The following is a 57,671-nucleotide window of genomic DNA, read 5'->3' as shown; positions in this document are numbered from 1 at the left end:
AATCTATTAGTACATCATTTTCAGTTAAATAGGAAATGACATGAAATAACGAAATAGCAACATCAAATTGTAAAGATACTTCATAAGAAGAAATATCACCTATAATCGGATTAAACCCAATAATCGCTTTGTCTTTAGCAATCGTAACCATTTCCGGGCTTCTTTCAATACCCGTAACTTCAAATCCAGCTTCGCAAAAATAGTGCGCGTGAGAACCGCTTCCAGACCCCAATTCAAGAATTCTTGTGGCATTGGGTGCAAAATCTTTTATTTTTTCAATAACATATTGACTTTCTTCTCTATAATTTTTGTCTTTATAAAGTAGGTCGTAATATTTACTATACTGTTGAAAATTTGTCATTTTTATTTTAAAATTAAATGATCCTCATCTACAGGCAAAAAACGCACTTTATCTCTTTCTCCACAATAAGGTCCTTGCTTGACTTCAATCATTTCTGATTTTTCAAGCATTTTGAAACCATGACCTCCATCAGAAAGTAAAATTACATCACCTTTTTCTAACACAGAACTCTGTATATAGTTTTGATCATTGTCATAAAAATCGACACGTACTTTTCCGCTTTTGATAAAAAGAACCTCCTGCGTTAAATGCACTGCTCTAGGAACTATATTATGTCTGTGGGGAGGAATTATATATCCTTCATCTCTATTCATATAGCCCAATTGTTGGGAATCATCATCACTTGTAAAGAATTCGATACCCTCTTTTTTATAATCAGATCGAATAATTATAGCTAACTGTAGATTTTCCTGAGTGATTATTTCAATCATTTTTTTAAATTTTTCCAAGTATTAATAATAAATGACGGCACTAATGGCCTAATTATTTTTTTAATTCTTTTTATCTTAGATACCTTTTTTCTATTACCAAAATAATCTCCTTTTTTCGAATATCCTAATTTAACGGCTCTAATAACTCTAGGAACTTCCTTAACCGCAACCGAATAAAAAACAGGAGCTATAGTTGCTATTGGCGGTGTAATATTTTTATTAACATGGGTTGCATCTTCTGATTCGATATGATTGCTCATGGAAGGATTTGGATACAAAGTTAACCAGCCTTTTAACACACAAACCGCCTGCCATCTAACATCCCAAGATGTACTTTTATTTTTAATCTGATCATTAAGCATACCCATAAAATCAAATGCCCCATAGGCATTAAAAACATAAACTTTATCCTCATTCTTATTTAATTCAAGTGATAATTCTTCAATATTTGGATTAAAAAAAACCCATCTGTTTTTCCATGTAGCCCAACCCCAACAATCTGGTAAAGGAACAAAAAAATAATCGGGATAATTTTTACCACAGGCAAAAAAATTGCATGCACCTATTTGTCCCACAGCAAGGTTACTTTCATATCTATCCAGTGAGTCATTCATGTAGGCGATAAAAAACGGTGACACAATTAAATCATCCTCCAATACAATTACTTTTCCATGAGTATTTATAACATTAGTAACCCCATCTATAATTGAATTTTCTAAACCTTTATTTTCTTCTGCAATAACCGTAATTACTTGTTTAAAGCGGTTTTCATTTTTTACAATGGTTCTAACTGCATCAATTTTATTTAAATCCCCTTCCGCAGGATTATGTTTCAACCCGTCACAATGTATATATAAAACACTATCCTTTGCTTCTGCATTTTTTGAAAGAGAATCTAATACCTGTTGTGTATGTAAAGGACGATTATAGGTAAACAAAACAATTGGAGCTAATGTATTTTTCATTATTGATGATTATTGTGATTTTATATTGTTCTGTGAAAATAATTCTGTCACTGAAAAATACTATTCTAAAATCAAGTGTATTTTTTTTGTGTTTAATAGTACTCTACACATTAGGCGTTTTTAAAGAAAAACAATAAAAACTGTTTTTACTTTGTCAGCGAAATTTTAATCCGATTCTTGTCTACTGTAAGAATGCTTATCAAAAACCGTCTTATACATTTAGAAAAGAAAACAAAATTAAAATTAATTATATATAATTTAATTAAAAAAATCCATTCCTGCATACTCAATTTTCTACTCTCTTTTATAGCTAATTCGAACATCATCAGTAAATCTAATCTTTGATTGTGACTGAACAAATTTATTTTTTTAGTTAAAATATCTTTAAACAGTTGAATATTTGCTTTGTCTTTTAGTTCCTGATTATCTTTACGACCTGAAATATTTAAATTTGAAATTCTAAAATCGATAATGCTGTCATTTATGGTATATATTAATTTTCCATCAGGAAATTCTAACCAAGCTTTACAGTCACTTCCCCAAGCTAAAGGATAATCATAAAATCCATATTTGATATATGATTTTCTAGAAAAAATATATTCAGACAAGGAACTTCTAGTTTGCTTTTTCTCACTTCTTATAAAAAAATCGGATTCTTTTTCCCATAAGGGATGATTAAAAACCGCAGAAATACTTTCAGATTCTTCATTTATTACCTTAGTGGCAAAACGAATTAAATTAGATTTTTCATTAAAAAAATCATAATTCTCATACCATGAAGCTACTACGGTATCCTCTAACACATCATCATCACCTAATATCATAATCCATTCTTCATCAGCAGATAAGGCAATACAACGCTCCCACTGTTTTGAAAGGGAAATCCCTCCCAAATTATTTTCGAATCGATGATATTTAAAATCGAATTTCCCTCTGAATTGTTCAAGCAAAAAAGTGCAATCTTCCGCACTGGCATCATCACCAATATATACCTTAAACCGCTTATCAGTTTGGCTGGCCAACGATTGAATAGTTTCCGCAAAAAAAGAAAGTTTATGATAAGGAATTATTATCGCTAACATTTATTTTATTATTTTTTTAAAACCCAAAAAATGACATTTCAAATAAGGCTTTACCAGTAACAATTGCAATCAAATTATAAATTCCTTGAATTTTTCTCGTAAAATAAGTTATCTGGATATCACAACTATTATTCGTACTACAATCATCCTATATAATATTCTATATTTGAATAGGCTTGATAAAAACACTTTTTAAACTTTATTTTAAAAACATTTCATGATCATAATTGACTATGATGATACTTACTAATGGCTGCAAATTATACTATTTTAAAAATGAAACAATTTGCTCATAAAGTAATGGACATATCTTCTCAGGCGATAGTTCAGAAAATAACTGTTGTGCCATTTCTCCATCTTCTTTTCTTTTATTTGGATTATCATAATAAAATTTAATTTTTTCTACCATACCTTCGATATCTAAATAAGGTACAACATATCCTCCTCCCTTATCAATAATTTCAGCTGTCCCTGATGCCTTTTCAAAACATATAATAGGATTCATAAGTTTCGCGTTTTCAATACAAACCATTGGAAAAGAATCTTCCCTAGAAGTCAATAGAAATACATCAAAATCCTGATAATATTTTTCAGGATCGGGTACCTCTCCAACAAACATCACTTTGTCAGCTAAACCTAATTTAGATATATCCTGTTCAATAATAATTTTATTTTCAGAATGATCACCAACCCAAACGAACTTAATTTTTAAGTTTGGATATTTTTTAACAAATTGGTTAGCTATCAAAATAAAAATATCATGGCCTTTTGCCCAATAAGCACTCCCCGAAGCTCCTACAATGAATGTGTCATTATCTTTTAATTTATGTACCGGACTTGTTGATAATCCAAACGCATGAACAACATTTACTAAATTTGGATTTACGTTATAATTTTCAACAAGATTATTTTTTACTTTATTGGATACTGTTATAAATCTATCAATGAGACCAGAATAATCTTTAAAGAAAGGCAAAACCATTTTAATTACTGTATTCAATTCATGAACATGTAGCACTAATTTGGATTCGTGAATAATGCTTTTAATTTTTATAGCTACAGGAATCGATAAAATTGTATTAGCATAAATTAAATCATACTTATTTTGAGATATTTTTTCCAAAAAAAGACGCTCCTTATTCTTTGGTTTTAATCCTAATTTAGTTAGAAGTCTTTTTTTAAAAACAATTGAAAATTTAGGAGTTTTATGAAGTTCAGAATACAGATAAACATTATTACATTCAGCGACAAAATCGTCTTTAATCCCCCCTCCATCTAACATCAATATATCAAACTGGTAATCTGAAGTATTTTTATTTAACCATATAAGAAAATGCAATAATATCAATGGAGCCCCTGTTCTAGTAGCTTGATGAGTTATAAAAAGTACTTTTTTCAATTGAAAAATAATTTTAATAATTTAACATCCATAATATAAACCACTTTTTTGTAAACCTATAATAAGCAAATTATTTTTTCTATAATCTCTCAACAATAATAGCTTCCCAATTTTTATAGGTTTGGTTTAAAACAGATTGTAAAACTTCATCTATAAATTGAGCTTGATTATAACAAGGAATAATAATGGATTAATCTTTTTTTAAAATTTGTTCAACAGACCTAATTTTATCAATAATCGTATTTTTCTTGATTTATTAATATTTATTACCGTTTTTTCAAGTTTATTTAGTTTATCAATATCATCTAAAAAAGCAGAAAAACCAGCTTTAAGTACCAATTGCCGTTCATCAAAAATCATTTTTCCATTTTCTGATTTTGAACTAATTCCATCCAAATAAAATGTTGACAAGATTTCATCAATCCTGCTATAGGAACAATTATGTTTACAGACACTTTCAATAAAAAATTTCCAGTCTGATACCACTTTAAAATCTTCATTATAAAATCCGGTGATATCAAATAATTTTCTTTTAATAAATGTTGAAGGATGCGGTAATGTATCTAAAATAAAATAGGAAAAAAATAAACGTTCTGGATATTTATGTATCCATGATTCTGTACCATCAACAAAATTTAAATTAAAATATATCAAATCATTTTCAGCTAGGTACTGATTATTATTTTCTAAAACATAATTATTAAATAGATGATCGCCACTATTTAAAAAAAGTAAATATTCTCCTTTTGCCTGTACAATCCCTTTATTCATGGCATTGTAAATGCCTTTGTCAGGTTCGCTTACCCAATAATCAATTTTATCGCTTTGACTTTTTATATATTCTGCACAGCCATCAGTAGAACCACCATCAATAACAATATATTCAAATTTCTGCCAAGTTTGGTTTGTAACGCTTTGAATGGTTTTTTTTAAACCTTCAAGATTGTTATAATTGATGGTAATTATAGAAATTAATGACATTCGTGAATTATTACTAAATTATAATTTATTCTTTTATTTCTTAACCTTCTCAATAAAATCTTCTATTTCAAAAAAATATTTTTCAACTAAAGCTAAATCCTCTTTTTCAAAATCCCACCATTTTATTTGTAAAAGCTCTTCTATTTTTTTATCGTCAAATCTAAATTTGATAATTTGAATTGGATTTCCAACTGCTATTGCGTAAGAAGGAATATCTTTAGAAACTACTGCTCCAGCACCAATAACTGCTCCATCTCCTATCTTTACACCATCTAAAATAGTTACATTCATACCAATAAAAACATCATTCCCAATAGTAATAATCTTAGTTTCTTCCACTTTATCAATCTCACTCAATGTCATACCATTTTGCTTTTCTTTTGAATAAAACATTGGATGTGTTGATAATCCGTTTGTTGGATGTATACCCCAACCACAAACTAAATTTGTACCTATTGAACAGAACTTCCCAATTACGGTATTATTAATAATTGAATTTTCTGAAATATATGTATAATTTCCAATTATAGAGTTAGACAATCTAGATCTAGGGTAAATTAAACATTGATCTCCTAAATAAGAGTTATTGTTAATTACGTCATAATTGTCATTCTTCTCATATATTTTTTTCTTTACATCGGGAAATATTTTAAAGAATGTACTTCTAATTCTATACTTTAACTTACTTTTTAGTCTGACTGTTTTTTTAACTGTAACTGGTCTTTTTAATTCCTTATAAAATAATTTTACAATTTCCTGGGCATTTTTATTTTCAATTAATGTTATTGATTCAATTTTAATTTGATGTAATAAAATTGCATTCTTAAATTGTGGTACTTCTTCATTATGAACACCAGAACTATCAAAACCTATATTATCGACTAAAGATTTTCTAGGATACAAAGTATATCCATTTTTTAATAAAATAGATGCGTGCCATTTTATGAACCATGTTTTAAGTCTACCTGATATGTTGTGAGCTAATTGCTCACTCAGGTAATCTTCCCCAAACTTATCTACTTCATGAAATAATTTTTCGTTTTTTAGTTGCTTCCATAACTTTAATGAATCATCTTCAAAATGATCCCAAGCTCTTTTCCAAGTTGCCCACCCCCAACAAAGAGGCACATTGAAAAAGAAAGTCTCTGGCAATTCCTCTTTATGAGGATACATATATCCAGAAATATGCATTACTTTATCATTATCCTGATAAAACGATAACGCATTATTCATGTATTTTAAAAATCCAACTGAAGTTACAATGTCATCTTCTAAAATAATAACTGTCCCATGCCTATTAACCACTTCTGTAACTCCATCAATAATTGAATTAGCCAAACCTTTATTTTTTTCCTGAATTTTAATTACAACTTTTTTAAACCGTTTTTCTGAATTGACTAATTTTATAACCTCTTCAATTTTAATTAAATCATCAGGAGTTGTGTGTTTTTTAGCACCATCACAATAAACATACAATATACTATCCTTAGCCTCCAGATTTTGCGCAAGCGAATTTAAAACTTGCTGTGTATGCCATGGACGGTTATAAACAAAAAGAACAATGGGAGCATAATTATTCATTCTTTTAATATTTTTCACAAGATTTAACTAGCATAAACAGTCATTATTTCTTTAAGATTATTCAATCGTACTTCATTAGATATTGTTTCCTTAAGCTTTTCTATGTTATCAGTAAAGTTTTTCTTTTCCTCTATGATAACTGATTCCAAATTACTTTGACCAATTAAATCAGCATCATACGTTTTAATACCAATAGCTGTAATATATTTTTTTAAAACATTCTCATTTTTAATAAACACTGGTTTCCCCAAAGTTAAAGCAGTAACAATATTACCCCAAGCTTGTGAACGATTATGATACATAAAAACAACATCCATTTCATTCACAAATTCAACATATTCTTTTCTTGAAATAAAATCGGTTATTGGATGAAAATTTTTTCCAAAAACTCTCTTCCCTTCGAGCATAACTATTCGTTTGTAATAATCAGACCCATAAGATAAGACACAATAAATTTCAACATCCTTTAATCTTTTCAATTTCTCAAAAGCTTCCAAATGGTTATTAGCTTCAGTAGCGGAATTACCTACTAAAATTTTAATTGCAACCGAAGTTTTGGCTTTAATATTTATTTCATTAGCCAAGTCAAAATTCAAATCATAATAACCTGCCAAATGTTTAGCTTTAAATGTTGGATATAATTCATTTACTTTTTCTATTTCACCAGTATTAAATTGTCCACAAATTATATAATCAATTCGCTCAACTTGTTTCTTTTTATGTTCATATTGCTGTCTCACAATAAAAGGATATCTCAAAACATTTTTAATAGTACGAATCGTTTTAAAAATATTTTTTTGCCAAATAATTTTAGGATATGATTGTTTTTTAATAATCGAATACGTTTTTTTATCATAAATCCATTTAGCATGATGCCAAAAAGGTTCTTCGTACATCTCTCCTCCCCAAAAAAACACAATTAATTTATTAGGCAAATCATAAACCAAATCAGCAATCCACTTATCATACCAATGTATAAAAATTGTATCTGTTGGATTTAACGATTGAAGTTTACTCTTCAAACTTAATTTGTCATGACCAAGATATTCTATGAGTTTATCCGTTGTTATATAATTTGTTTCTCCTTTATTTCCTCTAAACCAAAAAACATTATTATTTTCCTCTCCAATAGCATACACATCTGCAATAAAAGAATCCAGAAACTTATCTTGAATCATTATATGGTAGTTCATAAAATTATTCTTTTATCACATTTATAATCAATTTCAAATCTGTATCAGACAACTCGTAATAAAATGGTAATCGTAACAACCTGTCTGAATATTGATTACTGCAAATCAAATCATCTCCTAAATATTTCTCAATGTAAAACGGACTTTTATGTAAACTCAAATAATGAAAAACCGCATTAATGCCTTTATTTTTTAAACGACTAATACATTCGTTCCTTTTTTCTAAAGATTCAAAAACCAAATAAAACATATGGGCATTATTTGTCGCATAATTGGGTATTTGAGGCAACTTAAAACTACCCTTAACTGCCGCCTTTTTTAAGCCCTCATAATACTGATTCCATATAGTTTTACGCTTTTCTTGAATCTTGTTTAACTGTTCAATTTGAGCCCAAAGAAAAGCAGCAATAATCTCTGAGGGTAAAAAGGAGGAACCAATATCTACCCAGCCGTATTTATCACTTTCACCTCTAAAAAAAGCAGCTCGATTAGTTCCTTTCTCCCAAATAATTTCGCCACGTTGAGCAAATTGAGTATCGTTTATAACTAACATTCCTCCTTCACCCGAAATAATATTCTTGGTTTCATGGAAAGAAAAAGCAGCTAAATGTCCTATAGATCCCAAAGCTTTTCGTACCCCATCTTTTCCAGTATAAAAACTATCTATAGCTTGAGCGGCATCTTCTATAACATATAAATTATATTTATTTGCCAGATCCATAATCTTATCCATATCACACGCAATCCCAGCATAATGTACTGGAACAATAGCTTTGGTTTTAGGAGTAATCAAAGATTCAAGCGTACTTACATCAATATTTGGATTTTCTGCATTCGAATCTGCAAAAATAATTTTAGCCCCTCTTAATACAAAAGCATTGGCAGTAGAAACAAAAGTATAAGAAGGCATAATCACCTCATCACCATCCTGAATATTAATTAAAATAGATGCCATTTCTAAAGCATCAGTACAAGAGGTTGTGAGCAGACATTTACCAAAAGCATATTTTTGTTCGAAAAACTGTTGACACCATTGGGTATATTTACCATTACCCGATATTTTACCAGAGGCCACTGCATCGGTTATATATTGAGTTTCTTTTCCTGTGAGATAAGGCTTATTGAATCCTATATGTGTCATTTTTGTAAAATTGCTAGTCCAATCCCTGTTTTACCATATCCATTACCATTATAAAGCATATATTTATTATTCTTATGCTCAAAAACAAAAGGATAGCATATCATCTTTGAATCCCAACCTGTCTCAGAAACATCTAAATCTAAAATCTCATCTTTTCTATCCCATATCCTACCATCTTCAGATTCAGCGTAACCAATCCTATAAAGCTCACTTTTCGGTCCACCTCTATAAGAATACCACATTCTATACAAATTATTTTCTTTAATTACTCTTGGTACAGAAATAGCATACTCATTTCGATATTTAAAATCTATTGCAATTTCATTATTTCGATTCCAATCGATTCCATCTATCGATGTTGCATATTTAATATGATAATAATGAGTTATTTCCCCATTAATTATATTCCATTTTGTACAACTTAGATACCACATTTTATAAATATTTTCATCAAATAAAACACAATTTGAAGCAACAAAATGAGGTTCATTTCTCGACCTATCTAATATTGGTCCATCAAATTTTTTAACAAAACTAAGTCCATTGTCTCTACTTACTGCTAAACCTATAGAATTACGAAAAGGGACTGTAGCTCCGAGATTCCATCCAATATAATACATCCAAACTTCTCCATTATTTTGCATTATGCAAGATGGCATTATGCCACTATCATCAAAAGTCCCTAATTCTCCTAATTCAATTTTAATTGATTTAGGTAATTCTAAAATCTTTTCAATAGAAAAATCATAATCAATAAAGTATGGAATAGATTGATTCCTTTCATTTCTAGTACAAAAAATAATTCTTATAATATTTTCTGACAACCAAAGCCCAGATGGCAAAGTTGAGTATTTAAAACTGCTTCCATAATCATTGAAATCAAATATCAAACCTAATTTTATCCAACTTTGCTTCATATCAAAGTTTTATTATACTACTCTTTTTATCAAGTTTTGTCGATTTTGCAGGTACATAGATAGAAGCTTCTTCTGTATTCTTTGTGATAATTGCTCCGGCACCAACAAGAGTTTCTTTAGCTATTGTCACCTGATGGCCAATAGTTGCATTAACGCCGATAAAACAGTTCGGCTGAACCACACAATGTCCTGATATAACTACATGTGAACTAATAAAATTATGCCTTTCAATAACAGAATGATGCCCTATATGATTGCCACTCCATAAAGTAACATTATCGCCTATCTTTACATAGGGTTGAATAGTATTATCTTCCAAAATAAAAGCATTATCACCAGGGGGAAATTGAGACAAATAACTGCAATGAGAACTTATATAAGAAGCTATTTTATAATTCATTTCCTTAGCTTTCAAATACTTTATCTCTCTAAGCTTATTCATTTTTGCATAACTTAAAGCAATAAAAATTTCAACCTCATTAGGAGAAAAATGTTTTTCAATATCTTCAAAAGGTATTAATGGCAAATTCTCAAAGATTGGAGATAAACAATAGTCTTTATCAACTGTAAAGCCAACCACTTCATAGGAAGAATCAATATCAAAATAGTATTTTGCCAATTGAGCAATATCCCCTGTTCCAAATATGACTACTTTTTTTGTTTTCATTTTCTAACAATTATTGAAAATTCATAAAGATTATAATCGTGTAATAAAGCTACATTTTTTGAAAAATTCTTTTTGCAATAGTCGAACAATAATGAAGGATCCGCATAATATAAATATTCTTTCATGTATTCTGTATCCGAATATTTAGTCAAAACATTAAAAGAAAATCCTTTGACGCTGCTCTCATCAATTTTTTTTAATGTTTCTAAAATATAAGTCAGCCAATCTTCATCGGTATTTTCAAGTTTTACATTAAATATACCGCTTGCAATAACATAGTCTGTTTTTTCTATTGGAAGACTGGTTGCCCATTTAACATTTTCTTGCGCAGAAAATTTATTTAATGCTACAACAATCATATCTTCTGACACATCAAATCCAATATATTCAAAAGATTGGTATTTAGTTTCAAAATAAGCTAACATCGAACCAAAACCACAACCAAAATCAAGGATCGAAAAATGATCTTGATTATTTATTAAACTAGAAAGTACCTCAAACCTCAATTCTTGAGATTCAACTGAATTCCAATCAACCCCTTGTGGAGTAGCTCCAAACTGTTTAATTTTTGATGAATAATATCCTTTTATCTGCTCTTGAATTTCATTCATTATAAGAATATTTTAAAAAATTGACAGCATTTTCTCCTTCGCAAAAAATCAAATCTAAAATTGAAACTCCATGATCAAATGGTGCATATAATTGTTGATATTCGGTATATCCTGAATAATCAAAATAATTAATCTTTACTCCTGCTTCATCAAAAATTTGCTCATGCATATATGCTTTCGCTGTTGGTCCTGAATAGTAGTCTGTTCCTTTTAATTTCAAACAAATATCTAATAATCGTTCCGAACGCTCTTCTTTTAGTATAAATTCTGAAGAAAAACGAAAATTGGAATTTATTTTAAGTATTTCACAAATAGCAATAATAAAACGAAAATTTATTTCTGTTAAATATAACGATGTTGAATTTAAATATAATTCTTCGAAAAAATCCTTATAATCTATAAAGTTTTTAGATTTACCATAATTCTGTTTAAGACTATTCCAATGATCTTTATTCCAGTTTTTATCTGATATTTTAGTCTCATTTATCTTTTGAAAATATTTACCTTTAACTTCAACAGGAATTGTTAACCATTTATTTCCATTAGGAGTTTTGATAATATTTCTGTTTCTCCAATCTCTACGAGTAAATTGCATATCATCGTAAATAACAAACTCATCAGCTAATGCAATAGCATCAAAATATCCTTTCCAAGGAATATAATTAGATTGGGTTATTACTATTTTTTTCATTAAAAAACATTATGGTTAATAGTCCAAGGCAAAGAGGGTCTTATCATCCCGTTCACCTTTCCTAAATAACCCGATTCTCTTTTAATATCCTTAACCTCAAAAGTCAATAATTCTTCATCACTATATAAACCGCTCATGGCATTCGTATGAAAATAAACGTGAATTTGGTAAACATCATCGTTTAAGAAATTAGGGGGAATTTGACAGCTTATCTCTATAACTTTTCCAATACTACAATCAAATTTTCCACCACTGCCAAAAACCACATCACCTTTTATCGTTCGCAAATCATAGCCAATAGAAATCCTCTCTTGATTGGTTTGATTGACAATTTTCATCCTAAAGTCAATCGCCGAAGTTACATCAATTACTTCATTTTTATCTAATGTAGATGCATTCTCTATCGCAGCATAAAGAATTTTCACATGGTCATTTCCTTTAGCACTATCAATACTATCAAAAATAATTTTTCTTTCAGAAAAAGAAGTACTTTGCAAATAATCTGATATAGTTTTAGTAGGATTTCCATCTCCGATAATACTGCCGTTTTGCATACTTATAACTCGTGTACAAAGTGTTTCAACCGCCGCCATATTATGACTCACAAACAGCACAGTTCTTCCTCCCCCTTTAGAAATATCCTGCATCTTGCCAATGGCTTTTTTCTGAAACTCGGCATCTCCCACAGCCAGAACTTCATCGACAATCAGAATTTCGGGTTCGAGAAAAGCTGCTACTGCAAAAGCCAATCGTACATACATTCCGCTACTGTAGCGCTTTACAGGTGTATCTATATAACGTTCACATCCCGAGAAATCTATAATTTCATCGAGTTTTGAGGCAATTTCTTTTTTAGTCATGCCCAAAATAGCTCCATTCAGGAAAATATTTTCACGTCCAGTCATTTCGCCATGAAATCCTGTTCCAACTTCGAGTAATGAAGCTACACGCCCGCCAAATTTTATTTTTCCTGTTGTTGGTGCTGTCACTCGCGATAAAATTTTGAGTAAAGTCGATTTACCTGCACCATTCTTACCAATAATACCCAACACCTCACCACGTTCCACTTCGAAATTAACATCTTGTAAAGCCCAAACATAGTCGGACGTCCCTTTAGTGGAACGATCATTAACTTCTCCAATTTTCAAATAAGGATCTTCTTTTCCCCGAATAGTATGCCACAACCGATTCAAATCATGACTCAATGTTCCTGTACCCACTAGCCCCAAACGGTATTGTTTGGAGATATTTTCGACTTTTAAAATTATATCTTTACTCATTATTTTAATTAAATTCTATCAGAACTGAATACCATTACACAAATTACACCGTATCGATAAAACTCTTCTCAGTTTTATTAAAAATTAATAAACCTATAAAAAAGACTATTATAGTTACACCCATTGTATAAATCAATCCCCAAAAAGAAATACTCCCCACTCCTAACAACATATAACGAGACGTTTCAATTAAATACGCCAATGGATTATATTGCACCAACCAGCCATATTCAGGTATTTTCTGTTTTATCAATTCCATTGGATACATCACTGCCGATAAATACATTAACAATTGTACTCCAAAACCAATTAAATTACTAAAATCACGGTATTTGGTTACTAATGAAGATATTAACATCCCTAATCCTAATCCCAAAATACCCATCATTACAATCAAAATTGGAAAAAACAGAACCAAAACATTTACTCTTAAATTTGCTCCTTGTGTGTAATAATATACATAAAAAGCTACAAAAATTAAAAACTGAATTCCAAATTTTATCAAATTAGAAATTACAATAGACAACGGTGTTATAATTCTGGGGAAATAAACTTTTCCAAAAATCCCGGCATTGCTTGCAAATGTATTTGAAGTGCCATTCAAGCAAGCGGTAAAATAATTCCAAACGGTAATTCCAGCCAAATTAAAAAGAAATGGAGGCACCATTCCAGTATCAATTCCAGCTACATTATTAAAAATAATAGTAAATGTAACAGAAGTAAATAAAGGCTGGATTAAGTACCATAAAGGTCCCAAAACTGTTTGCTTATAAACCGTAATTACATCTCGTTTTACAAAAAGCATCAGCAAATCTCTATATTGCCAAACTTCTTTAAGGTTTAATGTGAAAAATTTGTTTTTTGGAGTTATTTCAAATAACCAATCGGTATTTGAAGTAGTTTTAGTATACATTAATATAAACCGTAAAAAATTAAAATTATAACATTCTTATTACTATTTCTCAGCACAAAAGTACAATTTAAAAAAGATATTGTTCTTTTTCGTAATCTTAAATTCTATCGTAATCAAAAAAGGCTCACAAGAATAATCTTGTAAACCTTTTCTATTAGTATTTATTTAAACATTATTTATCCAAAATCTCAAAAGTTGAATTCATACTCTTAAACTCAGGAACGATGACTTTCATTTTTGACACAATATCATCATTGTCAAAAAAACTTGCTATCCCTATCAATTCATTAATGTCGACGTGCAAGTTTTCAAATTCATCTTGAATTTCTTGGGCAATCATTATTTTTTCATGATAAGTAGGTACTGTCTTTGCTGTATCATTCAATAACTCCTCATACAGCTTCTCCCCTGGACGCAATCCTACTATCTCTATTTTAATTTCTCTATCGGGGATAAATCCAGCTAACTTGATCATTTTTTTGGCCAGATCTAAAATACGGACTGGTTTACCCATGTCAAAAATATAAATTTCTCCTCCATTTCCCATCGCACCAGCTTCAAGTACTAACTGACAAGCTTCTGGAATAGTCATAAAATAACGAATAATATCGGGATGAGTAATTGTAAGTGGCCCTCCATTAGCAATTTGTTTTGTAAACAATGGAACTACCGATCCATTGGATCCTAAAACATTTCCAAAACGAGTAGTTATGAATTTGGTAGCATTTTCCTTGTTCTCTTTTTGGTGCTTTATTTGCAGAGACTGTACATATTTTTCTGCAATCCTTTTACTAGCTCCCATAACATTGCTCGGGTTTACCGCTTTATCTGTAGAAACCATTACAAATTTTTTAACATGATACGCACAGGATAAATCGGCTAAATTTTTAGTTCCCAGTATGTTAGTCAAAATAGCTTGCGATGGGTTTTCCTCCATTAGCGGTACATGCTTATAAGCTGCTGCATGATACACTACTTGGGGCTTAAATCTTTTAAAAACCTTATCCATAGCTTCTTTATTCCTAACATCTGCAATAATATATTCAACTTTTGATTTCGAGAATTTTTGTTCCAATTCAAGGCTCAAATGATGCAAAGGAGTTTCGGCTTGATCTAAAACAATTACTCTATGAGGATTGAATAGCAAAACTTGTCTAACAATTTCACTTCCAATAGAACCTGCGGCTCCCGTAATCAAAACCGTCTTTTCTTTTAATTGTCTTGAAATAGATTTTTTATCCAAAACTATTGCTTTTCTCTCTAGCAAATCTTCAATTTGAATGTTTTTTACTTTTTGAGAAATTTCTTTCTGATTTTCCCAATCAGAAATCAAAGGAACGGTATAAACTCTGTAATTAAATTCCAAACATTGATCCACAATAATCAATTGTTCATCTTTACCTATACTTTTATCTGCCATAATAACTGCCTCAGCTCCTACAGACMGCATTAAAGAAGGTAATTTTTTTCTTTGGATTAATATTGGGAGATCCAACATCCTTTTCGAAGCATTTTGATTGTTTCTGTCAACAAAACCTACTATTTTAAAACGGCTAGGTGTTTCAAATTTCAAGGCATTGGCCACAGAGATTGCATTAGCATCCGTTCCATAAATAACTGTTCTTATTAATTTAGTTGCATTTTTATCAGACAAATACAATTCAAAAGTCTGTTTAACAACTACGCGATATAAAAACAAGCCGCAAAATGATAGCAAAACATTGATAAAGAGAGCAGTTGTTAAAAAAACTCTTTCACTATATAATAATTCATAGGTAAAATTAAAAAACAAGAACACTACCAAAACTGACATTTGCGAAAACAACAGCTTCACTGCATCGTTATAAGATGAATGCCTAATTATCCCTGAATAAGTTCTGAACAACCAAAAAAAGAAAATATTACATGCAAAAAAACAAACCGTAAAAAAAACATCATGAGCTGTATTGATGTATTTTAAGCCAGTCCCTCTAAAAATTAGCAAAGTGAAGAAAAAAGTTATTGTCAAAACTGCAATATCAATCATCACAATGATCCACCTTGGCAAATAACTTAAATTACGTATAGTAAATTTCAAATTATCCCTAGAAAAAAATCCAGTATCCATGGAATTTTTTGACATATCATATATTTTTTAATTTCTAAAATATCTATTAATGACTACAAAAATACAACTTATTTTTCTTAGTAAAATAAACTAAATAACTCTTCACAAGCAATTAATACAAAGGGGAACATAGGACTTTGAAAATCAACTAGTACTCTGTTTTATGGCTCGACCTTCCAAAAAATAAAATTAATTATTAAAAAAATATTCTTTTAAAAATTAATTTACATGTCACAACAATAATTTTTAAATCACTGTAAAAACTTTGATGCTCATAATACTCCAAATTCATTCTTATTTTATCTGGAAAAATAACATTATCATTATAAGCCAAAGAATTAACTTGTTTATTTAACAATGCATGTTCATCATAATATTTTAAAGAGGCTAAGCTAGTTAATCCTGGTTTTAATTCAAGAATTTTTCGGCTTTCTCCTTCCAATAAATCATAATACCCCTCAACATCAGGTCTTGGCCCCACAATACTCATTTCACCTCTCAAYACGTTAATAAGCTGGGGTAGCTCATCTAATTTAAAATCTCGAAGTAATTGCCCAAGTTTAGATAGTTGTACCCCTTCAGCATGATCTACTTGCATAGTTCTTAGTTTATAAATTTTGAATTGTTTTCCATATTGACCAATACGAACTTGAGTAAATATCCCATTAGTTCGAGTATCAATAATTGCTATAAACCAAGCAAGAAGCAGTAACCAAAAAAAGAAAATAAGAGCCAGCGTAGCAAATAAAATATCAAAAAATCGCTTTATTGTCGGTTGCAATGGAAACTAATTTTAAAAAAGGATATGCTTTAATTGTTACAATAATCATTAAATCATTCCTAAAGTAATTTTTTGAATAACTCTATTTCTAATCCATAGATAAAACAAGATTTGAAATAGTAAAAAAGAAACAATAATTGGAAGCGATAATTCTCCCATTTGTTGCAAATAAAATATCAATATATTGATTAACAATTGTATTCCTGAGTACAAAAGGGATACGACAAGATGAGAATACCCTAGTTCATTTGCCAAATATTGATACAAATGTGATCTGTGGGGCTGAAAAATATTTTCTTTCTTTTTAATACGGGCAAAAATGGTAACTCCTGCATCAATGCCATATACAGACATAAACAAAACATATCCAATCTGACCAGAATCTAAAATTGTTTTCAGCATAAAATAACCCAAAAACAAAGCCATGCTAATACTTCCAACATCACCAGCAAATGTTTTGGCTTTTTTTCTGACATTAAAAAACCCAAATACAAGACAGGACAATCCCATAGTGATCAATAATGGTAAACTGTCCTTATTAATTTCTAAAAAAGAAAAACTTAAAATAGCAACAAGTGCATACAAAACAGTAATTCCATTAATACCATCCATAAAATTAAAAACATTCACCCAACCTATCAACAAAACAAAAATTATAGGTAAAACCCAAATCGCTTGAGTAAATAATCCCAAATCATAAAAAACTAAACTAATAGCCACTGCATGAGCAACAAATCGAGGTAATTGAGACAAAGGCTTTATATCATCAATAAAACTGACAATCGCTACCAAAACTACCGCTAATGTTATTGCTAAAGAAATATATCCTAGTATGCAAGCAACCAGAATGGCTAAAGGAAAAATAATCCCTCCGCCTCTCAAAGTAATTGAAGTATGTGAGGAACGGCTATTAGGTTTATCTATTATATTGAAATAATCAGCAACTTTAAAATAAATTAATTCAATTCCAATAAATAGAAAAAATAAAGCAATGTAAATCATGTATACTATTATCTGTTGTTAACTTTCAGATGTCTGCTTTTAATTTCTAGAAATCCTAAAAAATTCAGCAAACAATTAATTATAATTTATGTTTCAAAAGTCCAAGCAAATATTCACCATAACCTGATTTTTTTAAAGGAGTCGCCAAATCTTTTAATTGCTGATCGGTTATAAATCCTTGCCTCCATGCTATTTCTTCAATACAGCCAACTTTTAGACCTTGACGTTCTTCTAAAACCTGCACAAACTGCCCAGCCTGCATCAAACTATTGAAAGTTCCTGTGTCCAACCAAGCGGTACCCCTACTCAAAATTCCAACTTTTAAGGCTCCCTTTTCTAAATACACTTTGTTTACATCTGTAATTTCATATTCCCCTCTAGCACTTGGCTTTATATTTTTGGCTATTTCCACCACAGAATTATCATAAAAATATAATCCTGGAACTGCAAAATTAGATTTAGGCTCTAATGGTTTTTCTTCAATAGAAAGTGCTTTCAGATTTTTATCAAATTCAACCACACCGTAACGTTCCGGATCCGAAACATGGTAGGCAAAAACAACACCGCCTTCAGGTTTTGTATTAGACTGCAATAATTCATGCATATTGGCTCCAAAGAAAATATTATCCCCTAAAACTAAAGCAACAGAATCTGAACCAATAAATTCCTCTCCAATCACAAAAGCTTGAGCCAATCCATTTGGAATCGCTTGCTCCGCATAACTGAATTGACAGCCAATTGCAGATCCGTCACCTAACAATTTTTTGAAATTCGGCAAATCATGTGGTGTCGAAATAATCAATATTTCATGAATTCCTGCCATCATCAAAGTTGATAACGGATAATAAATCATTGGTTTATCATAAACCGGCATCATCTGCTTGCTCATGGCAAGCGTTAATGGATGCAAACGGGTACCAGATCCACCGGCGAGTATTATTCCTTTCATTTTTTTAAGTTTTTATTTACGGAGTAAAAATCGTACGAGCAGTTAATATAAAATTAAGCTCCTTTCAATAATTCCATACATCGAGCTAGGCTTTCTTTATAATTAGGAACAACAACTCCAAATGTATTTTTAATTTTAGTTTTATCTAACAATGAATATTGCGGGCGTTTTGCGGGCGTTGGATAAGCACTACTGGGAATACCCGAAACCAAACAATCAAATCCACCAATCTCTTGAATAGACAAAGCAAATTCATACCAACTAATTTCTCCTTCGTTTGAAAAATTATAAATGCCAGATTGCCATTTTGGATGAATTAAAATAGTAAGAATGGCTTTCGCTAAATCGGCGGCATATGTAGGACTTCCTATTTGATCATTAACAACATTCAAGCTATCTCTTTCCTGCATTAAGCGAGACATCGTTTTTACAAAATTTGCTCCAAAACTAGAGTATACCCATGAAGTTCTAATAATAATTGCTGATGGATTTTCTTCTATACAGGCTTTTTCTCCAGCTAATTTAGTCACGCCATACACATTGATAGGTCCTGTTGATGCCGATTCTGTTAATGCATTAGAAGCTGTGCCGTCAAATACATAATCCGTAGAAACATGTATGAACTTGCCGTCATTAGCCTGACACCATCTTGCCATTATTCCAACAGCTTGATGATTTAAAACATCCGATAACTCAATCTCAGTTTCAGCTCTATCCACTGCAGTATGTGCAGCACAATTAACAATAAATTGCGGATTGATTTTAGACAATTCAGAAGTCAAATTCTCTAAATCACATAAATCCAGCTCCTCTCTATCGGTAAAAACCCATTCAAATTGGCTGAAATATTTTGATAAGACTTTCAATTCAGAACCCAATTGCCCATTGGCACCAGTAATTAGTATCTTATTATTCAAAACTCCAATCTATTTCATTAAAACTTGGTAAAATAATATCCTTATCCGAAACGATAATCTCTTCAGTACCCAATTGCCAATCAATTGCCAAAGTAGGATCATCATAACGGATTCCTCTTTCACTTTCTTTATGGTATAATTGATCTACTTTATAAAGCACAGATGCTGTTTCGCTTAAAACTGAAAATCCATGGGCAAAACCATGAGGCACCATTAATTGTTTTTTATTTGTTGCACTTAATACAACACTAACATGCTCTCCGTAAGTTGGTGAATTTTTACGCAAATCTACAGCTACATCCAGTATTTCTCCCTGCAATACTCTTACTAATTTCGCTTGCGCAAAAGGATTAATCTGCAAATGCAATCCACGAACAACTCCTCTTTTGGAAAACGATTGATTGTCTTGAATAAACTCATAAGCAATTCCGTTTTCAAGGAACTTAGCTTTATTATAAGCTTCAAAAAAATATCCTCTGCTGTCTTCAAAAACAGTCGGGTTTATGATTACCAAATCTTGAATTGGTGTTTTTTCTATATTCATAATATTCTTAAAAGTAAATTATTAAATCTAAATTAATTACCAAACCTTCAACTATTCTCAATCCATACCTCCTTAATACTTTTTTACTTTTTAATTCCTAAATCTTTTATTTCCTGATAATCATTTTTATCAATTCGAATTGTGGAATTAAAGCCAATTTACATAGATTTTGCCATTACAGCTTGAAAAATCCTTCCTCAGCTTTCTGTAAAATTATATTTTAATCCACTTACAGCATTTAATATTCTTGGAAAGAAGATGCCTTTAATTTTTAATTATTTTAAAGGATTTAATTGTTTTAATGAGTCCTTGTTTTGCAGAAACTGGTAGCTCTTTCCGTATTGCTTTTTTAATTTTTGCATTACTGACTAGGTAACTTTCAGTCAATTTATGCAATCTTTCTGAATTTAACGGCAGATATAAATAATCGCCTAATTTAGCAATACCTACAACTAAAACTGATGGTATCTTCCAAATAACACTTTTTCTCTCTAAATTATTAGCTATTAATTCAATCAATTCATTAGTTGATAATGATTCATCATCTGCTAGATGATAAACCCCACTGGCAACATCTTTATTTTCCAATAACTCTTTAATTATAAAACAAAGATTTTCAACAGTTAAAAATGAGCGCTTATTTTCAAAAGCACCTAATGGCCAAGGAAAACCTTTAGCTACTAATTTATAAAGCAAATTTAGATTACCTTTATTACTAGGACCATGTATCATACAAGGTCTCAAAATATAAACCCGCTTCTCCAATGGTAATTCTTTTGATAATATATATTGTTCAGCTTGATATTTAGCTTTACCATAATGGGTTTTGGGATCTGGAACATCTTCTTCTTTCAGTGCTCCATTCACCTTATCGGCAACCGCTTTTACAGTACTCATAAAAATAAATACCGTTGCATTTGACTGTAAAAAAGCATCAAATAATTGCTTGGTTAATTCAAAATTAGCATCATAATAATCTTGAGGATTAGAAACTTTTTTTAAATCGTGGGCTTTGCCTGCTAAATGGATTATTGCATCATTTTTTATTTCAAATCGTTGATTAGGTTTATAACGAATACTAAGTGATTTAACTATTGCATTTTTTTTTAAATATAATTCTAAATTTTTCCCAACAAAACCACTCATCCCGGAAATCAAAACATTCATAGTCCCATCATTTTTTATTGGCCCAACGTAATTAAGCAAAATCTAATTTTATTATAGATTGATTAAACTTACAGTTTGTTCTATATGCTTACTTGAAGATGCTCCAAAAACGACCGTTTGTACATTCTGATTATTGATAAAATCATATGCCTCTTTAGGAGGAATAGCGCCTGATGCCAAAGTTGACATAGCCCAAAGTTGATATTTTGTTGGATCATTAGTCTTTGCTGCATCAATATATGATTGCAAATCAGGTGACATTAAATAACCTATTTTATTAAACGAACTACAGAGAACAACTTCTTCAATACCCCATTCAATAAGCTTACTTCTCAATTCAGGCATATTCTGAGTAATCAATCCAGGTGTTGCATTGTATTTTTTCTTTATATGCTTACAATATTCCTGAAAAACCTCTTTTATCCCAAATCCCAAAATTAAATCCGTGACAATATTTTGTAAAAAAACAACCTTCAAATTCAAGCCTTTAAACATCTTCATCTCTATATCAACCAACATCTTCATCATCGAAATAAGATCTTTTGTGATAATTGCTGCACCTCCCTGCGCCATCATACCAAGAATTCCCGCTACAGAATTCTCTTTAAATAAAATAGAATTAATTGCTGGCATAAGTCCTTTCTCAGCAATAAGATTAACATATTTATGCGGATAAGGTATAGATGGATACCAATTAATGTGACCATACTTCTCAGGATTATTTCTAAAATGATTACAAATATCTACCGCTCTTTCATTACTATTTAACATTATCCCATTAATACCAGCCTTGAATGCTGATTCATAAACACTATAAATATTATTTATGTCATAAAATTGCTCAGCTAATTGTTGCGCTTTTTCTTGTGACATGTGATTTATACCAAAAAATTGGTTATCACCAAAAACTACTTTATCAAAAACTTCCATAACTTTCTATTTATTTCTATCAGAATCATTAAAAATATCTTCTACTATAGAAAGTGTATCATAACCATCTCTAAAAGAACATATTGTCGACTTTTCATTTCTTTCTATACAATCTACAAAATGATACAATTGACTTGTAAACTCATTTCCTCTAACATAAAATGGCACACTCTTGAAAATATCTGTTATATAAAAGGTATTCCACCCTACTCTATAAGACAACTCTTTATTCGCTTTTTTTAGATAAATTTTAAAACCATGTTGATCAGCTAAAATTTTTCCATCTTCACCAAAAAATTCAATTTTATTAGTTGGCTTGCGATAACTATCATCACTCCAATTTACATACATAGTACCAGCTAATCCATTTTCATACAATAATGTAGTCGAAACAATGTCTTCAACATTTTTCGAATAGACATTTGTCAAAACTGAGCCCGCTACCGTGTCTGGTTTTCCTAATATATAATTAATTAAATCTATTGAATGTGCCCCCATTTCAAACAAAGCTCCTCCACCATTTGCATGAGTGGATCTCCATCCAGCCCCATCATCAGGTTGTGTTATCGTTCTGCTATACATTTCTGTTTTAAATCTTATTACTTTCCCAATAACATTTGCATCAATTAATTCTTTAACTTTAATGAAGACATCGTTAAATCTATTTACATATCCTACTTGATTAATCAAATTTTTACTTTCAAATAAATCTGCAAGCTTCTTTGCGTCTACGGGATTTAAAGTAAATGGTTTTTCACAAAAAACGTGAAGCTCAAGTTTCGCTGCTTCCTCTAATATCTCAACATTTAAAAACGGTGGAGTACAAACAAGTAAAGCATCTAACTTTACTTGTTGCAACATTTCCTTATAATCTTTAAAAGTTTGTATTTTCAAATATTTTTCTAACATAACAGTAGTCACAGCTGAAGGATCTGCAACAGCTACAATTTCAATGTTTGGATTAGAATTAATAATTGAGTAATGAGTTACTCCCATTCTCCCTGCGCCTATAATTCCTATATTAATTTTGGGCATATAAATTTATTTTAATTGTTTATTTTTTTCAAATTTCAAACACTTTTGCATATCCATTTCCGATAAATTCCCATTTATAGTTAATCTTCGCAATTTCAGACATTTTTATACCCATACTTAATAAATCACTATCAGATAAATCACTAATTTTATCAAAAAGTTCCTTCGAATCACTAAAATATTCAGCTTCGAAATTGGTTGTATGTTTATTAAAAATAGAACTATGGGCCAATATCGGAAGTCCAAGATTCATTGCTTCCACTAAGGCTGGATTAGTTCCACCAGCAGAATGTCCATGCAAATACAACTTACAATTGGAACGTAAAACATTAAGTTCTTTTTGATCATAAATTGCATCTAGAAGAATCAGATTAGGATGGTTCATATACTTATTTTTTGTTTTAATCCCATAAGAACTGTAATTCCAGTTCCCTACAAAAACTAAAGGATATGGAGACTCAGCGGTAAATGAATCCAACAACATATCAATATTGTTATCTGGCTGAATTCTTGCGACAGTAAATGCATATGATTTTTTGAGAAAGGGATACTTTTCAATATTTAAATCCCTTATTTCCTCTTTCGAAGCATGATCTCCTCCATAAGCTATTAGAGTACTATCCCTCTTATATTCCTGCAATATATATTCTTTAATACCCTGATTATCCGAAACGATATACCCCGAATATTTAATAGCCATAAATTCAGAAAATTTTAAAAACTTTTGGGTAAAGTATCCCCACTTAGATCTTTTCCAATCCAAACCACCCAAATTCATTATAAATTTAGATCTATATCCAATGAAAAAAGGCATTATAATACTTCCTGAACACCCTAAAACTAAAACTTTGTCAAATTTCTTATATGATTTAAAAATCGAAACAATATCATAAATTATACTCTGCCATCCGTTGGCATTTAAATTAATGTATTCTAATTTAACCCCCTGATATGTCTCAATTTTTTCGGCAACTAAATTGGTTGAACAAAAAACTGTTATTTCGTAATCCTTTGCTAAATACCTCACTAAATATTCCACTAGGGTTTCAAATCCTCCATATTTCGAAGGAACGCCGTTTGTTCCAACTATTGCAATCTTTTTTTTCATATTTATTGTACAAGAACAGCCTTATCGTTCATTTTAATGTTAGTCTTAATTACTCTAGCTGGATTACCAACTGCTATTGAATTTGAAGGTACATCTTTTGTAACAACAGATGCTGCACCTATTATTACTTCGTCTCCTATTTTTACACCCGGTAAAATCATACACCCCACGCCAATGAAAGAATTTCTCCCAATGTATGTATTAGTAACCCATGGGTTTTTACTATTTTTCTCATCTCTCTTTACATGCTCATGACACAATATGGTTGTATGACTAGCAATAAGAGTGTTCTCTCCAATATGGATACCTGCAGGAAAAACCCTGTCTAAATTCAGATTACTTTCGATTATCGCGTTAGAACTAATATTTTTATATCCTAAAAATCTTAATTTAAAAAATCTAATCTTTTGAAGAATTCCTGATAAAAATCCTATGATAATATATTTTATTTTCATTTTATATGTCGGTTAAAATCATTAGTTAATAACAGTTTATAAGAATTACTAATATTACTCCAATTATATCTCTCATTAATAATTGATTTATAATCATCTATAGGGTAAGATTTATCGTTTAAAGCAAATATGATTTTATCTTTCAATTCATTTAAATTATTTGGGTTGAACTGATAAGTTGACAAAAAATCAAAATCAATTAAAGCTGTTGCATTCGAGCAAATTGTTTTTGTGCCACAAGAAATTGCTTCAATAGGTGGTATTCCAAATCCCTCAGATAAAGATGGATAAGCAAATAATGAAGCATTAGAATAAAATCCATGTAAATCCTCTTCAGATGTATTTTCAATAAAAACAATTTTACTTTTAATAGTATCACTTAAACTATTAATATATTTATCTAAGTTAACATTCGAAATAGTCTTTTTACCAATTAATACTAATTGATAATTATTATATAACTCCAATTCTACAAATGATTTAATTAAACCTAAATGATTTTTCCTAGGTTCAAGCCTACTCACATATAGAATATATTCCCCTATGTTATATTTTGTTTTTATATCATTGCTTTTAACTTCTTCACAAAATTTACTCAAAATTCCATTTGGCGTTATATATATTTTATTGGGGCATGTTCTAAAAATTTTTATAATCTGCTTTTTTGAATATTCTGACACTGTCAATATCATATCTGCTCTTAATGAAGAAATATAAAACAAAAAGCTGTTTTTTAGTATAAATGTTAACGGAAAGGATTTCTTATATTCAAGAAACAATAAATCATGAAGAGTTACTATAAACCTACATGGTTTTGAAATAGGACAGATATATTGAAAGTGTGCATAATCAAAATTATTCTCTTTTATTATTTTAGGAATATCATAATATAATCGCTTCAAATTAAATCTACTGTTTAACTGAATAAATTTAATATTTTTAGGAAATTCTTCTTTTAACTTAGCTATATTACTTCCTATTATAGTTATTTCAAAATTTTGATCCTTTGACAAATCATTATATAACCCCTTAATATAAGTAGATACACCTGAATAATAAGAATCAAACCAACGACCATCAACAAGAATTTTAATTTTTTTCATGAAAACTAACTCTTATAATTTTAAATTAAACTTTATTTTGAACACATGTTATAAAAACTTTCTCATATGCCCCTATATACTTTCTAATATTACATAATTCATGTATTCTCTCCATTCCAACAACACCCATCTCCAAACACTTTTTTTCATTACTTAACAACATAATAATAGCATCATATAATTTTTTACTTGATTTAGGAGGGACTAAAAGACCAAATTCTTCAGATTCACCTATTAATTCAATATTACCCCCAACACTAGTAGCAATAACAGGCTTAGAAAAAGCCATAGACTCTAAAATTGAATTGGAAAAACCCTCCCCATTAGTAGATAATATTGAAATATCTGATGCAGACAAATAATTAAATACATCTTTCTTTTCACCTAATAAAAGTACTTTCTCCGCCAAATCATCTTTTATAATTCTATTAGATAATTCTTCTTTTAATGCTCCATCACCAACTAAAATAAATTTAACATCATTTTTCTCTTTTAGAACTTTTTTTGCTGCAACAAATAACGTATCGAAATCTTTCCAGGGATCTAATCTCGCAATCATAATAACAACCTTATCTTCTAAAGAAATATTCAGTTCATTTCTTATTTCAAATTTTGTCTTAGTTATTTTAAAATCAAAATTACTTCCGTTATAAATAGTATTAATTGGTTTATTTTTTTTTATTTGAACAATACTTGAATAATGATCATTTAAAGCATTTGAATTTGCAGTTACATAATCTGAAGTGTTATATAGCCATTTTGAAAATATATTGTCAATAAAATGCAGTTTTTTCTTATCATGCCCTAACCAAAAAGAGAGTGCTCTAAAAGAGCCAATTTGGACCACCCTTTTTCTCCAAAATAATTTCGCAATTCGAAAAAAAACTAAATTTTGGGCTTCAGTAATAAAAACTATATCTGGCAACTCTTTTTTAAGAACTTTTGACAAACGAAGAATCATTCCCAAATCAAACCTCCCTTTCCATCCCAAATTTATTAGTTTACAACCTGTATTTTGAAAACTCTCTTTCAAGCCCCCTGTATCGATTGACACGCAAACAATTGGTTCAAACTTATTTTTGTCAATGCCATCAACTAAATAAAGCATTTGTCTGTGCATTCCTCCAATTCGGTAACTATCAATAAAAATAAAGACTTTTATTTTTTTTTCTTTTAATAAATCACTCATTATAAACTATTTTTATATCATCCACATTATTCTCATTATAAGAATCACTCGCTATAAATGCTAATAAAACCCAATACTGTTTCATATCAAATAATTGCCCAGACAGAAGATTCCCAAAAAAAGGAATTAATAAAATAATTGGCAACAGCTCTTTTCCTTTTACATTCATTTCTTTTGCTTTATAGTAGATTCTCTTCAAAAAAACAATAAAGACAATGAGACCTACTAATCCTGTATAGCAAATCACTTCGATAAATACATTGTGGGGACTCGGAACATTATCTGCCCAAGCCATCATCTTTGCACCGTAACCAGTTTCACCGATCCCAATTATAGCATTATTAACAATAACATCGTAGATAGACAGCCAAATTAAATCTCTACTTGAAAGATCACCCTCACTAATTGAATCAAACAATCTTCCTACGACTAAAGTATTTTTTAAGAAAACCGCCCATAGCATTAATAAAAAAAACAAAGATATTGTTGCAATCAAGTACTTCTTTGTAGTATTAAGTGATCTATTAAGGAAAAGTAAAGAAAAAACACCTAATACTAAGCTTATAAAAGCAACACGTGAACCTGTACCAAGCATAAAAACAAGCAAAAAGGGAATTGGTATTAAAAACAATGACCTATTCTTATTTAATTCAAGTTTATTTTCAAATACCACTGAAAGCAAGACAAAAATAGATATACATAAAGTAACACCTAAATGATTTTGGTTCATTCCAAAAATAGAAGACCTTCCTTCCAATTCTCCTTCTCCTTCCACTGCAAACCCAGAAAAATATAACATTGCGAGAAAAAAAGAACTTAAAGATAAAACAACCAAGCCTTTTAATAATATTTTTTTATCGACCATTGTATAATTACATAAAATAATAAATACTAATAAATTCAGAAAAAATGGTATATCAATAATATTATTATAGCCATCACCACGATTAATAAAATTATTAACTGTAAGTATGAAAAAATAAAAACTCACGACTTTAATATACTTTGGGTAAACTTTGAAAGTAAATGATTCTTTGAAATTTAATAACGAAAAAAAAAGCAATAATGAAATTGAAATCTTTGTTGCTAAATAACTAATCCCCAAATAAAACAAATCAATTGATTCAAAATTCAAAGAAAAAATCAGTAAAAAAATTGAAAATTTTTGTGCCCTTTTAATAAATCCCATTTTTAAGACTTTGATTATTTAAATTCCTAATGGCGCGATAGATTGAAACATCTTTTATTTTACTGATATTAACAATAGTAAATCTAAATATGCTTTATAATTTGTTTTATTTCTATATTCTTTATGACCCTTGCTGGAATACCCCCAATAAGTGTATTTTCAATATCAAATGAACTATTAACACAAGCGTTTGCTGCTATGGCAGTATTATTTGCTATTGTAATGTTACCATAAATTTTCACTCCAGGAGCCAAATAAACGTTATCTCCAATTTTTGGAGCACCAGACATACCCCCAGATTCACCAATATTTGTATCAGCATGAATGCGACAATTTGCCCCAACTTTAGTATTAGCATTGACAACAATAGTTCCGTAATGAACTATTGATAAACCAGGACCAAATACATTTTCTGGTATAGAGAACCCTAATTTAACAGAAATACGCAACAATTTAATTTTCAAAAAAACATAATAAATTTTTTTGATTAAATTATTTCTCTTTGTATTTCTATAATATTCAGTTTTCCTCAAAAGAAGTTGAAAATTCCAAATATAATCGGGATAAACTAATTTTTTTAATTTCATCTTAAAATTAAAATTCTCCCTTCCTAATGCTATCCTATCGGCTTCAATATAATTTAAATAGTCAACTTTATTCTTTATCATAGTCATTAAATTAAACCATCCATTCTTTATACCATAATTGAAATTGAAGCAACTTCCATATCATGGTTGAATTTTCTAATTTATTTTTATCAAAATCAATCCTTAATCTCTTTACATATTCAATGTTAAATATACCTACTTCAGATAAACGATGTTCATTTAGGTTCTCATCTAATAAAAATGCCAAATCTTTTTTAAGCCAAGAATCTATTGGAATAACAAAACCATTTTTAGGGCGATCCATTAAATTTTTAGGGATATACCTATAAAGGATATCTTTCAGAATTCTTTTTTGAGTATTTTTTATTTTAAAATCAGAAGGTAACTGGGCTACATATTCTATTATTCTATGATCTAAAAAAGGTTCACGTCCTTCTAAAGCAACTGCCATTGTCGCTCTATCCACTTTTGTTAATATATCATTCTGCATATAAAATGAATAATCAATTGCTAGCGCCGCCGATAAATTATCATTACACTTTGAAAAATCAAGGTCAAAAATTAATTTCTCCTCATTTCTTTGAAAGTTCAACAATTCGTTAACTTGACTCTTCTCAATTAAAAAATAACTTTTTTGTAAATTTTGCGCAAGATTATTCTTACCCTGTTGTAAAACATCCGAGATAGCAATAAACTTTCTTTTCAGTTTAAAATCTTTAAGAAAAAAACTCAAAAACTTTAAAGTCTTACCTGAAATTTTGAATAAAAATTTAGGTAATTTTGAAAGTGTTTTAATATTACTTAGATAGGTATTGTAATAAGTATATCCACCAAATATTTCATCACCACCGTCCGCAGACAAAGCTACAGTAACATCATTTCTTGCTAATTTACTAACCAAAATGGTTGGTATGGCTGAACTATCTGCAAAAGGTTCGTCATAATAAAATGGGAGAGTTGGAATAATATCCTGTGCTTCTTTAGTTGTACAATAATAATCTGTATGATCTGTACCTAAATGCTTAGCAATCTCTTTTGCAAAAGGGACTTCATCTGTTCCATCTGCAAAACCAATTGTAAATGTTTTTAATTTTGTATCTCTCCTGTTTTTCTGCAATATCGCTGTGACTAATGATGAATCAACTCCACCGCTCAAAAAAACACCTACAGGCACATCGGCTACCATTCTATATTCACAGGCAGACTGAATTAACTTTTCCAATTCGTCTGAAGCTACTTCATAAGAAACATTCGATTTTGGCAAGAAATAAGCATCGACAACATTCCAGTATTTATCAATCTTAATACTCTTAGATTCCAGATTCAATTTAAGTATATGTCCTGGATTCAGTTTTTTACAATTCTCAAAAATGCAATTGGGTGCGGGAATAAACCCAAAATCAAAATATTGAAATACAGCATTTTTGTTGATTTTTTTAATAAAACTAGGATGTTTATGGAAGGCTTTTAATTCAGAAGCAAATAGTAACAAGTCATTTTCCCAGTAATAGTATAATGGCTTAACACCTGCCCTATCTCTTATTATAGTTAATTCATTTAAATTTCTATCTAATATGACAAATGCGAACATCCCGATAAACTTTTTCACACAATTTTCGCCCCATTCGGCAAAAGCATGCAAAACCACTTCAGTATCAGTTTCAGATACAAATTTATGCCCTAATATAATTAACTCATTCTTAATTTCTGAGTAATTATATATTTCACCATTTAAGAGTATACTATATTTGTCATAATTCATGGGTTGATGCCCCGCTTTAGAAAGATCTATAATTGATAATCTATTATGCCCAAAACCCACATTTACAGACTCTAAATCATAGAGTTCCCCTCCACTATCATCAGGCCCTCTATGTGTCAATGTAGATACCATTTCGCTCAAAATTTCAATATCACTTTTCTTCGTAAAATCTACAAATCCACTTAATCCACACATACTTAATTTATTTCTATAAAAACATTTAATTGTTAAGTGATTTCAAATATATAGATAAAGCCGTTTTAAGCCCAAATCTCTTTTTTACTTCTAGCAAACATTTTATCTTATTATCTATAGCAAATTTCAATATATGAATTCTTGATTTTGAAATAATAGCTGTTTTTTGAAAATCCTCTAATAAATCATATACTACTCTGGAATCTTCTTTATTCCAAAAATGCATTTTTGCTATTGATAAATAAATCCATTTTTCAAAATAGTCAAGAAAATAATCAAGAAAATATTGCTCTGGCTTATATTTTAAAAAGATTAATTCTAATTGGCTTAAAACAACATCTTGATGTCTCAAGTAATTAACTGGACTTATTGTAGTTGTTATAGAACTTGAATTATCGAAATAAACATAATGAATTGCTTTAGAAAGATATATAGCCTTTGATTTCAAAAGAATTTCAATAGAATATACTAAATCTTCCTCGGAATTCAATCCAACGTTACCATAAATAATATCATCTAACAATTCTCTTTTAACAATTTTATTCCAGCAAGCCCCTTCAAACAAATTTAAAACCTCTTTTTTACCAGAAACCACTTTATTCGTCTTAATGGGTTCAATCTTAGTTTGCACACCCAAGCTATTTTCGCGCAAATAATTAAAGACCACAACATCAGCTGAATTTGCATTTACTATTTTGTATAAGTTCTCTAAAGCACCAGATAATAACCAATCATCTGAATCCACATGCATTATATACTCACCAGTTGAAACGCAAATTCCTGTTGAACGCGCACAAGACAACTTTTTATTTACTTCATGTTCTATTACAATAAGTCTTTTTTCGCGCTTTTGATACTCTTTAAGTATATAAAGACTATTGTCTGTTGAACAATCATCTACAGCAATTACTTCAAAAACATTTGAAAATTGTTGCTTAAAAATTGAGTCTAAACATCTTTCTAAAAACTTCTCAACATTATAAACTGGTACAATAATCGATATGGCAGGTCGAGACAGTACTACATTCTTATCCATTCATCTGGTATTAAATCATTTGTTTGTTTATTGAGAATTTCATTAGAAAACCATTGTTTTGGCGCAATGACAATTTTACATGTATTTGAATTTAACCAAGCACCCCACCAACTAAAACTACTATTGGCTATTATATTATGCTTACAAACACTCATCAACTGCATATCAATATAAGATTTACCGCCGTTATTTCCAGATATAAAAGTAATTTGATATGGCAATATCAAATTTTCTTTCGCCCAATTTATATCATCTGAAAATACAAAAAAATGAGGATCTCTTAATTTATCTGAAATAAATTTAACAGCTTTCTCATAATAATCCAACGAACAAACACCATGAGTATTAGAAATAGCATTCTGAAAATCAGTTCTTCGTATATGTAAGCTAACAGAGTTCGTTTTTTTTATCAAGTCTACTATTTCTAAATTTTTATCATCTAATTGTTTACAAAAAGTAAACTCAGAACGAATCAAAGATTCAATAGAATCAAAATATTTTGCACTCTGCCAATAACCCGACAGAAAACAATCTTTTCCAACTATTTTAATATTTGAATTATATGAAAACTTATTTTCTATAAAATACTTTGACATTTGAATTCCATTAAAACCTAACTTAAAAGCTAACACATTAGCAACTTTATATACTATTGGTTTTAACTTTTTTAAATCCTCAGTTCGGGCTTTCTTTGCATTAATACTAAATACATCAAACAATTCAAAAGAACGCTTTGTTGTTCCTTCAATAACTACATCTACTTTCAAAAAAGACAAATCTAAAATTAATGAAGTCTGATGTCTAAAAGCTAAAGCTTTCCCGCAAGCATACTGAAACATTTGATTCCCCAAACCACCGTTCTGCTGGATAATAATCATAATTTAATTAATCTATTTCGTATTTTTCTTTATATAAATTAATATACACTAACCTTTCTTCAACACTTAACTTTCTATTTAATGAAGCATCTATTCTATTTGAAATAACTTTTGCCGGCACTCCCCCAACAATATCAAAAGGAGCTACATTTTTAGTAACTACACTATTTGCAGAAACAACTGCATTATGCCCTATTGTAACACCGTCCGTTATTGTAGCATTTGCTCCAATCCAAACACCATCTTCAATCACTATTGGCCCTTTTGACAAATCACCAGCATGTCGCATAGGCTTGTCGAGTTGCTTATAATCATGGTTTCCAGAAGCAATCATGCAATGTGGTGCAATCATCACATTATCACCAATATAAACACCATTACCACCATAAATAACAGTAAATGGATTAATTTGTGTACACTTCCCAATCTCAACACGGTTTCTATAAGTTTTAATTACAACATACTCTTGTATTTCAACGTACTTTTTTATTATAATTAGTTTCTTATTTTCAAGTATAGCCCTTTTATGAACAAAATAACCAAATTTCATCTTATATGCATATTTTATCCGATATTTAAGATGAAATAAAAATTCGGAAAATCCAATTTCTCTAAGTCTATTAATCTTTGTTTTAAATAAAAAGTTCATTTATCTAAAGATTTTTATATTAAAAAAAGATGAAATATATTTAATTAAGACAACACGTACACAACTTAGTGATAGGCCTGTTGCTATAAATGAAATCACACCAGTCGTCAGAATCCAGATAAAAGTAAAAATATGAGAACCTAAGTTTGGATAGATTATCCACGATATAATACAAATGGCAAAAGAAACTATTCCGGGCAATACTATATCATTTAAATACCATTCCTTTTTCTCTTCAGAAAAATATCTTTTAAAGAAAAAAGGAACCATAAAAACAACATAAGTACTATTCATTATAATCCACGCAATTCCAGCACCTACACCTTTAAGCCAATAAACCATAAAAATAATCAAAGGGACAATTAAAAACACTTGTACTAAATTAGTATAAGTTATTAACAATGGCCATCCAAAGGCAGGAGCACTATTGGCCGGCAACGATACAATTCCATTCAACATTGTACCAAAAACCAAGAGACTTACAATCAACCAGCTATTACTTGCAATTAGAGGATCATCCATCCATAATGTCAATATTTGCTCCGAAAAGATAATAATGATAGCACAAACCGGAAAAAGAATTAAAGATAGCCACTGTGAAGAAGTATGGAAAAATCTTCTTAGTTGAATCATATCTTTTTTTTCATAAAGTTGTACCAAATTAGGAAATATAGAAACATTAAAAGGAATAATAATCATCCAAATTGCTGAAGAAACTGTAGCTGCTATCGAATAATAACCAAACATTTTAAGAGTCAACATTTTGCTTAATATGACCTTGTCAAGTTGTGACATAATAATACCTAGCAAAGCATTAGCTGATATAGCAGCTGCATATCGCCAAATATCTTTAATAATTTGCATATCAAATCTCGCAACCTGCTTCGATTTCGGCAATGAAAACCACATTGAACAAAAAAATAAGACGCTACCCATAAAACTCATAAAAACCTGCCAACGAAAGAAAACCTCAATACTCGGAGCTACAAGCCAAAGCATCAAAACAGACCCTCCTCCTCGAACAGTTGACAATATTACATTAATTACATTAACAAGAATCTGTCTTTGCAATCCCATTAACCCTCCTTGATATAAAGAGATAGGGAACTGGAAAGCTAAGGAAATTCCCATCAACTGAATTGAAGAAACAATCCTTGACGAAGGTATCGTCTCTGAATTTATCCATGAATTTGCAATAAAAGAAGAAAATAAATAAATAAACAATCCAGCTAATAAAGCTAAACCCCAATAAATGAGTTCCAAGGTTCTTACCAAATCTCTTTGCTCTTTTTCTTGATTTTTATTTACTGATCTTCGGGCAATTTCTCTAATCAAGGTATCTCCTATACCCAAATCAAGTAACCCCATAACACTTGTTAGAGTAGCAAAAAAACCAACTAGACCATATGACTCGATTCCTATAAATTTAATGTAAACAGGTATGAGAGCAATAGACAAAATTGATGACCATATTCTACCTAAATAATTTGCAATTAAATTTTTACCAAAAAAAGCCATATATAATTATCCTCTAGTTTTTAAAAAAATCCTACAATCTGCCATCAACCGAATTTCCAATAAAGTTTTTCACATCGTACAAAACACTTAATTCTTTTTGAAAATCACCCACATTTAACTTTAAAAACTCATCATGAGCCACGCCTAAAACTATAGCATCAAATTTATCATTTGGAATAATTCTTGTCGTATTTAAACTGTATTCATGCATAACTTCTACAGGATTTGCCATTGGATCAAATATAGTAACTTCAATTCCATAATCGCTTAAAGCTTTTACCACGTCAACAATTTTAGTGTTACGTACATCTGGACAATTTTCTTTAAAAGTAATTCCAAGCAATAATAAATTAGCGCCTTTTATAGCTATCCCTTTTTTGATCATTAATTTTATCACTTGCAAAGCCACGTACTCTCCCATACTGTCGTTCAATCTACGCCCAGCCAATATAATTTCGGGATGATAACCAAATTCCTGAGCTCGTTGTGCTAAATAATAGGGATCTACGCCGATGCAATGTCCTCCTACTAAACCAGGTTTAAATGGCAAAAAATTCCACTTTGTTCCCGCCGCTTCCAATACTGCTTGAGTATCAATATTCATTAAGTTAAATATTTTAGCTAATTCGTTAACAAAAGCTATATTGATATCACGTTGTGAATTTTCAATAACTTTGGCCGCTTCCGCTACTTTAATGCTTGGTGCCAAATGAGTACCAGCAATAATGACACTTTTGTACAATTCATCAACTATAATTCCAATTTCGGGCGTTGAACCTGCAGTAACTTTCAAAATTTTTTCAACGGTATGTTCTTTATCCCCTGGATTAATTCTTTCTGGAGAATATCCTGCAAAAAAGTCAACATTAAATTCCAATCCAGATACTTTTTCCAAGACAGGGACGCACTCTTCTTCAGTAACGCCAGGATATACTGTTGATTCATAAATTACTATATCTCCCTTTTTTAAAACTTTACCAACTGTTTCACTTGCTTTATACAAAGGAGTCAAATCAGGGCGATTATTTTTATCTACGGGTGTTGGCACTGTAACAATATAAATATTGCAACCTTTTAAAACTTCTAAATCATCTGTACAATACAATCCATTTTGATCTAAAATTTGATTTTTCAAAACAGCTTGTAAAATAGAATCATCTACTTCAAGAGTACTATCATGTCCATTATTTAGCTCACAAATTCTGGTCTTATTAATATCAAATCCAACCGTAGGATACTTAGTAGCAAATAATCTTGCTAATGGAAGTCCAACATAACCTAATCCAATAATACCTATTTTTTTCATGCAAAATCCATCTTTTATATCAAAATCAACTTTAAATAAACTGATTTTTTATTTCAAATTATTATAATACCAAGAGACCGCTTCTTTTATACCTTCTTGAATTGAAAAATGAGGTTTATAACCTAGTAACATTTCAGCTTTAGCAATACTAGCCAAAGAATGAGGAATATCACCAGCTCTATTAGGTCCATGTAAAACTTCAACATCAGCTATTTTAGCATCAAAAGCAGATAAATGATCTCTCAATAAATTAACTAATTGTATCAAAGTTGTCCTGTCCCCGTATGCAGTATTATAAACCGTATTAATCGCCTCAACATTTTGAGTGATCATAGCTAACTCATTCATCTGTATCACATTGTCGATATATGTAAAATCTCTTGAATAATTACCATCTCCATTTATTATTGGACTTTCATACTTCATAAATTGCATTACAAACTTTGGTATTACCGCTGCATATGCACCTTGGGGATCTTGTCTTCTTCCAAAAACATTAAAATACCGCAACCCAACGGTTTCAATTCCATAGGTTTTAGAAAAGATATCGGCATATAATTCATTAACATATTTAGTAATAGCATATGGTGACAATGGTTTTCCAATTATGTCTTCTACTTTTGGCAAACCCTGTGAGTCACCGTAAGTAGATGAACTCGCTGCATAAACAAACCTTTTTACTTTTGCATCTCGAGCAGCAGTAAGCATATTTAAAAAACCACTGACATTGACATCATTTGTTGCAATTGGGTTATTAATTGAACGAGGTACTGATCCTAATGCAGCCTGATGCAAAACATAATCTACACCATTAACTGCCTTTTGACAATCTAATAAATTACATATATCCCCTTCAATAAGCAAATACCTAGAATTTTTCAAAAAAAATTGAATATTGTGTCTATATCCTGTACTGAAATTATCAAGACAAACAACTTCATAACCTTTATCTAAAAAATATTCCGTCAAATTGGAACCAATAAAACCCGCACCACCTGTAATTAATACTTTCATATGCTTTTAAATATTTTTCTTACGATCAATCCTGATATCGCCAGAAATCCTGCCAAAAAACTACCTAATAACAACCCAACCGCCTTACCAAATTTTTCTTTCTTCAGTGGCAAAATAGGCCTATCAATAACCTGAATTAATGGGGTTTCCTTACGCAATGTCACTTTAGCCAATTCTGATTGTTTTACTAATTCTGTAAGTATAGCGGTATTAGCTTGTACATCCACTTGTCTTCTGGCCGAAGGAGCTCTGCGAACGTTAAGAGCCGGGTTCAAATTAAATGTATTATCATTAGCTACAGCTACCCCGGTAATAGCACCATTCAATTCAGTACGAACAGAATCGACTTGATGCTCTAAAATTTCCATGTTCATACGTGCTTTTTTACTTTTTGTATCAACATAAAATTTACCTACCTGTTTTGCTAGAGCTTCACAAAATCTAAGAGAAAACAGTTCATTATTTGATGCTACGTCCATCGATATAATGGATATCTTTTTATCCTTTTGAGCTACAGACAAAGAATTTTTAGATAAATTTTTGTAAATTTCTCCCAAAATGCTATCATGTACCCGTGTAAAATACTTACGTTTAGTATTCGGTAAAAATTGAACGTTTTTGAATTTAAGATTATCATTCCACTTATCTCTCCACTCATTGTTTTGAATATACATTTCAGCCAGAGAAATCACTTTTCCATTTACTATAATCGGAGTTAATAAAGTTTGCTCGACCATTCTGCGAGATTTAAACAATTCAGTCAAATTGGAACCTGTAAAAATACTTCCACCTCCAGTTCCAAAATCAATGCCGAAAGAACTGGCTAACCCAAGAGCACCTCCCAATCCGCCTCCAGATTTTTCATCTTCCAATGCAAATGTTAATGTTGCTGTATAAATTGGTTTTCTGATAAAAGAATAAGCTAGTCCCAAAGTAGCACCAAATACTCCTACTAATACAATAATTTTCCATTGAGACAATAAATAAGCATACCACTCTTTTGCTTTTTCCAGTAACTCCTTTAAGGATATTTCGTCGTTACGAATTTGTTCGTTCATTTTTTATGTAAGTTTCATTTCTGAATCACTATTCAACCTTTGCCTTCTCTATTCTATTCTCTAAATCTCTTTAACCTTTTAACCCAAGACCATAATTCACAACCAAAAATAGATAACCGAAAACTATTTAAATGAAGTGACAATCAACAGTGCCAAACTTGTAATAACACTTCCTATACTTACCCATTCACCAGTAGACATTTTCTTTGTCTCAGGTTTTTCAGGCACCACGATTTGAGAACCAGCCTCTACTCTTGGACTAGATCTAATCAATAAAAACCTACGTGTTACTGCAGCTTCTCCATTTGGGTAAATAACATACGCTTTGTTTCTCCAACCTTTAGCATCCAACCCTCCAACAGCATCAAGGTAATAATTAAATCCTCTACCTTTTTTATATGGAATCTCTGAAGTCAAAAGGACATTTCCAGCAACTTTTACAGTCTCATTGAAAGCAGAAACCTCGATTTCATCTCCAGGCTGTAAAGTTACATTTGCGTTTCCATTTTGATTTCTGACAACTTTTTCCCAATCAACTGGAATAGTTGCATACTTTAAATCTTCTTTTAATTTCTTTTTCAATTTATTTTGGATACTGTCTTTTTTACCCAAATTTAAATTTACATTCTCTAAATCTTCAATCTGACTTTTTTTGATAGGTCTTTTTATTTTCACTCCGTTCAAACTTGCCAACGATGTAAGCCCGCCAGCTCTTTGAATAACATTGTAAATCTTCTCCTTTTTATTAGCCAAAACATATTTTCCAGGATAGGAAACCGATCCGGATATGGTTATCATCTCAGGTTTCTCAATAACTGCCATTCGTCTAATATTAACTACATCAAAAGGTTTCAGTTCAAAATTAATTGATTGTTCATTCGAATCTGGAGTAATTTCAATATTAAACAATTCAACTTTGTTCGGATTAGAATCATCTATATCTTCAGCCTTAATCATTCTCGCTATTTCAACACGTTTGGATGCTGAACCCGTCAAGCCACCTGCAACAATAATTAAATCATTCAACGTTAAATTATCCTGATAATCATAAACATCCGGTTTTTTTACTTCACCATCAATCGTTACTTTATATTCTTCCCTAAAATCCAAAATAGAATAGACTGTAACTATATCTTCTTTTTTTAAAGCTATATCGGCATTCAAATCACCTGCTATTGCTTTAGATAAATCAACATTAACAATTTCAGTCGTCAAATCTTCTTTCAACCGAATGATTCTCGCTCTTTTAAGATAGGCATCTTCTTTTAATCCTTCGGCCTGACGAATCAAATCTAAAACTCTCATTCCTTGGTAAAAAGAATAAGTATTCGGTCTGAACACTGCACCATTAATGATGATACGGTTTTCAAAACGGTTTAAAATTTTAGAAACACGAAACACATCTCCGTTCAATGGCTGATAACTGCCATATTGAGCCACTTGTATATCAGCTACTTTAAATTCTTTTCCTGTTTTTTGCAAAACATTTACCGATGCCGTGTAAGCCAACTCGTTGAATCCAGAAGTAAAATTCAATAAATCGGAGAATTTTTCCCCTTTTTTCATTTCAAAAATACCTGGACGCTTTACCTCTCCTTCTACTGTAACCCTATTAATATAAGCTGGAATACGGATAACATCATTATCTTTTAATCCCACATTATCGGATTGGTTTCCATTCACCAAAAAACGATAAATATCGATATTCTTATATACTTTATTATTTCTTATCAACTCAATATTTCTGTAACTCCCATTTTTTCCAGGTCCTCCACCTAAAAACAAAGCATTATATACCGTTGCTAAAGAAGAAACAGAATAATTTCCTGGTTGTTTACTTCCAATAATAGTAATCTTTATTGTACGAATACGGCTTAAGCTAACTGTAACCTGCGATTGTCCAGAACGTACACTACTATAAATTCTAGAAATGGCAGCTTTTATTTTTTGAGTTGCAGCTTCAATAGTCATTCCTGAAACTGAAATTTGTCCAACGTATTGAATATTTACTTTTCCTTCTACCGTTACAGGTACGCTGTCATCAAACTCCTGCACTCCATTAACACTCACTTGTAATTCATCCCCTGGACCCAAAACATAATTCACAGGTGTTGCCAATTTTAAATTGGGCTGAAAATTCAAAGTAGGATTATCAAACAATTCTGATCCAAAAACTAGAGAATTTAAACTATCTTTTACTTTCTTGTTTTCAATTTTTTCTTGTTTACGTTGGGTATCTCCACTATCATCTTCTTCATCTTGTGAATCTATATCTTTTAATTTCTTCTTATTCGTTTTTTTATCCACCTCAGCTTTGGGAGCTTCTAGAAGAGACAAACGTTTTTTTAACTTAGCAAATTCTGTAGCACTCATCCCTTTAGATAAAGCCATAGACTCCACTTGATCAATTGTTACGTTATTGCTTTGTAACTGCGCTTTTATTTTAGCGATATCTCCATCCGATAAATAATCTACTCTTACTGTGCTTAAATCATTTCCTTTTAAAATATCCTGAGCTAAAACAGAGTTGGTCTGAAAAAGAGCTATAATAAAGATAATTACTGTAAGTGTTTTTTTCATTTCTAATGTTAATTTATTTTTTGGGCAATGAAATTATTAAATTTCATTGCCAATAATAGTACTTGAACTCTTAGTTATTTTACAAGACATCTAGTTGGTATTTTAACAGATGTTTAAAATATTTATTTTATCTAGTAGAAAAATCAGCACGGCTTCGCCCTTATGAGTCCCATTTTTCACTCACATTTATATTTTTCTAAGAATTCGCAAATTTATATTAAAAAAAGGATTTATACCCTCTTTTAGGTTGTTCTTTTGAGGCTCAAATCTTATTAATAATAAATTAATCATTATTATTTTACAATCCCTTTTAAACAAATAACTTAAGTCAATAAAAAGATTAAACTATTTTTTTTTAACTTTAAGAATACACCCCAAAGATTCTAAAATAAGTATATAATGATTCTGTTTTATCTCTTTTACAATTGCCGATTGTGCCAAAAACGGGCCTGACTCTAATATAATCTTATCCCCTTGTTGCCATTTATCAACCACTACCTCAAAGGCATTTGGCTCATTCAGCCAATCTTGAATGATTTTAATTTCCTTTTCTTTTACAATAGCAGGTTTTCCTAACCAAAACAGGTATCGGATAGCGCCAGGCACTTCAAAAATAACATTGCGCTGTTTTTCATCAATTTGTACAAAAATATAGGAATTAAACATTGGTACTTGTATCTTCTTTTTACGGTCTGACCATTGACTCAATTTAGTCAACAATGGACAATAGGCAGTAATTCCTATTTCATTCAACCGTTCCGCAACTTTCTTTTCCCATTTGGGTTTGGTATAAACTACGTACCAGTTCATTTTTTTTTAATTTTAATACAAGTAAATCTAAAAATCTAATTTTTACTAAGAATACTGTTTTTCATAATAGGAAGCATAAGCTCCAGAAGTTACATTGTTTAACCAATCTTGATTATTCAAATACCAATCAATTGTAATTTCTAAACCTTGTTCAAACGTTACAGACGGCTTCCATCCTAACTGAGTGTTTATTTTTGTAGCATCAATAGCATAACGCAAATCATGCCCTGGCCTGTCTTTCACATACGTAATTAATTGGGCAGATTCTCCATTTACTCTTCCTAATTTTTGATCCATGATTTTACATAAAACCTTGACTAAATCAATATTCTTCCATTCGTTAAAACCACCAATATTGTAGGTTTCATGATTTTTCCCATCGTGGAATACTAAGTCGATGGCAACAGCATGATCTTTTACAAACAACCAATCTCTTGTATAATTCCCATCTCCATAAACAGGTAATGGCTTATTATTGATAATATTATTAATAAATAATGGAATTAATTTTTCCGGAAAATGGAAAGGACCGTAATTATTAGAACAATTTGTAATTACATAAGGCAAGCCATAGGTTTCACCGTAGGCACGAACAAAATGATCTGAACTTGCTTTGGACGCTGAATAAGGCGAATTAGGATCGTATGGAGTAGTTTCTGTAAACAAACCTTCAGCTCCAAGTGAACCATAAACTTCATCGGTACTTACATGGTAAAAACGTTTTCCATCAAAATTTCCTAACCATATTTTTTTGGCTGCATTTAACAAATTCATAGTACCAATCACATTGGTCTTTACAAAGTCCAAAGGATCTTCAATAGAACGGTCTACATGAGACTCAGCTGCCAGATGAATCACTCCATCAAACAAATGTTCTTGAAACAAATTATCAATAAAATTTTCATCGGTAATATCTCCTTTTACAAAAGTGTAATTAGATTCGTTCTCGATATCCTTGATGTTTTCTAAATTCCCAGCATAGGTCAAAGCATCCAAATTAAAAATTTGATAATTTGGATAGTTATTCACAAATCGCCTTACGACATGTGAACCGATAAAACCAGCTCCTCCTGTAATAAGTATTTTTTTCATAATTTAATTCTTTTTAAATTTTAACCTAAACTTTATATTTAAAGCTTCTTCTATTTAGTTTTATAAATCTAATCTATCATAGTCTACCATCCACCTTATCAATCAGAATTCCCTTAACATCATAAAGCACACTATTCTCTTTTCTTAGCAAATTGATGTTTAAATTTAAAAACTCTTCATGTGCAACACCCAAAACTACAGCGTCAAAAACCGTATTAGGCTTTTCATTTATTGTTTTTAGCCCATATTCATGATTCACTTCAGCTGGATTAGCCCATGGATCAAAAATAGTAATTTGAATTCCATAATCATCCAATGCTTTTATTACATCCACAATTTTAGTGTTCCGAACATCTGGGCAATTTTCTTTAAAGGTAATACCTAACATTAACAAACTAGCTCCATTGATTGAAATCCCTCTTTTAATCATCAGCTTCACAACTTGCGAAGCAACATATTCGCCCATACTGTCATTCAAACGACGGCCTGCCAATATAATTTCAGGATGATACCCTTTTTCTTGGGCTTTTTGTGCTAAATAATACGGGTCTACACCAATACAATGCCCTCCCACTAAACCGGGCTTAAAAGGCAGAAAATTCCATTTGGTACTAGCCGCTTTAAGTACGGCTGTTGTGTCAATACCCAAAAGATTGAAGATTTTTGCTAGTTCATTGACAAAAGCTATATTAATATCCCGCTGTGAATTCTCAATCACTTTAGCTGCTTCAGCAACTTTTATCGAAGGAGCAAGATGGGTTCCGGCAATGATTACGGATTGGTACAGCTTATCTACTTTTTGCCCTATTTCTGGTGTAGAACCTGAAGTAATTTTTAAAATTTTATCGACAGTATGCTCCTTATCTCCTGGATTAATCCGTTCTGGAGAATATCCTGCAAAAAAATCGATATTAAATTGTAATCCCGAAATTTTTTCTAAAACTGGAACACATTCCTCTTCAGTAACTCCTGGATATACAGTAGATTCATAAATAACAATATCTCCTTTTTTCAAAACAGAACCAACTGTCTCACTAGATTTGTACAAAGGGGTTAAATCAGGGCGATTATTTTTATCAACGGGTGTAGGCACTGTAACAATAAAATAATTACAGTCAGCAATATCTTTTACTTCTGAAGAACAAAACAGTCCGGTTTTATGACTCCCATTTTGAACTAATACACTTTGCAAAGTTTCACTATCAACCTCTAGAGTACTATCAATTCCCGATTGTAATGCTTTAACTCTTGACGTATTAATATCAAAACCTACAACTGAAAATTGGGTAGCAAACAATCGAGCCAAAGGCAAACCAACATACCCCAAACCTATTACTGCAATTTTTATGTCTTTATTCAACTTCTTATGATATTGTTGGCTTTTAAATTCCAATTATAAAACTCAAAGAATAACATTTTAATAATCAAAATGCAATTCTCCTCTAAATGGAGTTGCCAAAGATACTAAAAATAAGCAACCTATTTTGTCAAAAAAAAACCTTTAGAACCAAAAAAAAGATTTTTACAAACTAAAAGTATAAATACCTAATAGTCAGTAAAAATCTATTTTTTTAATCATTAATAAAAGTAAAAAATCACTATTTTTAGTGACTCGCATCATAATAACAAAAAGTCGTATTTAAGATTCTTTTTACTACAAATCATAAAAATTATGAACCAATAGCCTGATATACAAAACCAATTTTTTCTAATGCAGCTTTATCCAATATGTTTCTTCCATCGAAAACAAAAGCTGGTTTTTGCATACTGTTATATATTTTTTGCCAATCGTATCCTATAAATTCATCCCATTCTGTAAGTACTGCTATGGCATGAGCTTTTTCACAAGATTGATACGGATCATCAAAAGTAATAATGCTATTACTATTTTCTTCCGAACTTCTAGTTTCTAAATAATTCAAATCCGCTAATATTTTATTTCTCGAAACCTTAGGATCATAAACCACAATTTTAGCTTGTTCATTAATCAAATCATTAGCTATATATATCGCCGCAGATTCTCTGGTATCATTGGTATCTTTCTTAAATGCCCAACCCAAAAATGTAATTTTTTTATCCGCAACAGTATTATAAAGTGTTTGCACAATATTATTTGAAAAACGACGCTTTTGATGATCATTTATAATAATTACCTGCTCCCAATAATCGGCCACTTCATTCAATCCATACGATTTTGCAATATAAACTAAATTCAATATGTCTTTTTGAAAACAAGAACCGCCAAATCCTACGGAAGCTTTAAGAAATTTAGGCCCGATTCGGCTATCCATTCCGATTGCTCTTGCAACTTCATTAACATCGGCTCCTGTTTTTTCACATAATTCTGACATTGCATTTATAGAAGATATTCTTTGGGCCAAAAAAGCATTTGCGGTCAACTTTGACAATTCTGATGACCAAACATTGGTAGTCAATATTTTTTCTGTATCTACCCAATTCGAATACACATCGACCAAAGCTCGAATCGCTTCTTCCCCTTCAGCTGAAACATCTCCACCAATTAATATTCTGTCTGGATTCAACAAATCCTCAACAGCAGTTCCCTCAGCTAAAAACTCAGGGTTTGAAAGTATTTGAAACTGAACTCCATTCCCTGTTGTATCAAGAATGCTTTTAATAGCTTCAGCAGTGCGTACTGGCAAAGTTGATTTTTCAACAACAATTTTATTATCCTTAGCAACTTTTGCAATTTGTCTCGCACACAATTCAATATATTTCAAATCAGCCGCCATTCCTTTTCCTTTGCCATACGTTTTTGTAGGCGTATTCACGGATATAAAAATAATTTGAGCCTCATCTATTGCCTTATCAACTTCAGTTGAAAAAAACAAATTTCTTCCTCTAGCCTCAGCAACAATAGTATCTAAACCAGGCTCATAAATTGGAATATTATCAGTATTTTCATCATTCCATGCTGCAATTCTGTCTGAATTCAAATCTACAACTGTTACCTGAATGTGAGGGCATTTTTGCGCAATAACAGCCATAGTCGGACCACCAACATATCCAGCCCCAATGCAGCAAATTTTTGTAATTTTCATATTATCAATCTTTATCTTCTATTCTTTATTTCTGCTAAGATTCTCCCAATACCAACTCACTGCTTCCTTCAAACCTTCCTGCAGGGAAAATTTAGGATTATATCCTAAAATTGATTTGGCTTTATCGATGCTAGCTAATGAATGAGGAATATCTCCAGCTCTATTAGAGCCATATTCAATTTTTATTTTTGCAATCTCAGAATCATATTCGGTTAAAAATGTTTTCAAATAACCAACCAAATCATTCAATGTATTGCGGTCTCCATAAGCTGTATTGTAAACTGTATTTATTGCTTCTGGATTTTCTGTAGTCATTGCCAACTCATTCATTTGAATTACATTATCGATATAAGTAAAATCTCGTGAATAATTCCCATCTCCATTAATTTTTGGGCTTTCATGCTGCATCAATTGCATTACAAACTTTGGAATTACTGCCGCATAAGCCCCATTAGGATCTTGTTTCCTTCCGAATACATTAAAATAACGCAATCCAATAGTTTCCAACCCATAAGTTCTGCTGAAAATTTCAGCATACAGCTCATTTACATATTTTGTAATAGCATAGGGAGAAAGTGGTTTTCCTATAACTTCTTCTACTTTTGGCAAACCCAAAGAATCTCCATATGTTGAAGAACTTGCGGCATAAACAAATCGTTTAACATTAGCATCTCTTGCCGCTACTAACATATTCAAAAAACCAGAAACATTAACATCATTTGTCGTTATCGGATCATTTATTGATCTTGGAACCGAGCCTAACGCTGCTTGATGCAAAACATAGTCAACCCCTTGTATAGCTTGATGGCACGTCTCTAAATTTCGTATATCTCCTTCGATCAAGACAAAATTATCGTTATTAAGAAAATCTTCTAAATTATATCGATGACCTGTTGCAAAATTATCTAAACAAACTACATTATAATTTTTAGATAAAAAATGCTCGCATAAATTAGACCCAATAAATCCTGCTCCTCCAGTAATTAGAATTGTATTTCTATTATTTTCAGTCATTACATTATTATTTTAATTGAAAGCTATTTCTTTTTCTTAATCACAATTTTCTCTATTAAACCTTTTTTCTTTTCAACTTCATGGTAGCCATTTGAATAATTATTACCGTAGCCATAGCCATAGCCATAGCCTCCTCCATACTTAGCTTTATTTTCAAATCCATTCAAAATGATACTTGTATTATGAAGTTCTCCTCGGCTCATCCTATTATTCAGCAATGTTATCATCTCTTTTTTTGTAAAGTTTTGCCTTACAATATATAAAGTAACATCACAATATTGTGTCAATTCAAGCGAATCGGCTACTAAACCAATTGGAGGGGTATCAAGAATAATATAATCATACTTGCTTTTAAGTTCATCCATCAATTCTTTCATGCCGTCATTCAAAATTAATTCAGACGGATTAGGAGGTATTGGTCCAGACAATATCACATCTAGAAATGGAATTGAAGTCGGATACACAATTTCACTCAAACTTTTATCTTTAATCAAATAATTCACAACTCCCACAGAATTATCTAAATTAAATTCTCCAAATAGTTTTGGCTTTCTCAAGTCCATCCCAACAATTACTGTCTTTTTTTCACTTAAAGCAAATACTGTCGCTATATTTATAGAACAAAAAGTCTTCCCTTCACCACTAATTGATGATGTTATCATGAGCGTTTTGGCTCCTTCCACATTATTCTTTTTGTACAAAAACTGAAGAGATGATCGAATGGCTCTAAATGATTCCGATAATGGTGATTTTGGTTTATCAAAAACAGCCAAATTATTTTTATCCGGATCAACCCCAACAATACCAATCAATGGTATAGATGTCAATTTACTAACATCCTCAGGATTGTAAATAGTATTATTAATAAAAAAGAGAATTGTAATTACAAGCAACGGCAACAGTAATCCAAGAAATAATGCCAAGATGTAATTTACTCCTGTTTTGGGTCCTATAAGTCCTCCTCCAACATCTTTTGCAGGATCAATAAAATGAATATCGGATAGATTTGCCGCTTTTACAATATCTGCTTCACTTCTTTTTTGCAAAAAAGTACTATAGATATTATCATTCAAATCGTATTTCCTTTTAATCTTAATTAGCTCTTGCTGATCATCCGGAAGGTTCTTGATTTTACTTTCTGTCTGATTAATTTTACTTTCAACTATTGCCAAATCATATTGCAATGATGCTTTGGCTGTATTAATGTTTTCTAATAAAACATTCTTAACGGCTTCCATTTGGTTGTCAAAATCACGAAATATTTTTTCACTTTTTACGGCATATGCCATTTCCGATCTTTGAGTAGAAAGTGCTATTAGCTTAGAAACATTGACAACAATATTAGGATCTTCAATTCCTGCTACCGAGGGAGCCGGAAGTTTTGAATAATCCACACTATTTTTTAAATACGCTTTTAAAGAATTATAATACGTTATTTTTCTGTTTACTGCATCCTTTTCAACATCAAAATCAAGAATTTTATCTGAAAACTTAACTCCTCCATTTCCTTCAACTTCAAAAATGTTTTTGCCTTTTCTAAAAGACTTTAGCTCATCTCCCGTTTTTTTTAATTGAGATTCCATTGCAACAAGCGTACTGTCAATAAAATTAATAGTATTAGTTGCAAACAAATTTTTATTATCTAATTGCCTTTTCATCAGCATCTTCACCGTAGAATTAAGATACTCAACCATTCTAGCCTTATTAGTACCTTGCATTCCCAAAGTGATTATTGAACTCCCTTTATCATCAGCTCTAACATTCAGATTTCTATAAGCCGAAACAGTTCCATTGAAGTCATTAAATCGAACAAAGTATTCATTCCCTTTATACAGCCCTGGATTGTCATTTATTTGCAGTTTCCAATTCAAAAAAGGCAAGGATACTTGTTCTCCAACTTTGTACTTTTTAATAAACTCTCCTTCAACAACAGAAGTATTGGCATAACTATTATCTGAATAATGAATTACAGAAACTGAAGATCCTTCGAAAAGTATTTTTATTTGATATTCATTTTCACTTACAAATTTTATTCCGATTAGAGTTCCTGCTAATTGCCCTTGCATTTTATCGATATCTACATGAAATGGAACTGCACCGTAAGCATCAATAAGATTATACTTTCCCTGAACCAAATAATCAATATAATATTGTAATTTATCAACAACTAACTCATTATGAGAACGAGACTGTAAAGTGGTTAAAATAGTTTGAATTTGATCTGAAGCGCCTCCCCAATTAAAAACCAAATTAGTACTTGAGGTAAAAAGGGGATTGGTTTCCTCTTTCGCAGAAATTAAAGTTTCAATACTGTAAATTTTTTCTTTGCGTATATTAACCTGATAAGCAATCATTAAGGCTAAAAATACAGATATTAAAAACCATCTCCAATAGCTCAATACTTTAAGTAAAAAACCCTTAAAATCAAAACTTGGAACATTTTCAAAAACTGCAAAATCTTTAATATCTAACATATTTTGGGGATTGATTTTTATTTTTTAAGCAATAAATAAGTGGTAGAAACTAAAGACAATAGCGTAATAATCGTTGTTAAAGATTGAATTCCCGTACTACCTGTACCCCATGTTTTTTGCCTGAGTGGTTTTACATAGATATAGTCATTTGGCTGTAAAAAATAATAGGGTGAATTCATCACATTGATATTGGTTAAATCAAGGTCTTTCATTTCGGTACCATTGGGAGTCTGCCTAATAACTGTTACTGCTTTTCTATCACCAGTTGTCGTAATATCTCCTGCATTGGCAATAGCTTCCATTATATTTACTTTTTCCTGAAACAAAGTTTTCGTTCCAGTACTCCCTACTTCACCATTTATAGTATAACGAAAACCTGCTAATTTTACGACTACAAAAATACTGGCATCGTCTTTAAAATATTCAGCTAACAACTGTTTTTCAATACTGATACGAACTTCTTCCAAAGTAAATCCCATTACATTCATCTCTCCCAAAACAGGAATTCTAATATTGCCATGATCATCTACTGTAAAGCCGTCAAAATACAAACCTGATTCTGATTGGCTTGATGGAGAACCACTGGCAGTTGGGTTGAAAATAGTTACTAGTTTTGGATCTGAAGCTTTAATACTAATACTCAATACATCATGCGTTTGCAAACGATATGGCTTAGACTCCACCATTGTAATTGCATTTTCATTTGAAGAATTGTCCTTTTTTTGAAGGTAAACCAAATCTTTTACTGGTATACAGGATGTAAATAATACACTGATAAATAAAGAAATATAGACTAAGTGCTTGTTCATTCGTATTTATTTAATAACAAATATAGTTTTTAGATTACTATTTAAAAAGTACGGCACTTAATAAACAGCTTAATTAGTTTTTAATGATTTTTCAAAAGGAACTCTTTGCAATATACTTCTGCCAAGAGTAACTTCATCAGCGTATTCTAATTCGTCTCCGACAGCAATTCCTCTGGCAATAGTTGAAACTACTATCGGTAAATCGGCTATTTGCTTGTAGATGTAAAAATTAGTTGTATCCCCTTCCATAGTTGAGCTTAACGCAAAAATAATCTCTTTGATTTGTCCCAGTTTGGCTTTCTCTACCAATGCAGTAATAGTAAGCTGACTTGGGCCTACTCCATCAATTGGGGAAATTTTACCTCCCAAGACATGATAAATTCCTCTAAACTGTCCTGTATTTTCGATAGCCATTACATCTCGGATATCCTCGACTACGCATATAATTTGATGATTTCTGCCTGAATTGGCACAAATTTCACAAACTTCTTTATCCGAAATATTATGACAGCTTTTGCAATACTTAATTTCCTCCCGCATTGTGACCAACGCTTGAGCCAAAAAAACAGCCTGCTCTTTGGGTTGCTTTAAAATATGCAAAACCAACCGTAAAGCGGTTCTTTTACCAATTCCTGGCAATTGTGCCATTTCATTAACCGCTTTTTCTATTAATTTTGAAGAAAATTCCATGKGTACAAAAGTAAGCAATTTGATAAACTGTCATTTAGAAAATTAAACCTATTTTAAAGACAATATTTAACTTTAAAATAAACAAATTTCAATTTTTCAGGGAAAGCAAATTATTTCAAAATATCAAATTGCTTTGATTTAAAACTGTTGATTGTTATGGGTTATCCCAGATGGTCGAATTGCTATTGCAATTACCTTTTTTCTCTCTTTTTTCAGAGATAAAAAAGATATAGCGGACAGCTGGAAATAGATCCAATTAATATTTATTTAATGTCAACAAAACCAATGTACAGGCAGCTTCAAATTTTATATTGTTTAATTCCAACAGCTGATAAAACTCTGGATTTTCAGTGCCTGGATTAAACAAAACACGTTTAGGCTTGACTTCTACGATATAATTATAATAATCTCTTTGACGCGCAGGGTTTATGTATAGCGAAATGGTATCGATGTTTTTAACTGGAATTGCCTTCGTATTTATTTTTATACCCGCAGCTTCTCCAGCGTTTTGTCCTAATGCAAGAACAGAATGCCCTTTGGCCACAAGCATTTCAATTGCTTTAAAAGCAGCCTTTTCTGGCTTTGCAGTAGCCCCAATAATTAATGTCTTTTTATTTTTTGTCATTGTAAATCTTTATGAAGTGCAAAAGTAATCAAAAACCAGTAAGCACTAACTAAATAGTTGTTTTAAACCCACATTCAACGTTAAAAATTCGAAGCAATATATAATTGCAATCAAAACACCATCTCTTTTATAGTTTTTTTCAATTTTCATTGCCTTTTATTGAAATAAACAATAATCTAACGCTATTTTAAACTTAGTTATAGAGAAAATCGTAATTTTACAATCAAAAAATCAAGACTGGATGGATTTATTTATTTACTTATTTGTTGCTCTATTTTCTGTATTAAATCCTATTGGAACCGTTCCAATCTTTGTAGGCTTGACGCAAGGTGATTCCAAACAGGAATGTTCAAGAATTTCATTATGGACTTCTATAAATGTTTTTCTAATCCTTATAATTTCATTTTTCATTGGAAAATATGTTTTAAGCTTTTTCGGAATCAGTATTGATTCTTTAAGGATAGCTGGGGGATTAATTATTGTTAGTTCAGGATTTTCATTGCTTTCGGGTAAATTCAACAAAAAACGCGGTATCAATAAAAAGATAGAAACCGACGCTCAAAAACGAAATGATATTGCTTTAACACCCTTGGCGATTCCGATGCTTGCTGGACCAGGTTCTATTTCTCTATTAATTGCTTTTTATCAAGAACATCATGCTACTAACGAACTTATAATTGCCAGTCTGGCTATATTGGCAATTGCTGCCGCTATTTTTATTATTTTAAGAAGTGCTCATTATTTAGCCCAAATACTTGGAGCATCAGGTATTGTTGCAATATCTAGAATTGTAGGATTTATAGTTATCGCAATTGGCATCCAATATATTGTTAGTGCGCTAATCAATATTATTAAAAGTAATTTGATGTAATCTCATTAAGCCCAATAAAAAAGTCCAAATCCTAAAGTATTTATATTTAGGATTCGGACTTTTTTATTGAAATTATAAGCTTATTCTCTTGGCAAAAAAATCTCTGCCATCATACAACGAGCACTTCCTCCCCCACAGGCTTCAATTGTATCTAAATTTGAACTCAAAATTGTTACATGCTCTTCTAATTGGGCGATTTGTTTTTTGGTCAGGCTTTGATGCGCTGAAGTACTCATTACTAGATACCTTCTTTCGTCAGCTCCTTTAACTTCAAGCATATTTCCAGCAAAATTATTTACTTGTTCTTCAGTAATTAAAATAATTTCTTTTTCATCACCTTTAATACTGTCAAGAACCATTTTTCGTTCTTTTTTATCGTCAATAGAATCTGCACAAATAACCGCAAACGTATCTCCAAGACACATCATCACATTGGTATGATAAATCAGTTTTCGTTCCTTATTAACCGTTTGAAAAGCTTCAAAAATTACAGGTGTAAATTCAAAATCTTCACAAAATTCAATAAATAATTCTTCATCAGCTCTTGGAGAAAGCGCGCAATAAGCTTTTCCATTTTCTCTATCCAATAATAAGCTTCCTGTTCCTTCTAAGAAAAAACCATCTTCTTCGGCAGACGTATAATCCATAATATTATTGATTACAAATCCTTTTTCTTCCAAAATATCCAGAATATCTTCCCGGCGTTCTGGGCGGCGATTCTCTGCAAACATCGGATAAAGTGCTACATCTCCGTTCTCATGAAAAGAAATCCAGTTATTTGGAAAAATACTGTCTGGAGTGTCTGCATTTTCCACATCATCTACTACTGTTACATCTACCCCAACCGCACGAAGCTTTTCAACAAAAACATCAAATTCCTGTTGTGCTTTTGCATTTACAGTTGCCGGCAAAAGACCATCTAAAACTTTTTGATAATAATTATTCACTGCCGTTTGCTCATTCATACGAAAAGCGACTGGCCGAATCATCAAAATAGAGTTTGTTGTTTGTGTCATATTCTTATTGTTTTATTGTTTCAAATGTATTGTTTAAAGTTAAACAATAAAAGCTCAAAACACACTATTAATCTCTTATTAATGGCAGAGTAGAACATCTTAATAATCCCTCTTGCTTTGCAATTTCGGCATACGGAATTTCTTCTACGACAAATCCATTTTCCCGCAGCCAATTATTTAATCTGGTAAAATTTTTCTCAGAAACTACCACATTAGTATCTATTGAAAATACATTAGAATTCATATTATACATTTCTTCTCTTGTAATATGAAACAAATTTTCTTTTCCAAAAAGATCAACCAAAAACATATAATCAGCTTCTTCTCTGAATCCTCTTTTATAAATAATTCCCATGTCTTTACCAACTGGCTGAAAACAGCAGTCCAAATGCAATGCATTATCACGTGCTTCAATTTTAGATTTCACTAAATCAAATTCTTTTACAATCTTATTTGGAAATAATTCTTTTATAAAATTAACTCCATACATATTGGTTCTTGCTGTAATATAGCTAGCATAATCACTGCCTTTATAGGTTCCAACAAAAATATAATCATTCCAAAGCATTACATCTCCTCCTTCTATATGAACTTCTTCTGGCGGCCGAATTACTTTTACTGGATTTATTTGATCAATCACGTATTGAATAGCATCTAATTCTCTTTCGCGGTCTGGCAAAATATTTGATTTAACAAATACATCATCAATGACAAAACCAATATCCCTCGTAAATATTTGATTGTAATTTTCAATCATTTTAGGACGTAAAACCGTAACTCCATATTTTTTAAAAACAGAATTAAAAGCTTCCATTTCAATAACCATATCACTCTCAATCGGATAGGTATTCGCTAAAATATGTTCTAAAGATTTAGGATCATAAGCTTCTTCAATTTTTGGTATAGGCCCATTATTTACCGCCGAGCCGAGCACTACCATCCTCAGTCTTGAAGTTTCATTCTTAACATTTAATTTGAGCATTGTTATAAATTTTGCCAAAGATAAAAAAAAAGCTTCACTAGTAAAGTGAAGCTTTGATAATCTGTTAATGAATTATTATTTAACATATTCTCTTAAAGGGTAACCGGTATAAACTTGTCTTGGTCTGCCAATAGGTTCTTTATTTTCTCTCATTTCTTTCCATTGAGCGATCCATCCTGGCAATCTTCCAATCGCAAATAATACAGTAAACATATCAGTTGGAATTCCTAAAGCTCTGTAAATAATCCCAGAATAAAAATCAACATTCGGATATAAATTTCTTGATTTAAAATACTCGTCTTCCAATGCTGCTGCTTCTAATTTTTTAGCAATTTCAAGAATAGGATCATTAACTCCTAAAGTAGAAAGTACCTCGTCTGCGGCTTTCTTGATAATTTTTGCTCTTGGATCAAAATTTTTATAAACTCTATGCCCAAATCCCATCAATCTGAAAGGATCATTTTTGTCTTTTGCTTTCGCTAGATATTTATCAGCATCACCTCCATTTGCATGTATTTCTTCTAACATTTCAAGAACAGCTTGGTTTGCACCTCCGTGTAAAGGTCCCCATAAAGCAGAAACCCCTGCAGAAATTGAAGCAAAAAGACCAGCGTGTGAAGAACCTACCATTCTAACTGTAGAAGTAGAACAATTTTGTTCATGATCTGCATGCAGAATAAATAATTTATCTAATGCATCAATAACAATTGGATTAGCTGTATATGGCGCTGTAGGTAACTTAAACATCAAACTCATAAAGTTCTCAACATAACCTATTGTATTATCATAATAATTCAAAGGATATCCCATACTTTTTCTATAAGTCCAAGTAGCAATAACTAAAAACTTAGCAATCGTTTTACAAACTGCATCATACATGTCCTTTTCATTGCTTGCATCAACAGATTTAGGATTAAAAGCTGTTAAAGCGCTAGTCAAAGCAGACAATACTCCCATTGGATGAGCAGTTCTTGGAAAACCATCCAAGATAATTTTCATTTCCTCACTAACTAAAGTGTGTTTTCTAATGTCATTTTCAAATTGCTCTAATCTTTCAGCAGAAGGTAATTCACCAAAAATTATTAAATAAGAAACTTCTAAAAAATGAGATTTTTCAGCCAAATCCTCGATTGAATATCCTCTATAACGTAAAATACCAAGCTCACCATCCAAAAAGGTAATTTCACTTTTACAAGCTCCCGAATTTTTATACCCTGGGTCAAGTGTAATTACGCCAGACATATCTCGTAATTTACTAATATCTACGGCAGCTTCATTTTCGCTTCCAATAATAACTGGAAGTTCAAATTTTTCACCGTCTATTTCTAATATTGCTATTTTTGACATACTTTTTTATGAAATAAATTTTAATTTATAATTTACCAAATCTAAGGAATTCCACACTAATTTAAAAACTAATTAAACATTGAATTTGTTAAATATTCAATAAAAAAGCCATTCATCATAGACGAATGGCTCAATTATTACAAATTCATTACAATTACTTTATTTTAAAGGCGTTTAGACCAGGAAAATATGCAGAATTCCCTAATTCCTCTTCAATTCTTAATAACTGATTGTATTTTGCCATACGGTCAGAACGTGAAGCAGAACCCGTTTTAATTTGACCACAATTTAATGCAACTGCTAAATCAGCAATTGTATTATCTTCTGTTTCCCCTGAACGGTGAGACATAACTGATGTATATCCTGCATTTTTAGCCATATTTACAGCAGCAATAGTCTCTGTTAAAGTTCCAATTTGGTTTACTTTAATCAAAATAGAATTTGCAATTCCTTTTTCAATTCCAGTAGACAAACGCTCTACATTAGTAACAAATAAATCATCTCCAACTAATTGTGTTTTAGAACCAATTTTTTCTGTTAACAATTTCCATCCATCCCAGTCATTTTCATCCATACCGTCCTCAATAGAGATAATTGGGTATTTAGCAACTAATTCTGCCAAATAATCTACTTGCTCTGCTGAAGTTCTAATTTTTCCAGTTGCACCTTCAAATTTAGAATAATCATATTTTCCGTCAACATAAAACTCTGATGATGCACAGTCTAAAGCCACAACTATTTCATCTCCAAAAGAATAACCTGCTTTTTCAACTGCCAATTTGATAGTATCTAAAGCATCTTCTGTACCACCAGCTAAGTTTGGAGCAAATCCTCCTTCATCACCAACAGCAGTACTCAAACCTCTATCGTGCAATACTTTTTTAAGATTATGAAAAATCTCAGTCCCCATTTGCATAGCATGTGTAAAAGAAGTTGCTTTTACAGGAAAAATCATAAATTCTTGAAATGCAATAGGCGCATCAGAATGTGAACCTCCGTTGATGATATTCATCATAGGAACTGGCAATGTATTTGCAGAAACACCTCCTACATATCTATATAAAGGCAATCCTAATTCATTAGCGGCAGCTTTTGCAACAGCAAGAGAAACTCCAAGAATAGCATTTGCTCCCAAGTTGGCTTTGTTTGGAGTACCATCCAAATCAATCATCGCTTGGTCAATCAAGTTTTGTTCAAAAACTGAGAATCCAATTAATTCTTCAGCAATTTTAGTATTTACATTTTCAACCGCTTTTAAAACACCTCTCCCCAAGAAAGATTTTCCGCCATCACGTAATTCAACAGCTTCGAATTTACCGGTTGACGCTCCTGACGGAACAGCCGCTCTTCCTAAAACTCCGTTTTCTGTTACTACATCTACTTCTACGGTAGGATTACCTCTTGAATCGAAAATTTGTCTTGCGTGAATTTTAACAATAATACTCATTATTCTTATTTTTTATGTTATTAATTTGTATTTTACTCAAAATTAAGTAAAAAAATTCATTAGTCTTCATTAATAAAGCGCTAATATAATTTTATTTATTAACGATAACGTTTTAGTCTTATACTGATTTGATATTTTC

55 protein-coding genes (2 of these 55 cut by a window edge) are annotated in these 57,671 nt (G+C 31.0%); 1 reads left to right on the top strand and 54 read right to left on the bottom strand.

Features of this window, described 5'->3' with window-relative positions; all coding sequences use genetic code 11:
* The 49 genes from AC1DVP_RS09615 to AC1DVP_RS09375 all read right to left on the bottom strand — a co-directional run.
* On the bottom strand, window positions 1-361 hold the start of the coding sequence (locus AC1DVP_RS09615; RefSeq protein WP_477183260.1) for a class I SAM-dependent DNA methyltransferase. The gene continues 389 nt to the left of window position 1, outside the view; only the first 361 of its 750 coding nucleotides appear in the window; its start codon is at window positions 359-361; its stop codon lies beyond the left edge, outside the window.
* Between the two features lie 2 nt (window positions 362-363).
* Window positions 364-792, bottom strand: coding sequence for a cupin domain-containing protein (locus AC1DVP_RS09610; RefSeq protein WP_477183259.1), 429 nt, complete (start codon window positions 790-792; stop codon window positions 364-366).
* A complete protein-coding gene (locus tag AC1DVP_RS09605) occupies window positions 789-1,757 on the bottom strand; it encodes a glycosyltransferase family A protein (RefSeq protein WP_477183258.1) in 969 nt (322 codons plus the stop codon). Before AC1DVP_RS09605 ends, AC1DVP_RS09610 begins: the two co-directional genes overlap by 4 nt.
* A 146-nt stretch (window positions 1,758-1,903) precedes the next feature.
* Complete coding sequence (locus tag AC1DVP_RS09600; protein ID WP_477183257.1) at window positions 1,904-2,839, bottom strand: glycosyltransferase family 2 protein; 936 nt, start codon at window positions 2,837-2,839, stop codon at window positions 1,904-1,906.
* A gap of 265 nt (window positions 2,840-3,104) precedes the next feature.
* Entirely contained in the window at window positions 3,105-4,238 is a 1,134-nt protein-coding gene (locus tag AC1DVP_RS09595) for a glycosyltransferase (protein ID WP_477183256.1), read from the bottom strand.
* Between the two features lie 79 nt (window positions 4,239-4,317).
* Entirely contained in the window at window positions 4,318-4,419 is a 102-nt protein-coding gene (locus AC1DVP_RS09590; RefSeq protein WP_477183305.1) for a glycosyltransferase, read from the bottom strand.
* Between the two features lie 20 nt (window positions 4,420-4,439).
* Window positions 4,440-5,219 (bottom strand): glycosyltransferase family 2 protein, encoded by a 780-nt coding sequence (locus AC1DVP_RS09585; protein WP_477183255.1) that lies wholly within the window; start codon window positions 5,217-5,219, stop codon window positions 4,440-4,442.
* 33 nt (window positions 5,220-5,252) lie between these two features.
* Entirely contained in the window at window positions 5,253-6,800 is a 1,548-nt protein-coding gene (locus AC1DVP_RS09580) for a CatB-related O-acetyltransferase (protein WP_477183254.1), read from the bottom strand.
* Window positions 6,801-6,823: 23 nt separating this feature from the next.
* Window positions 6,824-7,993, bottom strand: coding sequence for a TDP-N-acetylfucosamine:lipid II N-acetylfucosaminyltransferase family protein (locus AC1DVP_RS09575; protein WP_477183253.1), 1,170 nt, complete (start codon window positions 7,991-7,993; stop codon window positions 6,824-6,826).
* A gap of 4 nt (window positions 7,994-7,997) precedes the next feature.
* On the bottom strand, window positions 7,998-9,134 hold the full coding sequence (rffA, locus tag AC1DVP_RS09570; protein WP_477183252.1) for a dTDP-4-amino-4,6-dideoxygalactose transaminase: 1,137 nt from the start codon (window positions 9,132-9,134) through the stop codon (window positions 7,998-8,000).
* The gene (locus AC1DVP_RS09565) at window positions 9,131-10,051 is read right to left on the bottom strand and encodes a glycoside hydrolase family protein (protein WP_477183251.1); all 921 of its coding nucleotides are present in this window, start codon (window positions 10,049-10,051) and stop codon (window positions 9,131-9,133) included. Before AC1DVP_RS09565 ends, rffA begins: the two co-directional genes overlap by 4 nt.
* 1 nt (window position 10,052) lies before the next feature.
* Window positions 10,053-10,718 carry an acetyltransferase gene (locus AC1DVP_RS09560; RefSeq protein WP_477183250.1) on the bottom strand — a complete coding sequence of 222 codons (666 nt, stop codon included), beginning with the start codon at window positions 10,716-10,718 and terminating at the stop codon, window positions 10,053-10,055.
* Window positions 10,715-11,329 carry a class I SAM-dependent methyltransferase gene (locus AC1DVP_RS09555; RefSeq protein ID WP_477183249.1) on the bottom strand — a complete coding sequence of 205 codons (615 nt, stop codon included), beginning with the start codon at window positions 11,327-11,329 and terminating at the stop codon, window positions 10,715-10,717. Before AC1DVP_RS09555 ends, AC1DVP_RS09560 begins: the two co-directional genes overlap by 4 nt.
* Window positions 11,322-12,020, bottom strand: a complete 699-nt coding sequence (locus AC1DVP_RS09550; protein ID WP_477183248.1) for a WbqC family protein — start codon at window positions 12,018-12,020, stop codon at window positions 11,322-11,324. The genes AC1DVP_RS09555 and AC1DVP_RS09550 overlap by 8 nt, the downstream gene beginning before the upstream one ends.
* Window positions 12,020-13,300: an ABC transporter ATP-binding protein gene (locus AC1DVP_RS09545; protein ID WP_477183247.1), complete on the bottom strand. Its 1,281-nt coding sequence runs from the start codon at window positions 13,298-13,300 to the stop codon at window positions 12,020-12,022. The genes AC1DVP_RS09550 and AC1DVP_RS09545 overlap by 1 nt, the downstream gene beginning before the upstream one ends.
* 43 nt (window positions 13,301-13,343) lie before the next feature.
* A complete protein-coding gene (locus tag AC1DVP_RS09540) occupies window positions 13,344-14,213 on the bottom strand; it encodes an ABC transporter permease (RefSeq protein WP_477183246.1) in 870 nt (289 codons plus the stop codon).
* Between the two features lie 172 nt (window positions 14,214-14,385).
* Window positions 14,386-16,335, bottom strand: coding sequence for a polysaccharide biosynthesis protein (locus AC1DVP_RS09535; RefSeq protein WP_477183245.1), 1,950 nt, complete (start codon window positions 16,333-16,335; stop codon window positions 14,386-14,388).
* A gap of 181 nt (window positions 16,336-16,516) precedes the next feature.
* Window positions 16,517-17,101 carry a sugar transferase gene (locus AC1DVP_RS09530; RefSeq protein WP_477183244.1) on the bottom strand — a complete coding sequence of 195 codons (585 nt, stop codon included), beginning with the start codon at window positions 17,099-17,101 and terminating at the stop codon, window positions 16,517-16,519.
* Window positions 17,102-17,149: 48 nt separating this feature from the next.
* Entirely contained in the window at window positions 17,150-18,103 is a 954-nt protein-coding gene (locus AC1DVP_RS09525; RefSeq protein WP_477183243.1) for an MraY family glycosyltransferase, read from the bottom strand.
* A gap of 79 nt (window positions 18,104-18,182) precedes the next feature.
* Window positions 18,183-19,052, bottom strand: a complete 870-nt coding sequence (gene rfbA / locus AC1DVP_RS09520; protein WP_477183242.1) for a glucose-1-phosphate thymidylyltransferase RfbA — start codon at window positions 19,050-19,052, stop codon at window positions 18,183-18,185.
* Between the two features lie 53 nt (window positions 19,053-19,105).
* Entirely contained in the window at window positions 19,106-19,969 is an 864-nt protein-coding gene (rfbD, locus tag AC1DVP_RS09515; RefSeq protein ID WP_477183241.1) for a dTDP-4-dehydrorhamnose reductase, read from the bottom strand.
* Window positions 19,962-20,513, bottom strand: a complete 552-nt coding sequence (gene rfbC / locus AC1DVP_RS09510) for a dTDP-4-dehydrorhamnose 3,5-epimerase (protein WP_477183240.1) — start codon at window positions 20,511-20,513, stop codon at window positions 19,962-19,964. The genes rfbD and rfbC overlap by 8 nt, the downstream gene beginning before the upstream one ends.
* A gap of 264 nt (window positions 20,514-20,777) precedes the next feature.
* A complete protein-coding gene (locus AC1DVP_RS09505) occupies window positions 20,778-21,680 on the bottom strand; it encodes an NAD-dependent epimerase/dehydratase family protein (RefSeq protein ID WP_477183239.1) in 903 nt (300 codons plus the stop codon).
* A 51-nt stretch (window positions 21,681-21,731) separates the two neighbouring features.
* Window positions 21,732-22,610, bottom strand: a complete 879-nt coding sequence (locus AC1DVP_RS09500) for a hypothetical protein (RefSeq protein WP_477183238.1) — start codon at window positions 22,608-22,610, stop codon at window positions 21,732-21,734.
* 6 nt (window positions 22,611-22,616) lie between these two features.
* The gene (locus tag AC1DVP_RS09495; RefSeq protein ID WP_477183237.1) at window positions 22,617-23,645 is read right to left on the bottom strand and encodes a Gfo/Idh/MocA family protein; all 1,029 of its coding nucleotides are present in this window, start codon (window positions 23,643-23,645) and stop codon (window positions 22,617-22,619) included.
* A 28-nt stretch (window positions 23,646-23,673) separates the two neighbouring features.
* On the bottom strand, window positions 23,674-24,753 hold the full coding sequence (locus tag AC1DVP_RS09490) for a DUF1972 domain-containing protein (protein ID WP_477183236.1): 1,080 nt from the start codon (window positions 24,751-24,753) through the stop codon (window positions 23,674-23,676).
* Between the two features lie 2 nt (window positions 24,754-24,755).
* Window positions 24,756-25,208 carry an acyltransferase gene (locus tag AC1DVP_RS09485; RefSeq protein ID WP_477183235.1) on the bottom strand — a complete coding sequence of 151 codons (453 nt, stop codon included), beginning with the start codon at window positions 25,206-25,208 and terminating at the stop codon, window positions 24,756-24,758.
* Window positions 25,205-26,311: a glycosyltransferase family 4 protein gene (locus AC1DVP_RS09480; RefSeq protein ID WP_477183234.1), complete on the bottom strand. Its 1,107-nt coding sequence runs from the start codon at window positions 26,309-26,311 to the stop codon at window positions 25,205-25,207. Before AC1DVP_RS09480 ends, AC1DVP_RS09485 begins: the two co-directional genes overlap by 4 nt.
* Before the next feature lie 25 nt (window positions 26,312-26,336).
* The gene (locus AC1DVP_RS09475) at window positions 26,337-27,500 is read right to left on the bottom strand and encodes a glycosyltransferase (RefSeq protein ID WP_477183233.1); all 1,164 of its coding nucleotides are present in this window, start codon (window positions 27,498-27,500) and stop codon (window positions 26,337-26,339) included.
* Window positions 27,493-28,689, bottom strand: a complete 1,197-nt coding sequence (locus AC1DVP_RS09470) for an O-antigen ligase family protein (protein WP_477183232.1) — start codon at window positions 28,687-28,689, stop codon at window positions 27,493-27,495. Before AC1DVP_RS09470 ends, AC1DVP_RS09475 begins: the two co-directional genes overlap by 8 nt.
* A gap of 83 nt (window positions 28,690-28,772) precedes the next feature.
* The gene (locus AC1DVP_RS09465) at window positions 28,773-29,357 is read right to left on the bottom strand and encodes an LbetaH domain-containing protein (protein WP_477183231.1); all 585 of its coding nucleotides are present in this window, start codon (window positions 29,355-29,357) and stop codon (window positions 28,773-28,775) included.
* Window positions 29,358-29,367: 10 nt separating this feature from the next.
* Window positions 29,368-31,254, bottom strand: a complete 1,887-nt coding sequence (asnB, locus tag AC1DVP_RS09460; protein ID WP_477183230.1) for an asparagine synthase (glutamine-hydrolyzing) — start codon at window positions 31,252-31,254, stop codon at window positions 29,368-29,370.
* 25 nt (window positions 31,255-31,279) lie between these two features.
* The gene (locus tag AC1DVP_RS09455; protein ID WP_477183229.1) at window positions 31,280-32,290 is read right to left on the bottom strand and encodes a glycosyltransferase family 2 protein; all 1,011 of its coding nucleotides are present in this window, start codon (window positions 32,288-32,290) and stop codon (window positions 31,280-31,282) included.
* Complete coding sequence (locus AC1DVP_RS09450) at window positions 32,275-33,168, bottom strand: alpha-1,2-fucosyltransferase (protein ID WP_477183228.1); 894 nt, start codon at window positions 33,166-33,168, stop codon at window positions 32,275-32,277. The genes AC1DVP_RS09455 and AC1DVP_RS09450 overlap by 16 nt, the downstream gene beginning before the upstream one ends.
* Window positions 33,169-33,175: 7 nt before the next feature.
* Window positions 33,176-33,817, bottom strand: coding sequence for an acyltransferase (locus tag AC1DVP_RS09445; protein WP_477183227.1), 642 nt, complete (start codon window positions 33,815-33,817; stop codon window positions 33,176-33,178).
* Complete coding sequence (locus AC1DVP_RS09440) at window positions 33,818-35,335, bottom strand: lipopolysaccharide biosynthesis protein (protein WP_477183226.1); 1,518 nt, start codon at window positions 35,333-35,335, stop codon at window positions 33,818-33,820.
* 31 nt (window positions 35,336-35,366) lie between these two features.
* Window positions 35,367-36,641 carry a nucleotide sugar dehydrogenase gene (locus AC1DVP_RS09435; protein ID WP_477183225.1) on the bottom strand — a complete coding sequence of 425 codons (1,275 nt, stop codon included), beginning with the start codon at window positions 36,639-36,641 and terminating at the stop codon, window positions 35,367-35,369.
* 48 nt (window positions 36,642-36,689) lie between these two features.
* Window positions 36,690-37,655 carry an SDR family oxidoreductase gene (locus tag AC1DVP_RS09430; protein WP_477183224.1) on the bottom strand — a complete coding sequence of 322 codons (966 nt, stop codon included), beginning with the start codon at window positions 37,653-37,655 and terminating at the stop codon, window positions 36,690-36,692.
* Window positions 37,652-38,713: a Wzz/FepE/Etk N-terminal domain-containing protein gene (locus AC1DVP_RS09425; protein WP_477183223.1), complete on the bottom strand. Its 1,062-nt coding sequence runs from the start codon at window positions 38,711-38,713 to the stop codon at window positions 37,652-37,654. The genes AC1DVP_RS09430 and AC1DVP_RS09425 overlap by 4 nt, the downstream gene beginning before the upstream one ends.
* Before the next feature lie 123 nt (window positions 38,714-38,836).
* Window positions 38,837-41,293: an SLBB domain-containing protein gene (locus AC1DVP_RS09420; RefSeq protein WP_477183222.1), complete on the bottom strand. Its 2,457-nt coding sequence runs from the start codon at window positions 41,291-41,293 to the stop codon at window positions 38,837-38,839.
* 345 nt (window positions 41,294-41,638) lie between these two features.
* Complete coding sequence (locus AC1DVP_RS09415) at window positions 41,639-42,103, bottom strand: UpxY family transcription antiterminator (RefSeq protein ID WP_477183221.1); 465 nt, start codon at window positions 42,101-42,103, stop codon at window positions 41,639-41,641.
* Between the two features lie 45 nt (window positions 42,104-42,148).
* A complete protein-coding gene (rfbB, locus tag AC1DVP_RS09410; RefSeq protein WP_477183220.1) occupies window positions 42,149-43,195 on the bottom strand; it encodes a dTDP-glucose 4,6-dehydratase in 1,047 nt (348 codons plus the stop codon).
* A gap of 76 nt (window positions 43,196-43,271) precedes the next feature.
* Complete coding sequence (locus tag AC1DVP_RS09405) at window positions 43,272-44,555, bottom strand: nucleotide sugar dehydrogenase (protein WP_477183219.1); 1,284 nt, start codon at window positions 44,553-44,555, stop codon at window positions 43,272-43,274.
* Between the two features lie 310 nt (window positions 44,556-44,865).
* On the bottom strand, window positions 44,866-46,257 hold the full coding sequence (locus AC1DVP_RS09400; RefSeq protein WP_477183218.1) for a UDP-glucose 6-dehydrogenase: 1,392 nt from the start codon (window positions 46,255-46,257) through the stop codon (window positions 44,866-44,868).
* 18 nt (window positions 46,258-46,275) lie between these two features.
* Window positions 46,276-47,271, bottom strand: coding sequence for an SDR family oxidoreductase (locus tag AC1DVP_RS09395; protein ID WP_477183217.1), 996 nt, complete (start codon window positions 47,269-47,271; stop codon window positions 46,276-46,278).
* 23 nt (window positions 47,272-47,294) lie between these two features.
* Window positions 47,295-49,745, bottom strand: a complete 2,451-nt coding sequence (locus tag AC1DVP_RS09390; RefSeq protein ID WP_477183216.1) for a polysaccharide biosynthesis tyrosine autokinase — start codon at window positions 49,743-49,745, stop codon at window positions 47,295-47,297.
* Window positions 49,746-49,762: 17 nt separating this feature from the next.
* Window positions 49,763-50,554: a polysaccharide biosynthesis/export family protein gene (locus tag AC1DVP_RS09385; protein ID WP_477183215.1), complete on the bottom strand. Its 792-nt coding sequence runs from the start codon at window positions 50,552-50,554 to the stop codon at window positions 49,763-49,765.
* 69 nt (window positions 50,555-50,623) lie between these two features.
* Window positions 50,624-51,244 (bottom strand): recombination mediator RecR, encoded by a 621-nt coding sequence (gene recR / locus AC1DVP_RS09380; RefSeq protein ID WP_477183214.1) that lies wholly within the window; start codon window positions 51,242-51,244, stop codon window positions 50,624-50,626.
* 256 nt (window positions 51,245-51,500) lie between these two features.
* A complete protein-coding gene (locus AC1DVP_RS09375) occupies window positions 51,501-51,869 on the bottom strand; it encodes a CoA-binding protein (protein ID WP_477183213.1) in 369 nt (122 codons plus the stop codon).
* Between the two features lie 241 nt (window positions 51,870-52,110).
* Between AC1DVP_RS09375 and AC1DVP_RS09370 the strand changes: the two genes are divergently transcribed.
* Window positions 52,111-52,740: a MarC family protein gene (locus AC1DVP_RS09370; protein WP_477183212.1), complete on the top strand. Its 630-nt coding sequence runs from the start codon at window positions 52,111-52,113 to the stop codon at window positions 52,738-52,740.
* 80 nt (window positions 52,741-52,820) lie between these two features.
* On the opposite strand, the gene ctlX is transcribed toward AC1DVP_RS09370, so the two are convergent.
* The 5 genes from ctlX to carA form a co-directional block, all read right to left on the bottom strand.
* Window positions 52,821-53,756 carry a citrulline utilization hydrolase CtlX gene (gene ctlX / locus AC1DVP_RS09365; protein WP_477183211.1) on the bottom strand — a complete coding sequence of 312 codons (936 nt, stop codon included), beginning with the start codon at window positions 53,754-53,756 and terminating at the stop codon, window positions 52,821-52,823.
* A 67-nt stretch (window positions 53,757-53,823) separates the two neighbouring features.
* Window positions 53,824-54,738, bottom strand: a complete 915-nt coding sequence (locus AC1DVP_RS09360) for a dimethylarginine dimethylaminohydrolase family protein (protein WP_477183210.1) — start codon at window positions 54,736-54,738, stop codon at window positions 53,824-53,826.
* 75 nt (window positions 54,739-54,813) lie between these two features.
* A complete protein-coding gene (locus AC1DVP_RS09355) occupies window positions 54,814-56,085 on the bottom strand; it encodes a citrate synthase (RefSeq protein ID WP_477183209.1) in 1,272 nt (423 codons plus the stop codon).
* 154 nt (window positions 56,086-56,239) lie between these two features.
* Entirely contained in the window at window positions 56,240-57,532 is a 1,293-nt protein-coding gene (gene eno, locus AC1DVP_RS09350; RefSeq protein ID WP_477183208.1) for a phosphopyruvate hydratase, read from the bottom strand.
* A 118-nt stretch (window positions 57,533-57,650) separates the two neighbouring features.
* Window positions 57,651-57,671: the 3' portion of a glutamine-hydrolyzing carbamoyl-phosphate synthase small subunit gene (carA, locus tag AC1DVP_RS09345; protein ID WP_477183207.1), read on the bottom strand. 1,083 nt of this gene lie beyond the right edge of the window; 21 of the gene's 1,104 nt are visible here — the last part of the coding sequence; its start codon lies beyond the right edge, outside the window; the stop codon is at window positions 57,651-57,653.

The organism is Flavobacterium sp. P3_A6, from assembly GCF_056403035.1.
The sequence above is the reverse complement of the archived record's forward strand: the minus strand, read 5'-3'. Positions and strand labels throughout refer to the sequence as shown.

What these genes read in the sequence shown, in the direction of transcription:
- AC1DVP_RS09525 (WP_477183243.1), bottom strand. Translation starts at nt 18,103, where the DNA reads ATGATTTACATTGCTTTATTTTTTCTATTTATTGGAATTGAATTAATT.
- eno (WP_477183208.1), bottom strand. Translation starts at nt 57,532, where the DNA reads ATGAGTATTATTGTTAAAATTCACGCAAGACAAATTTTCGATTCAAGA.
- AC1DVP_RS09360 (WP_477183210.1), bottom strand. Translation starts at nt 54,738, where the DNA reads ATGCTCAAATTAAATGTTAAGAATGAAACTTCAAGACTGAGGATGGTA.
- AC1DVP_RS09500 (WP_477183238.1), bottom strand. Translation starts at nt 22,610, where the DNA reads ATGGAAGTTTTTGATAAAGTAGTTTTTGGTGATAACCAATTTTTTGGT.
- AC1DVP_RS09575 (WP_477183253.1), bottom strand. Translation starts at nt 7,993, where the DNA reads ATGAACTACCATATAATGATTCAAGATAAGTTTCTGGATTCTTTTATT.
- AC1DVP_RS09465 (WP_477183231.1), bottom strand. Translation starts at nt 29,357, where the DNA reads ATGATAAAGAATAAAGTTGACTATTTAAATTATATTGAAGCCGATAGG.
- AC1DVP_RS09440 (WP_477183226.1), bottom strand. Translation starts at nt 35,335, where the DNA reads ATGGCTTTTTTTGGTAAAAATTTAATTGCAAATTATTTAGGTAGAATA.
- AC1DVP_RS09435 (WP_477183225.1), bottom strand. Translation starts at nt 36,641, where the DNA reads ATGAAAAAAATAGGTATTATTGGATTAGGTTATGTTGGACTTCCATTA.
- AC1DVP_RS09600 (WP_477183257.1), bottom strand. Translation starts at nt 2,839, where the DNA reads ATGTTAGCGATAATAATTCCTTATCATAAACTTTCTTTTTTTGCGGAA.
- AC1DVP_RS09470 (WP_477183232.1), bottom strand. Translation starts at nt 28,689, where the DNA reads ATGGGATTTATTAAAAGGGCACAAAAATTTTCAATTTTTTTACTGATT.
- rfbA (WP_477183242.1), bottom strand. Translation starts at nt 19,052, where the DNA reads ATGAAAGGAATAATACTCGCCGGTGGATCTGGTACCCGTTTGCATCCA.
- AC1DVP_RS09370 (WP_477183212.1), top strand. Translation starts at nt 52,111, where the DNA reads ATGGATTTATTTATTTACTTATTTGTTGCTCTATTTTCTGTATTAAAT.
- AC1DVP_RS09445 (WP_477183227.1), bottom strand. Translation starts at nt 33,817, where the DNA reads ATGAACTTTTTATTTAAAACAAAGATTAATAGACTTAGAGAAATTGGA.
- AC1DVP_RS09395 (WP_477183217.1), bottom strand. Translation starts at nt 47,271, where the DNA reads ATGACTGAAAATAATAGAAATACAATTCTAATTACTGGAGGAGCAGGA.
- AC1DVP_RS09450 (WP_477183228.1), bottom strand. Translation starts at nt 33,168, where the DNA reads ATGATTATTATCCAGCAGAACGGTGGTTTGGGGAATCAAATGTTTCAG.
- AC1DVP_RS09560 (WP_477183250.1), bottom strand. Translation starts at nt 10,718, where the DNA reads ATGAAAACAAAAAAAGTAGTCATATTTGGAACAGGGGATATTGCTCAA.
- rffA (WP_477183252.1), bottom strand. Translation starts at nt 9,134, where the DNA reads ATGACACATATAGGATTCAATAAGCCTTATCTCACAGGAAAAGAAACT.
- AC1DVP_RS09540 (WP_477183246.1), bottom strand. Translation starts at nt 14,213, where the DNA reads ATGTATACTAAAACTACTTCAAATACCGATTGGTTATTTGAAATAACT.
- rfbB (WP_477183220.1), bottom strand. Translation starts at nt 43,195, where the DNA reads ATGAAAAAAATACTTATTACAGGAGGAGCTGGTTTTATCGGTTCACAT.
- AC1DVP_RS09375 (WP_477183213.1), bottom strand. Translation starts at nt 51,869, where the DNA reads ATGACAAAAAATAAAAAGACATTAATTATTGGGGCTACTGCAAAGCCA.
- AC1DVP_RS09545 (WP_477183247.1), bottom strand. Translation starts at nt 13,300, where the DNA reads ATGAGTAAAGATATAATTTTAAAAGTCGAAAATATCTCCAAACAATAC.
- AC1DVP_RS09415 (WP_477183221.1), bottom strand. Translation starts at nt 42,103, where the DNA reads ATGAACTGGTACGTAGTTTATACCAAACCCAAATGGGAAAAGAAAGTT.
- AC1DVP_RS09425 (WP_477183223.1), bottom strand. Translation starts at nt 38,713, where the DNA reads ATGAACGAACAAATTCGTAACGACGAAATATCCTTAAAGGAGTTACTG.
- recR (WP_477183214.1), bottom strand. Translation starts at nt 51,244, where the DNA reads ATGGAATTTTCTTCAAAATTAATAGAAAAAGCGGTTAATGAAATGGCA.
- asnB (WP_477183230.1), bottom strand. Translation starts at nt 31,254, where the DNA reads ATGTGTGGATTAAGTGGATTTGTAGATTTTACGAAGAAAAGTGATATT.
- AC1DVP_RS09605 (WP_477183258.1), bottom strand. Translation starts at nt 1,757, where the DNA reads ATGAAAAATACATTAGCTCCAATTGTTTTGTTTACCTATAATCGTCCT.
- AC1DVP_RS09550 (WP_477183248.1), bottom strand. Translation starts at nt 12,020, where the DNA reads ATGAAAAAAATAGTAATAACCCAATCTAATTATATTCCTTGGAAAGGA.
- AC1DVP_RS09400 (WP_477183218.1), bottom strand. Translation starts at nt 46,257, where the DNA reads ATGAAAATTACAAAAATTTGCTGCATTGGGGCTGGATATGTTGGTGGT.
- AC1DVP_RS09610 (WP_477183259.1), bottom strand. Translation starts at nt 792, where the DNA reads ATGATTGAAATAATCACTCAGGAAAATCTACAGTTAGCTATAATTATT.
- AC1DVP_RS09580 (WP_477183254.1), bottom strand. Translation starts at nt 6,800, where the DNA reads ATGAATAATTATGCTCCCATTGTTCTTTTTGTTTATAACCGTCCATGG.
- AC1DVP_RS09420 (WP_477183222.1), bottom strand. Translation starts at nt 41,293, where the DNA reads ATGAAAAAAACACTTACAGTAATTATCTTTATTATAGCTCTTTTTCAG.
- AC1DVP_RS09430 (WP_477183224.1), bottom strand. Translation starts at nt 37,655, where the DNA reads ATGAAAGTATTAATTACAGGTGGTGCGGGTTTTATTGGTTCCAATTTG.
- AC1DVP_RS09390 (WP_477183216.1), bottom strand. Translation starts at nt 49,745, where the DNA reads ATGTTAGATATTAAAGATTTTGCAGTTTTTGAAAATGTTCCAAGTTTT.
- AC1DVP_RS09385 (WP_477183215.1), bottom strand. Translation starts at nt 50,554, where the DNA reads ATGAACAAGCACTTAGTCTATATTTCTTTATTTATCAGTGTATTATTT.
- AC1DVP_RS09475 (WP_477183233.1), bottom strand. Translation starts at nt 27,500, where the DNA reads ATGAGTGATTTATTAAAAGAAAAAAAAATAAAAGTCTTTATTTTTATT.
- AC1DVP_RS09485 (WP_477183235.1), bottom strand. Translation starts at nt 25,208, where the DNA reads ATGAAAATAAAATATATTATCATAGGATTTTTATCAGGAATTCTTCAA.
- AC1DVP_RS09495 (WP_477183237.1), bottom strand. Translation starts at nt 23,645, where the DNA reads ATGCCCAAAATTAATATAGGAATTATAGGCGCAGGGAGAATGGGAGTA.
- AC1DVP_RS09565 (WP_477183251.1), bottom strand. Translation starts at nt 10,051, where the DNA reads ATGAAGCAAAGTTGGATAAAATTAGGTTTGATATTTGATTTCAATGAT.
- AC1DVP_RS09490 (WP_477183236.1), bottom strand. Translation starts at nt 24,753, where the DNA reads ATGAAAAAAAAGATTGCAATAGTTGGAACAAACGGCGTTCCTTCGAAA.
- ctlX (WP_477183211.1), bottom strand. Translation starts at nt 53,756, where the DNA reads ATGACACAAACAACAAACTCTATTTTGATGATTCGGCCAGTCGCTTTT.
- AC1DVP_RS09480 (WP_477183234.1), bottom strand. Translation starts at nt 26,311, where the DNA reads ATGAAAAAAATTAAAATTCTTGTTGATGGTCGTTGGTTTGATTCTTAT.
- AC1DVP_RS09455 (WP_477183229.1), bottom strand. Translation starts at nt 32,290, where the DNA reads ATGGATAAGAATGTAGTACTGTCTCGACCTGCCATATCGATTATTGTA.
- AC1DVP_RS09505 (WP_477183239.1), bottom strand. Translation starts at nt 21,680, where the DNA reads ATGAATGTTTTGATTTCCGGGATGAGTGGTTTTGTTGGGAAAAATTTA.
- AC1DVP_RS09585 (WP_477183255.1), bottom strand. Translation starts at nt 5,219, where the DNA reads ATGTCATTAATTTCTATAATTACCATCAATTATAACAATCTTGAAGGT.
- AC1DVP_RS09355 (WP_477183209.1), bottom strand. Translation starts at nt 56,085, where the DNA reads ATGTCAAAAATAGCAATATTAGAAATAGACGGTGAAAAATTTGAACTT.
- rfbC (WP_477183240.1), bottom strand. Translation starts at nt 20,513, where the DNA reads ATGAATATAGAAAAAACACCAATTCAAGATTTGGTAATCATAAACCCG.
- AC1DVP_RS09555 (WP_477183249.1), bottom strand. Translation starts at nt 11,329, where the DNA reads ATGAATGAAATTCAAGAGCAGATAAAAGGATATTATTCATCAAAAATT.